This window comes from Halarchaeum salinum, from assembly GCF_039520965.1.
Classification (GTDB): domain Archaea; phylum Halobacteriota; class Halobacteria; order Halobacteriales; family Halobacteriaceae; genus Halarchaeum; species Halarchaeum salinum.
Map to the genome: position 1 here is coordinate 1 of NZ_BAAABL010000034.1, position 51,966 is coordinate 51,966.

A 51,966-nucleotide genomic window follows, 5' to 3' on the forward strand; every position below is an offset into this window, starting at 1 on the left:
GCTATTCATAGTTGGCGTCCAAATCGGACGCCCCCACATTCATTCTCCGGAGAGCGACTGCCCTCTCCAGATGGTTCGTTGAGTCCGGAATTCGGAGGCTCATGTGCGACCCAATAGCGACTTCTGTTATCAGCTATCCGAAAAAGATCGTGAGCAGTCCATCAATTCGTCTTCGATCGACTGCTCAATCGATCAGCCGTTGTGATACGCAGTAGTGATGCCGTCGGCGTCCACTTCGGCGGCTGCTGCGCAGACAGTGTGCTCGAAGTTGGCATCGTATACTTCGCGTGCGGCTTCGTCGGCGGTGGCCGCCGACAGCGGGTATGGTTCGGGGTCGGCCTTCTCGTACGTCGCGACGAGCGTCGACTCGGTGACGCGTTCGACGCGGAGAGCGTCGGAGCGGACAGTTCCGATGTAGGCTTCGTCGTCACTGACGACGCCGGCGATCCGCGGCGTGTCGTAGTCGTCCTTCTCGTAGTCGAGGGCGAACAGCGCGGTGACGAGGGCGTCACGCGGCGGATAACCGAGGTCTAGCTTTTCTGCGATGGGATCGACATGTGAGCCGTTTCCGAGGACGGCGAGATCGTCGTCTGCTCCGGCAGTGCGGATGCAGTTATACGCGATGTACGGATTATCCGTTTTCGGGGCGTCCGGTGTCGGGCCGACGGTGAGCGCGTCCTCGCGCGCGGTGACCTGTCGATTCGGGAACGATCGGGAGGAGACGCGATACGCCCCGAGTCCGGGGCCGACGACGACGAAACGTCCGACGTACATACGCGCGAACGTGCGCACATCACGGCCAAATAGGTGGCGATGTATTCATAACTAGCCCGGTCTCTGGTCATGCACGACGCGTCTCGGATCGTTGCCACATCTCTCGTCATCGCGCTCCGCAAGACTCATATTCGTCGCCCGGCTACGCTGTGATGCGACGAACGACGCGTAGTTCCATGGGGTAGCGGCCAATCCTGAAGCCTTCTGGGGGCTTCGACCCAGGTTCGAATCCTGGTGGAACTATCCACATCTCTTGTTTCGTTGCTCAACTGCCGTACGCCTCTACTCTCAGCCGTGCGACGGTTTCTCTGACTGAATGTCGTCGTCTGACACCCGTATGCCGGACGCGGGCGATGTTTCGAGTGGAACCCGCTGGACGGCGACGGGGTGAGGACTACCCACTCTACGGTGACTCCGCCCGCTCTTCGTCGTCCATCGCGTCGAGTTCGCGCTCCGGGTTATACTCGTTCTTGTCGCCGCCCTCGACGCCGGCCTCGCCCGTTAGCTCGCCGAGGACCGCCTCGCGGGCGTCTTGGGGCGTGTCGTACTCGTCCGGTGCGAGCCGATCGAAGACGTCCCCGAGCGTCTCCGTCTCGTTCGGCAGTTCGTTCACGCGGTCGCTGTACGCCGCCTTCATCTCGCTCGGGTTCGTCGGGTACTCAAGGCCGTTGACGGTCTCCTCGATGATGTTCTCGACGTGTTCGGCGCGCTCGTGCTTGCGCTCGGACGCGTGTTCGTTCGGATCTGCCATACCTATCGCTATCGACGCCGACCGGAAGAACGTAGTGGCTCCCCCGTTCTTACTGCGCGCGTTCTCGGGTCCGGAATCGCGTCTACTCACGGCTTCGCCGTTTCGCCCGCGTGGACGCGAGGTGGTCACGTCTCCTTCTTTACGGTTACTTCTCGACGTCGAGGAGCGCCACTCGCTCGTGGACGAGGTCTCCGAGCGACGCGTCGGTCGCCCTAAGTTCCGCGTCGCCGATCTCGAAGAAGTCGCGAAGCACCGACTCGTCGCGTGCGTCGAACCCGCCGCCCGGTCCGAGGTGTTCGGCGACGGCGTTCGCGGTCGCTTCCTCTGTTGCGTCCGGATCGGTGATCCCGTCTTTGGCGGCGACGAGCACGACGACCGGCGTCTCGCCCGTCTCGACGCCCATCGTCAGCGCGCGGCGGATCTGTCGGCGGCCCGCCGCGTACAACAGCACTTCGACCGCCCGTTCGCGTGCGACGTTCTCGCCGCGCTCGAACGCCCGGTTCGCGTGGGTGAGCGCGCTCGCGAGGTGGTCGCGACCGGCGACGTATCGCGCGTCGAACGCCTGTACCGTGCAGCCGTTCGCGTCACCGACGTCACCGAGCGTCGCGACGAACGCCTCGACGTCGTCGACGTCGGCCACGCCCTCGACGACTCTCACTCAAAATCACCGAGGCTCGCCTGTCCCCGTTCGTCCCCGCCGCTCGCTCCGCCGTCGTCGCCCCCTTTGTCGGGGGCGGCGTCCGGGTCGCCAGTCACGCCGTCCATCTCGGGGTTGGGGTGGCCGGCGGCCGCGAGGACGGATTCGGCAGTCTTGCGACGACCGCGGAGCGCGCCGAGAACGGTCGATTTGTCGGCGTTCCGTAGTTCGCTGCGGTCCTCGACGCCCGCCCGGTAGAGCCGGCGGGCCCGCTTGCGCCCAACGCCGCGCACTCCGGCGAGGTCGAGGAGTTCCTCGCGGACGCCGTAATCGACGCGCTTGCGGGCATCCCGGACGGCACGCACGCAGTCGAGGTCGAGCTCGCCCGCGAGGCGCTCGGCCGCGCCGAGGAGCCACTCCGCGGTCTCGGTCTTCCCCCGGATGTCGCCCGGCCCGACGCCGTAGCGTTCGGCGATGCGCTCCTCGTCGAGTTCCTCCGTCCAGTCCTCCATGAGCGTCGCCGTCTTCAACGCGGAGAGCCAGTCCTCGAACTCCCCCTCGGAGAACTCCGAGGGCGTCGAGCCGGGGATCTCGGCCTCGCGTTCGTAGAGGAGCTCCGTGTATTTCTCCCGGTCGCCCGAGCGGAGGTAGAGTTCGTACATGTCGGGCGTCCGCGAGACGAGGTGGTAGAAGCCCAGCGGCGTGGTCTCCGCGTCGGCCTCGCGGAGGCCGTGGATCATCTCCGCGGCGCTCATCGGATCGACGTAGAGCCGCGAGACGAGGTGCCCGGTCTCGGTCGCTCGGAGGCCGTCGTCTCGCTCCACGAACCCGTTGGCGTCGAGATACGCGAGCACGTCGTCGGTCACGGCCGCGAGCCGCCCGGCCTCGTCCGTCTGCTCGGCGTAGAGCGTCCCATCGAGGAAGTCGAGGAGCTCCTCGCGCGTCGTCGCGAATCCGGTCGCGACGGTCGCCAGCACATGCGTCCGGAGCGCGGGTTCGGCGGCGAGCTTCGATCGGACGGGCTCCGGGTCGGCGTAGATGTACTTCTCGAAGAGTCCTTCGAGTCCGTCGTGGTCATCGGTCACCAACACCGCCTCGCCGTACGGGTCGAGACCCGGCCGGCCGGCACGTCCGAACATCTGGTGTACTTCGAGAACGTCGAGCGGCTGCATCCCGCCGGTGTCGCCGTCGTAACGCTGCCAGTCGCGGACAACGACGCGTCGTGCGGGCGTGTTGACGCCGGCGGCGAGCGTCGGCGTCGCACAGACCGTTCTGACGAGCCGGTCGCGGAAGGCGTCCTCGACGAGCTCGCGGTGTTCCTTCGCCAGCCCCGCGTGGTGGAACGCCGCGCCGCGCTCGACGGCGCTCGCGAGCGTCTCCGAGGTTTCGGTGTCGCTGACCGCACGGATCTCTTCTGCGACCTCCGCGAGTTCGACGCGCTGGTCGTCCGTGAGCTGTTTCGACACGACGCTCGCGAGGCGTTTGGCCGCGCCCTCGGCGTTCCGCCGGGAGTTGACGAAGACGAGCGTCGAGCCGTCGTCGTGGAGCGTATCGCGGACGATTGCGGCCGTCTGGCTCTCCCCACGCTCGACGGGAAGCTCTCGGGTGGTCCCGTCGTCGAGGTGGAGCGCCTGCCCGTAGTGGACGCCGGTGCGCAACTCGATCGGTCGCCAGTCCGAATCGACGAGTTCGGCGTCGAGCCACGCGGCGAGCTCGTCCGCGTTTCCGACGGTCGCGGAGAGGGCGACCGTCTGGAGGTCGGACACGCGTGCGCGCAGTTTCGCGAGCGTCACTTCGAGCGTGGGACCGCGGTGGGCGTCGTCGACGAGATGCACTTCGTCCGCGACGACACAGCCCAACTGATCCACCCACGCCGCGCCGTTGCGCACGAGCGAGTCCACCTTCTCGGAGGTCGCGACGATGACGTCGTTGTTCGCGAGACGCTCGCCGTCGCTCTCGTAGTTCCCGGTCGAGACGCCGACGGAGAGGCCGAACGCTTCGAAGCGCTCGAACGCGCTCGCCTTCTCGCCCGCAAGCGCGCGCAGCGGCACGATGTAGAGTGCCTTCTCGCCGCGCTCGATCGCCGCCAGCATCGCCAGTTCGGCGATCAGCGTCTTCCCGCTCGCCGTCGGGACGCTCGCGACGAGGCTCTCGCCCTCGGTGACGCCGCGCTCAACGGCCTCGGCCTGTGGCGGGTAGAGCTCCTCGATCCCCTCGCTTTCGAGGTGCTCCGGGACGCCGTCGGGGAGCCCCGTCAGCTCCGTGACTTTCATTATATGAGGTAGGATCCCGTTCGGGTTTAAACTGTCGTCGCGGCCCCGCAAGCGTTCGTGCAGCGGTTCCGTCTCACGACGCGGGGGTGAGCCCGCCGCACCACCAGCGCTAAACGCGCGCCGCGCCATCCCCCAGGTATGCGCGTCGAGTTCGACCGGGACGCCTGCATCGGGATGTACCAGTGCGTCGTGGAGTGGGAGGACGGCTTCGAGGAGGATCGCGACAGCGGTAAAGCGATCCTTATCGATGGCGAGGAAGACACAGAGGACGTCTACGTCCGCGACGTTCCCGTGGACGCCGAACTCGATGCGAAGTTCGCGGCGCGCGCGTGTCCCGTCGACGCGATCAGCGTCTACGATGACGACGGCGACCAGGTCGTCTAACGCTGACCCTGACGTCGGCGCTGATGTCTACAGGCGGAGCAGGCCGAGTGCCTCGGGGCTTGACTCCGAGGGTAAAGGCCGTACGCTTATTAGGCAATCCACCGTATCGACGGATACAGTTGCGACGTGGGTTAAAGACCTTAATCTGAAGCAACTGCCGGCAGTTGCGAGGGAATGCGACACCTCTCAACACCCTGCGACAGCAGGTGAGACGGGTGTTGTCGGGCGGGGTGGAGCCGCCGACCCTCACGGACGCACCGGGCGTTCGGGTGTGAATTCCAGCCGACCCATCTCGGGAAGGTCGAGGGGAATTAAATTCGCCTGCGACAGCACGGCCCGTTTTGGGACGTGCGGTCAAGACGGTGAAGCCGCGGGGCTTGTCCCCGCGGCACTTCACACGAGGTCCGCGTACTGCTCGGAGAGCTTTTCGGCCGCCTCGCCGAACTGGTCGCGCTCGTACTCGGTGAGGTCCCATTCGACAATCTCCTCGACGCCGTCGGAGCCGAGTTTCACGGGGACGCCGAGCGCGGTGTCGCTGTGGCCGAACTCGCCGTCCAAGACGACGCTCGCGGGGAGCACCTCGCCGGTGTCGCGGACGATGGCCTCGACGGTGTGTGCGACGCCGGTCGCCGGTCCCCACTGGGTCGCGCCCTTGCGTTCGATGACGTCCATCGCGGAGCGCTGGAGTTCGTCGAGGATGGCCCCCTTCTGGTCGTCGCTGAACCGCGGGTCACGCCCGTCGACGTGGACCTTCGAGAACACCGGCACCTGCGCGTCGCCGTGTTCGCCGAGGATCGTCGCCTCGACGTTCTGCACGGGGGTATCGAAGCGCTCGCTGAGCACGTAGCGAAAGCGTGCGGAGTCGAGGCGGCCGCCGAAGCCGATGACCTTCGAGCGCTCGCGCTCGCCCGTCTCGTAGAGGTGGCGATTGAGCAGGTCGACCGGGTTGGAGGTCGTGACCGTGACGAAGTCGTCGGTGTATTCGGCGAGCGAGTCGCCGATATCCGCCATAATCGGTGCGTTGTCGCCGGCGAGGTCGAGGCGCGACTGGCCGGGTTCGCGCGGGATCCCCGCGGTGATGACGACGACGTCCGATCCGGCGGTGTCAGCGTAGTCGCCTTGGGATACCACCGTGTTCGAGTCGTACGCGATCCCGTGGTTCGCGTCCGCCGCCTGCCCGACCGTGACGTCCTCCTGATCGGGGATATCGACGAACACCAGCTCGTCCACGACGTCCCGTAGCGCGAGGTTATAGCCCGCCGCCGCGCCGACCGTCCCCGCCGCACCGACGATGCTCACTTTCGTCATGACACATGCACCGGATGCGGAGGAGTCCGTTAAGCGTACCGCCACCGGGCACGACGTCGCCCGTCGCGTCACCACCCTTTTCGGCGCGCGCCCCCTCCGGACGGGTATGAGCGACGGCGACGACCCCGAGGGGTTCGACCGGGAGGCACAGAAGCGCGAGCTCCGCGAGAAGTACGCGAAGGACGCCGAGGACCGCGAACGGACCAGTCGGATGAGCGAACTGCTCCTCCAGGGTGCAACGATGACGAACGAGCACTGCGATCGGTGCGGGAACCCCCTGTTCCGTTACGAGGGCCGGGAGTTCTGCCCGACCTGTCAGGCGGAGGGCGAACCCGACGCCGCCGCTGCGAACACGGGAACCGCCGACGCGAGTGCGGACGCCGCTGATGCGGCAAAGACCGCCGACGCCCGTAGTGCGGACGCCCATGGTGCCGACGACTCAGGCCCGTCGACCGGTGCCCCGACGACGTCCGTGACGAACGTCGCCGACGTGGACGCCGAGTCGCCCGAGTCGCACGCACACGACGTCCGCGCCGAACCCGCTGAACCGACGAACGCGGCCGCCGCTGTCGACACGGGATCGGCCGCATCAACCGACGCGAACACCGGTACGACCGACGCGTCGACCCGCGAAGCGGGCGCACTGGCCGCTGGCGAACGCGCTCCGGACGCCGGCGGAGACCCGAACGCCCCGACGGCCGATACGCCGGCCGCTCGCGCGGCGCTCTCGCGCAGCGTGGCCCGTCTCGCCGAGCGCGCCGCGGCCGCCGACGATCCGCGGAGCGCGCGCGAGCTCGCCGAAGCCGCCCGTGAGGCCGCCGCGGCGCTCGACACGCTCCGCTGAAGCTTTAACACCTCGGGCGGCGAGACGTGAATGTGAAGATACTCGTCCCCGTCGATGGCTCCGATTGCAGCTTCCGCGCCGTCGAATTCGCCGCGGAGATGGCGACCAACTACGACGCGACGCTCCACGTCGTCCACATCACGGACTCGCGCGACGAGGCCACGGAGGAGATCCTCCGCCGCGCCCGCGACGTCCTCGACGCCCACGATGTCGACGACGAACCGGCCGTCCGCACGGACATCAGCCTCAACTTCCGGCCGTCGAACCGCATCGGAGAGGACGTCCTGACGCTCGTCGAGGAGGAAGGGTACGACCACGTCGTGATGGGCCATCACGGTTCCGGTGCGGTCGAACGCGCCATTCTCGGGAGCGCGACGGAGACCGTGATGGATGCCGAGCGCGTCCCTGTGACAGTCGTCCCCTGAGCGGTCGTCCTCCCACGTCCTCGCGTTTCGGCGCTCGCCTCTCGCTCCGTCAGGGCTGGTAGTCGCTTCCGACGACCTCGCGGACGCGCTCGGCCGTCACCTCACCGACCCCGTCGGCCTCCATGAGCGTCTCCTCGCCCGCGGTCATGACGGCCTCGACGCTCCCGAAGTGGGCGAGGAGCGCGCGTGCCGTCACCGGGCCGACGTCCGCGATCGACGAGACGACGTACTCCTGTTGTTCGACGAGCGTTTTCGCCCCTTTCTCGCCGTGGACGGACACCTCCCGATCGCGGGTGAGCTGTTCGCGCCCCGCGAGCACGTCGAGCATGTCCGCGGTATCGTCCTCGTCCTCGGTTCGGAGGACGCTGATCCCGTAGTCGACGGCGAGCGATGCGAGCGCCCCGCGGATGGCGTTCGGATGGACGTTGCGCTCGCCGTAGAGATCGCCGCCCTCCAGGAGGAGCACGGGGCGGTCGTAGTGGCGCACGAGGTCGCGCGCCTGCTCGAAGAGGTCGCGCTCGCCGCCCAGCAGGGTGTCGAGGAAGTCCGCGACGCTCTTGCGTTCGAGCGCGACGCGATCCGAGACGACGTAGTCGCCGACCGCCAGTGTCTCCAGGCGCGTTTCGACGTGCCCGCGCTTCGAGAGGTCGCGCGCGATCGTCGATTCGAGCTCGCGCTGGTCGACGACGACCTCGACGTGCTCGTCTTCCGTGGGCGGATCGGCGCGCGCGACGGTGCCCTCCGAACCGGCCGACTCGTCGCCCGCCGTCGCGTCGTCGCTCTCGTCGTCCGCCGAGCCGTCGTCGAAATCCGTGAGTCCGACCTGTCCGCCCGCAGCACCAGCGTACCCATCGCCGCTCGCGTCCGTCTCTTCACTGTCCGTCCCTTCGCCGCTCGCCCCGCCCGCCGTCCCCGACACGGGCGCGTCGCCGTCCGCGTACTCGTCGAGCGTTCCCTGCCCGTCGAGTTCGTCGGCGAAGCCGTCCGCGAGCGACTGGAGGCTCCGAAGTTCCTCTTCCATCTCTTGCTCGCGGCGACGCGAGATCCAGAAGAACGCCTCGTCGCGGGTGTCCTCAGCCATCAGCACGACGACGCGGCCCTCTGCCTGTCGGCCCGTTCGGCCCTTGCGCTGCACCGAGCGGATCGCCGTCGGGACGGGTTCGAAGAAGCAGACGAGATCGACCTCGGGGACGTCGAGGCCCTCCTCGGCGACGCTCGTCGAGACGAGCACCTCGAACGCGCCGGCCTTGAACGCGTCCAGCACCTCGCCTTGCTCCGTCTGCGTCATCCCGTCGCTGCCCTCCTTGTCGCCCTGCCCGACGAAGCGCCGCGCGTCGAAGTGGTTCCCGAGGAACTCGGTGAGCGCCTCGGCGGTGTCGCGCGACTCCGTGAAGACGATGACGCGCTCGCCCCCCTCGATGCCGAGCGTCTCGGCGAGCAGCATCCGGACGCGCCGGAACTTCGGGTGGAGCCCGTCGAACGATTCGGCGCGCCGGATCGCCTCCTTCACCCGCGGCTCGCTCACGAGACGCTGGCTCGCCTTCGAGGCTCCCGAGGAGCGCGCGGCGTTCTGCTGGCGCTCGAAGTAGCGTCGGACCGACTCGACGCTCTGGGTCTCGACCAACTCGACGGCGCGCCGGAGCTTCATCACCTCCGCGTGGAGGCTCATCCCCTCGTACCCCTCCGATTGGTCGTTGTCGATGAGCTCGCGGAGCTTCCCCCGCATCCGATTGAGATCCTTTTGCGACATGTCGGGCTGCGTCGAGCGCGTGACGCCGAGCTCCTTCAGCGCCTCCAGGCGTTCGGTGATGACGTCGTTCAGCGAGTCGCGGATCTCCAGGACCTCCTCGGGGAGGTCGATGCGCTCCCACTCGACCTCGGTGTCGTGGGTGTAGTCGGCGACGTCGGCGTCGTCCTCCGTCATCACGGCGACATCGCGGACGCCGAGGTTCGCACAGACGGTGAGGATCTCCTCCTCGTCGCCACCTGGCGAGGCACTCATTCCCGTCACGAGCGGGTCGGCGGCGTCAGCGTGGTAGCGCTCGGCGATGTAGACGTACGCGTAGTCGCCGCTCGCGCGGTGACATTCGTCGAAGGTGGCGTGGACGACGTCGCGGAGGTCGATCCGCCCGCCGACGAGATCGTTCTCGACGACTTGCGGCGTCGCGATGACGACGCGCCCCGAGCTCCACAGCTCCGCGCGGTCATCCGGTCGGACATCGCCAGTGAAGACGACGATCTCATCGTCCGGGATCTGGAGGGCCTCCCGATAGAACGTCGCGTGCTGCTCGACGAGCGGTTTCGTCGGTGCGAGGAGGAGGCTCTTCGCGCCGACGTCATCCCGGAGGCGTTCGGCGGTGACGCGGAGGCTCACGGTCGTCTTCCCGAGCCCGGTCGGGAGACAGACGAGCGTGTGATCGTCGAGGGCGGTCTCGACGAGCTCGGTCTGGTAGCGGCGGTCCTCGAGGAACCCCTCGGCGAGCAGCGGATGCTCGATGTACGACTGCTCCGGGTCCGCGTCGGTGGCCGCCATTGTCGTCGGTAGTTGGTCGCTCGTTCGGTTAAGGGTTTCCGCGCTTACCGCCCGCCCGTGCTCGTCGCCGTCTCGGGCTCGATGTAGACCTTCTTGACGCTCGGGTTGTGCTCGATGAGCGCGTCCTCGATGGCGGTGATGTGTGCGTCCACGTCACCGGTGTCGAGCGACCGGTCGAAGGCGACGTCGGTGGCGACGAGGATGTGGTTCGGACCGAAGTAGACGGTGCGAAAGTCGACGATGCCCGTGACGCCCTCCCAGCTCGCGACCGTCTCGCGGAGTTCGTCCTCCTCGCTCTTCGGGAGCGATTCGCCGAGCAGGAGGCGCTTGTTCTCCCACGCGAGCGCGAGCGCGAACCCCATCAAGAGGAGGCCGATACAGAGCGCGGCGAGGCCGTCCCACAGCGGATTCCCGGTGACGTCGGTGAGGAGGACGCCGACGAACGCGAGGACGATGCCACAGACCGCGACGGTGTCCTCCGTGAACGCGGTGAGCGTCGTGATGTTGCTCGTCTTCTTGAACGCCTCGACGAAGCCGGTCCAGCCGTGCTCCTCCATGTCGGCCCGCATTCCCTGATAGGCGGTGACGAGCGCGTAGCCCTCGAAGCAGAACGCGCCGCCGAGCACGGCGTAGTTGACGTACACGGCTCGAAAGCTCGCGCCGAGTAATTCGACCTGTCCGTGGAGCCCGCCCGCGTGGCCGTGGACGATCGCCTCGTAGCCGTGCGTGAGCGACATCCAGCCCGCGATGCCGAAGAGGAGGACGCTCACGAGGAAACTGTAAAAGAACTGTGCCTTCCCGTAGCCGAAGGGGTGCGTGCGGTCGGCCTCCCGACCGCTGTACCGGAGGCCGATGAGCAAGAAGACCTGATTGCCCGTATCGGAGATCGAGTGGTACGTCTCCGAGAGCATGGCCGGGCTCCCGGTCAGCAGAAAGCCGAGGAACTTCATGATCGCGATGGCACCGTTCGCGACGCCGGCCGCGACCACGACTCGCTTCGAACTCGCCATTGGCGACCAAAACGGCCGGCCGCCACCTAAAGGCATCCACTGTCCCATCTTCTCGTCCGCTCTTCCCACCTCGCTCACTCACCCCTACCTCGCTCGTCCGCTCTTCCCACCTCGCTCACTCACCCCTACCTCGCTCGTCCGCTCTTCCCACCCCCGCGCCGTCGCCGCACCTTTGTCGCCGCCGTCCCAATCCGCGGTATGTTCGCCGTCCTCAGCGACACGCACAGCCACGCCGGCCACGAACTCGCGGGCGCGGCCCGCGACGCCGTCGAACGCGCTGACGCCGTGCTCCACGCGGGCGACTTCACGACCGAAGCGGCGCTCGACGACTTCCACGACGCCGCCGCGCGACTCCACGCCGTCCACGGAAACAGCGATACCGACGCGGTCCGCGAGCGCCTCCCCGAGGCTCGGACCGTCGACCTCGCGGGCGTTCGCGTCGCGCTCACCCATACTCGCCGCGGCGGGCCGACCGGGCTCGCCATGTTCGGGCGCGAACGCGGTGCCGACCTCGTCGTCTCCGGGCATACGCACCGTCCGGCCGTCACCGAGACGGAATACTGTACGCTGTTGAATCCGGGGAGTCACGCGGAACCGCGGGGAAACCCCGCGTCGCACGCGGTGCTCACGCCCGACACGGGTGGCCTCGCGGGCGAGATTCGCAACCGCGAGGGGGACCTCTTGGAGTCGTTCCGGGTGGAGGGCCGAAACTAGCGGGCGGACGCGACACGCGCCGCGTCCGTACACCACCTTCGTCGGTGGTCACAAAGGGCCTCACCCAGGCTCAAACGCGTCTTTCACTCACCCCCACGCGGCGAAACCGCTTTGCCGCCGGCGGCACACACCTCACGTATGTTCGGCCTGCCAGCGGACCCGGCGTTCTACGGCCTCCTCGTGCTCGTCCTCGGGTTCTTCTTCTTCTGTTATCTCCTCATCCGCCGGACGCTGCTGAGCTTCCGCGAGGGCCAGCACGAGCGCTAGACGACGCGCGCCACCCGTTCGAGTGCCGGCCCGATCGACGTCGAGGTGCGCACAGAAGCGAACGATGTTCGCGCCCATCGCGCCGCCGAGCACCCCGACGTCGGCGCAGCGCTCGACGAACGCTTCGACATCGTCACCGGTCGCTGCGGAGGTCGATCTGCTCGCGATCCGTCTCGTTCAGATATCATCCCGTTGCTCGCTGCCCAAAACTCGGTCCCTCCGCAAGCGGTTTGGCGTCCCTCGCCGTCTCATCGCACATGGATCCGCGCGTCCGCCGCCACGCCGAGATCGTCGTCGAGCACTCTACCGACATCGAGGCGGGCGACCGCGTCGTTGTCACCGCACCGCCCGCCGCCGAGGACTTCGCCGTCGCCGTCTACGAACTGCTCGCCGAGCGCGGCGCGCACCCGATCATGAGCTATAACGGCCGCTTCGGGAGCCCGGGCGCCGAGCGCGCCTATCTCCGCGCCGTCGATGAGGACGGCCTCGACGAACCCGACCATCTCACCGCGCTCTATGAGCAGACGGACGCCGCGATCCGCGTGCGCGGCGACGAGAACGTCACGGAGATGCGCGACGTCGACGGCGAGACGCAGGCCGCCTACCAGCGTGCGTACGCCCCCGCCCGCTCCGAACTCCTCTCGACGCGCTGGTGTCTCACGCAGTATCCGACGCCCGCGAACGCACAGCTCGCCGACATGAGTACGGCGGCCTACGAGGACTTCGTCTGGAACGCCGTCGATAAGGACTGGGACGCCCAGCGCGAGCACCAACAGCAGATGGTCGAGATCCTCGACCCCGCAGAGGAGGTCCGCATCGTCTCCGGTGACGAGACGGACCTCACGATGAGCGTCGCGGGGATGACGACGCTCAACGACCACGGCGAGCACAACCTCCCCGGTGGCGAGGTGTTCACCGCACCGGTCCCCGACAGCGTCGAGGGCACCGTGCGCTTCGATCTCCCGCTCTACCACCAGAGCCACGAGATCGAGAACGCCTCTCTGGAGTTCGAGGACGGGCAGGTCGTCGACTACGACGCCGACCGGAACGCGGACGTCCTCGGCGACGTCCTCGACACCGACCCCGGCGCGCGCTACCTCGGCGAGCTCGGCATCGGGATGAACCGCGACATCGACCGGTTCACCTACAACATGCTCTTCGACGAGAAGATGGGCGATACCGTCCACCTCGCCGTCGGGATGGCCTACGACGAGTGCGTCCCCGACGATCGAGAGCCGAACGAGTCGGCCGTCCACGTCGACATGATCGTCGACATGAGCGAGGAGTCGCGCATCGAAGTCGACGGCGAGGTCGTACAGGAGAACGGGACGTTCGTCTTCGAGGATGGCTTCGAGGCGTCGGACGGTTCCGCCTGACGCGCGTCGTCGTCCGGTGACGCCTAGTTATTTGGAGTCGCGCCGCCCCCGTGCGGGTATGCCGGAACTCGACATCGGGGCCTCGCAAGCCGAGTATCTCGAGGAGCTACGCGAGGCGCTGGCCGACGAGTGTCTGGAAGGGTATGGAGCGATGCGGCCACGCGACGCGCTTCAGTACCTCATCGATCGCCATGAGGCGACGCGACCGGCCGACGACCTCGTTCCGGACGCACGAGCGACGACCGATAGCGACGACGGGACTGACTCGACGGCGGCTGACTCTACGGGGACAACCCCGAACGAGAGTGGGGAATCATTGCCCTCGGCCGATGACGCCGCGGCGGCGATGTCGGACGCGACGACCGGCGCGAAAACCGTCCGTACCGACGAGCCCGCGCCGGCCGACGTCTCGGTGACCGACGAAACGACTATGGCTGGCGAGGAGCAGGACGTCGAGGAAACGGGAGGCGAAGGCGCGAATGCGGAGATGTCGGGTGCGGATGTGGATGCGGAGACATCGAGTGCGGATACGGAGACGCCGAGTGCGGATACGGCGACGACGGATGACGGCACCAACGACACGGCGACCGCCGACGCCGAGACGGGGACGACCGGCGGCGACGCGGGCACCACCACGACCACCACCGATCCCGCGCCGTCGCCATCGGGTAGCGGGAGTCCGCTCCGGCAGATGATGGAACTGCTGGAGGAGCACGACGACAAATGGGCGGAAACCGAGTCGAGCGACGGGAAATACGTCGTGACGCTGCCGGACGGGTCGAACGAGCACGCGCGGACCCGCGACGACGTGCGCGCGATCCTGTTCAAACACTACCGCTGAGATGGCCGACGCCCCCGTGGATCGATCGGCGTGCCCGCGCTGTGGCGGCGACCTCGACACGTTTGTCTTGGGGGACGCGCGAGCGGTCGCCTGCGAGGATTGTGGGTACGCGGACGTCCCGGCTGATCACTCCCCGGCCGAGCGGGTCGACGAAGAGTCGTGGGCGTCGATACTGCGGCGCTACCAGCGCGGCGGGAACGATGACGGTGACGACGGGTAGCGGTTAGCTATTCCTCGGTGGCGTTCGCCTCGGCCTCCTCGGTCTCGCGTTCGCCCTCCTCGGAGCGGGCGGCGACGAGTGCACCGCGTGCGACGCTGTACAGGGGTTCGCGGGCGCGTCGCACGCCGCTGACGGAGAAGGGGATGTCGGCCTCGCGGAGGCGTTCGCGGAAGAGGCCCTCGAAGCCGTCGGGGCTCGCGGTGCCGCCGGTGACGACGACGGGAACGTCGAGGCCCTCCTCGACGTCCTCCTCGTCGACTTCTTCCACGACGTTCTCGACGACGTAGTCGAGGAGGTTCTCGTAGTAGATGCCAAGCGCACCCTCGATGCCGCCGACGTCGCTCGTGAAGTCGAGGTGGAAGTCGTCCTCCTTCGTCGAGGTGACCTTATCGACGGGCGTGCCGGTGGCGCGCGCGGCCTGCTCGTCGATCCAGTCGCCACCGCGGGCGATGGAGAAGCGCATGACGGGCACGGCGTAGTAGGAGAGACAGACGTTCGTCATCCCCGCGCCGAAGCTGATGCCGAGGCCGGTGAAGTCGTTCTCGGCGAGCTCGCTGTAGATGACCGCCATCCCCTCGTTGATCGGCTCGGGGTCGTACCCCATGTCGGAGAGGATGGATTCGAGGGTCTTCTGATGGTAGAGCGTCGAGAGATCGGAGTCGATGGGGTCGGCGGGCGTCGAGAAGAAGAGGCGCTCGCCGGGGTGTTGGGGTTCGTCGACGACCTGTTGGAGGATGAGCTTGATCATCGGGATGGCGGACTTCTCATCGGAGGAGAGGATGCCCGCCTTCATCGGCCGTCGCGTCTCGCGGTTGAAGATGTTCGCGAAGTTGAGGGCGTCGTCCCCGACGACGTACACCTTATCGCCCTTCTTGATGTGGAGGACGTCGCTGCGCGAGAGCATCTGGTCCGCCATGTCGCTGTAATCGAGTTCGACGAACGAGTTGCGCTGTTGGACGAACACCGTCTCCGCGCCTTCCTGTCGCGCGGAAATGAGGTTCATCGTGCCGACGTCGAGACCTTTCGCCATGGTTGATGGTCGAAATCGCTCGACTTAAAAGTATGGCTGCGCCGGGCTCGGGTGTAGTCGCCGGTCTCAGCGCCCGAACAGCGACCTGACGCGGTCGACGACGCCGTCGTCCGCGGTTGCGACCTCCTCCGCCTGCTGTTTCTTCCGCAGCTCTTGGAGTGCGGCCACCTGGTCGTCCGCCCCTTCGCCCGTCTCCTCCGCGGGCTCCTCGTTCCCGCGGAGCTTCTGGAGGGCCGCGACCTGATCGTCCGCGCCCGAACTGCGCGAGACGTTCGCGTTGTCCGGCGTGAGGTTCGAGCGCTCGACCTCCTCGTCCTCGGTGCCGCTGCTCAGGTTCAGCCGCGTCGTGCTCGTCTTCTCGACGCCGCCCCACGAGAGTTCGGAGGACGACATCGCCTCCTCGATGTCGCGTTCGACCGCCTCGTCGCTGACCGTCTCGTCGCCTTCGGCGCTCGCTGCACCGCCGCCGATACTGCCGTCGCCGCTCCCACCGCCGCCGGCCGCGGTGCTCCCCGACTGACGCGCGCGCTCGATGCGATCGGTGACGAGACCCGCACCGCCCGCCCCGACGAGCACGACGAGGCCGACGGAGTAGACGAGGACGCCGGTCGTGCTGTAATCGGCCGTTCCTTGGACGTTCCAGTGCTGCGGGTAGCTCGCGACGAAGACGCCGACGCCGACGAGGCAGACGAGGGAGCCGAGTCCGGCCGCGTACATCGCCCGGCGGTCGACCGGGAGCAACACGGGGATGCTGAGGAGGAACGTCGGGAGGCCGACGAGCGCGAGCGCGCCCGCGACCTCACGTAGTTGCCAGTGGAAGTAGACGCTCGCCGCGATCGTCGAGGACCAGCCGAACACTACCGCGCCGATGACGCCGAGCGTCACGCCCGCGAAGAACAGCCCGAACCCGACGTAGACGTCCGCCAGGCGCTCCGGTTCGCCGAGATACCGGCGGTACACGCGGACGAGTTCGTCCGTCACCCGCTCGGTCGTCTCACTCTCCATGCACACACGTCTAGCAGCCGGCGTTAAGACTGTTCGCCAGCGCGATTCGCGACCGAGCCGGGCGAACGATTTAAGACCTTGTGTGTTAATATATAACACATGCCGCCCCTCGCCTGCCCGGACTGTGACCGCGGTATCGAGCGAGACGAGATCCGAGCCCGAACCGTCCCCCGCCCCGACGGCATCCGCACCACCTACCGCTGTCCGTTCTGCCGCGGGAACTTCGAGACCGTCGCCGAGCTCCTGTGAGTCGCGTCCCGAACGTCTTTTGCCCTCACCGCGATAGGGGACGGTGGGGCACGTAGCTCAGTTCGGACAGAGCGTCTGGCTTCTAACCAGAAGCGCGGGGGTTCGAATCCCTCCGTGCCCGTTTCTGTCACGAGCACCGCGAGTGACGAAACGGCACATGGGATTCGGAGCAGTGAGGTCGCGCGCAACGGAGTGAGCACGTCCGACCGTGGTTCGAATCCCTCCGTGCCCGCGTACCTTCTTACTTCGTCGGGGTCGCCGGAGGCGACCCTCTCCTCGCAAAAGCTACGCCAAAACTTCCCGGTCGCCGGAGGCGACCGGTGAAACTCGCGCTCCGCGCGAGTACGCTTTCCGCTCCGTCTCCGCTCCACTGCTCTGCTTCCCGCCCCGACCGCGTGCCGTTCTTCGGCGTCCTTTTTACTGCGCTGCCCGTGCCGTCGCGCATGAACACGACACTCGTCGTCGCCGCCCTACTCGTCGGCGTCGTGACCGGTCTCGTCTTCGCCGGTTTCCGCGTCCCGCTCCCCGCGCCGCCGTCGCTCCCGGGGATCGTCGGCATCGTCGGCATCTACATCGGCTATCGGATCGTCGAGGCCACCGGCATCGGCTTCGATCTGCTGGGTTGGCTTGGTCTCGGCTGAGCCGCGCGGATGCTTGGCTTTAAACGCGCGTCGGGGCTATTCCCCTCCATGACTGTTATCGGTATCGTCGGCCTCCCCGGGAGCGGGAAGAGTGAGGCGGCGGCGGTCGCGGAGGAACTCGACGTCCCCGTGGTGACGATGGGCGACGTCATCCGCGCGGCGTGCGAGGACCGCGGGCTCGACCCGTCGACGCACCACGGCGAGGTCGCGCGCACGCTCCGTGAGGAGGGGGGCGTCGACGCGATCGCCGAGCGCTCGCTCCCCATCATCGAGGACGCGCTCGCCGACAACGACGTCGTGCTCGTCGACGGCATCCGCTCGGACGCCGAAGTCGAGCGCTTCGAAGAGGCGTTTGGCGACGACTTCCTGCTCGTCGCGGTCCACGCGCCGTTCGAGCTACGCCGCGAACGCTTGGGCGTACGCGGGCGCGACGCGACGAAGGACGAGGGTGGCGAGAGCCTTCGCGAGCGCGACGAACGCGAGCGCGGCTTTGGCATGGACGCTGCGATGGACGACGCGGACGTTACGATCGAGAACACGGGTACGCTGGAGGCGTTCCACGATCGCGTGCGCGAACTCCTCCGGGAGGCGGGCGCATGAGCACTGTTTACAGCGTCGACGTCGAGATCCGCGCGCCGGTCCAACCCACGGAGGTTCCGGACCGGGTCGCGCGCGCCGTCGAGACGCTCTTCCCGACCGCCGAGATCGAGGTCGGCCCCGACGAGGTCGTCGCGACGACCCACGAGCTGGAGGCGTTCCGCGAGGCGCTCTTCGAGCAGCGTATCCTCGACACCGCACGCGGGACGTTCCTCGACGGGCACGACGAGGACGGATTCGAATTCGACCTGAAGAAGCAGGCCGCCTTCCGCGGCGTCGTCAACTTTTCCGTGGGGAGCCCCGCGGAACTTGGTGACATTCACGTCGAGGTGACAGTGCACGAACCCACGGTTGCGGCGTTCATCGCATACCTCGCGCCGGAGACAGCGGAGGGCGAGCCGATCGAGGACGCCATGGACGCCGAGGACGTCTAAACGAGCACCTGCACGACGGCGAAGAGGACGACGACGCCGAGCACGTCGCAGAGGTTCGTGACGACGGGGATGACGACGTCGTCCGGGTCAAGTCGGAGCCGATAGGCGGCGTACGTTGCGGTGACCGTGATCCCGACGGCGAGGAGCGCGAGCGCCGCGCCGGCGGCGAACGAGACGGCGACGACGGTCCAGATCGTGAGGTCGGGGGTCCCGGTGAGGGCGGTGGCAGCCCACGCGCCCGCGCCGACGACGGGGAAGACGCTGAGCGCGAGCGTGACGGTGGCGAGCGCGTTCCCCGCGAGGTCGTCGTCGGTCGGCGCGAACGAGAGCGTCCCGAGATGCATCGCGGTGGAGAGCCGCGAGGCGAGGATGCTCCCGAGGTTCCCCGCGGTGCCGATCGTGACGGGGACGAGCACGAGGAGACTCGGGTGCCGGTAGAGCGTCGCCTCGAACGTCCCGAGGACGAGCCCGCTCCCGATCTCGACGGCCGTCAGCGCCAGCAGCACGGGGAGCGTCGCGCGCGTGATCGCCGAGACGGTCCACTCCTCGGGCATCTACGCCACCCCGAGGACGAGTTCGACGGCGACGACGAGGAAGGCGAGGCCGAAGACGTCGCCGATGGTCGTGACGAGCGGGCCGACGAGCGCGTCCGGATTGTACCCCCGCCGGAAGCCGACGAACACGACGGCGACGACGGCACCGGTGAGGACAAGCCCGGAGAGGAGGCCGGCGACGAGCGCGACTGCGACGAGGACGGCGAGGCCCGCGACGTCGCGCCCGAGCGTGAGGAGGACGCAGAACGCGAGGACCGCGGCGAACGCCGAGGCGAGCAGGCCGTTCGCCATCGCGGCCGCCCCCGCCGCAACGAGGCGGTCGTCGGCTTCGAACTCCGCGCCGATGAGCCCCTGATGGAGGCCGGTGGCGAGGCGCGCGCCGAGCGACCCGTAGACGTTCCCGCGGGTCGCGAGCAGCGCGGGGACGCAGACGAGCAGGCCGGGCACGAGGCGTAGTTCGGTGCGCATTCCGCTGAGGACGACGCCGGCGAAGAGCCCGCCGATCATGCTCGCGACGAGCGCCGGCGCGGCCTCCCGATAGGCCTCGGCGGCGACGTCGCGGATGCTCATAGTGGCATCTGGCGCGCCGGCCCGTAAAATACCCCGGCTGTCGCGCCCCGGCCGTCGCGCCCCGACTGTCGTGCCCCGGCCGTCGCGCCCCGACTGTCGTGCCCGGCCGTCGCGTCCCGGACGTCGCTCAGGCTTCTGTGACGAGCAGTACCCCGGCGACGACGGCCGCGACGGCCAGCGCCACCCAGAGGACGCTGAACGCGATGGTGAACCCCGCGTACGTGGAGACGATGCCGACGACGCCCGGCGCGAGCGCCCCCGCCCCCATCAGGATCGTGCGGACGACGCCGAGGCCGCCACCGGAGACGTCCTCGGGGAGGAGGGCCATCAGGTACGCGCCTCGGACCGGCCGGAAGCCGTGGCTCCCGAGTCCGAAGACGACGACGGTCCCGACCAGGACGGTGATTCCGGCTCCCTCGGGGACCGCGATGAGCGCCAGCAGCCCGACGGTCGCGACCGCGAGCGTGACGACGATCACGCGAAGCGCCCCAACGCGGTCCGCGAGGTCGCCCGTGACGGTCTGGACGAGGCTGACGACGAACAGGCTGCCGTAGACGGCGCTCGCCGTCGCTGGCGTGAGCCCGGTCGTTTCGAGGTAGCGCGGGAGGAACGCGACGACCCCGTTGTACGCGAAGGAGAAGCCGACGGTGACGAGGACGAACCCGGCGAACGCCGGTTCGCGGAACAGCGCGGCGTAGCGGCGCAGCGAGACGCGCTCGTCGCTCGTCCCGTCCGGCTCGGGCTCGCGCGCGCCCAGCCAGCGGTGGGCGAGGACGGCGAGGCCGAGGCCGGTGAGACCCCCTGCGAGGAAGACCGCGTGCCAGGTGACGCGCCCGCTCGCGAGGCAGAACGCGATGGCGGCGGGCGCGGCGACGCCCGCGAGCGCCCCCGCGGTGTCGAGGACGCCGAGCGCACGGCCCGTCCGCTCCGTGTAGACCGTCGAGAGCAGGCCGACCGCGACGGTCTTGTGGACGCCGGTACCGATGCCGACCAGGACCATCGCGCCGACGAGGACGACGAAGGGGATATCGAACGCGAGCACGAGCCCGGCGACGCCGGCGACGGCCGCGCCCGCGGTGATGACGGTTGTCGCCCCGATCCGGTCAGCGAGCGCGCCCGCGGGGAACTGCAACAGCGCGTAGACGAGCAACATCGCGGTAAAGGCGAGCCCGAGCGTCGCGTCCGTGACGCCGTATCGTACGCTCAGCGCCGGGAAGAGCGGCGGGAACGCGTACCGGAGGAACTTCGCGAGGAACCAGATCGCCGCCGTCGCCGCGAGGGCGTCCAGCGATCGGAGGCGTCGGCGCACACGCGAGGTGCGATCGGCCGGCTGAAAAACCTATACTTTCAGTCGCCGAACGGCCCCATGCCGCCCATCCCGCCGCCACCGCCACCGCCGCCCTGCATCTTCTGCATCATCCGCTGCATGTCGCCGTCGCCCATCCCCTGGAACTGCTTCATCGTCCGCGCCATCATCTTGTGCTGCTCCAAGAGGTCGCGGATGGTCTCCTCGTCCTGCCCGGATCCCTTCGCGATCCGGCGGATCTGCGAGGCCCCGATCGAGCGCGGACTCTCGAGTTCCTCGTCGGTCATCGAGTCCATGACGACCTCGAAGTTCCGCATCCGGTCCTGCGTGACGTCCATCGCGTCGTCGGGGAGCTGATCCATGAGACCGCCACCCATCCCCGGGATCATGTCCATCACCTGATCGAGGGGCCCCATGTTGCTCATCGCGCTCATCTGGCGCTGCATGTCCTTGAGGGTGAACTCCCCTTCGAGCATGTCCTCGGGGTCCCAGTCCTCCGCTTCTTCGGCCTGGGTCTCCTCCATCGCGCGCTCGACGCGCTCGGTGAGCTGTTCGAGGTCGCCCATCCCCAGCAGTCGGGAGATGAAGCTGTCGGGCTCGAAGCGCTCGATGTCCTGGACCGTCTCACCGGAGCCGAGGAAGGCGATGGTCGAGTCGGTCTCGTTGACCGCCGTCAGCGCGCCACCACCCTTCGCGGTCCCGTCGAGTTTCGTGATGACGACACCGGAAATCCCGACGGAGTCCTCGAACTGCTGGGCTTGGTCCTTTGCGCCCTGCCCGATCGCGGCGTCGAGGACGAGCAGCGAGCGATCCGGCTGGACCGTCGTCTCGATCTCCTCGATCTCGTCGATGAGGTCGTCCTCGAGGGCGTGGCGGCCCGCGGTGTCGACGATGCGGACGTCCGCGTCCGCGGTTGCCTCGAGGCCGTCGCGGGCGATCTTGACGGGATCGTCCTCGTCGGGGTCGCCGTAGAAATCGACCTCCGCGCGCTCGCACATCTGCTTGGCCTGCTCGTACGCGCCCGGCCGGAAGGTGTCGGTCTGGATGACCGCGGGCCGGAGCCCCTTCTTCGAGAACCACCACGCCATCTTCGCCGCGGTCGTCGTCTTCCCCGACCCCTGGAGGCCGGCGAGCATGATCGTCTGCTCCTCGAGGGGGAGCTCGGTCGACTCGCCGACGAGCCCGACAAGCTCCTCGTAGACGATGCGCAGGACGTGATCGCGTGCCGTCGTGCCGCCCGGCGGCTCCTCCTCTAAGGCGCGCTCCTTGATGGAGTCCGAGAGGTCCATCACGAGCGAGACGTCGACGTCGGCCTGCAGCAAGGAGCGCTGGATCTCCTTGACGACCTCCTCGACGTCTTCCTCATCGATACGGGACTTCCCGCGGAGCGAGTCGAGCGTGCCCCTGAGGGAGCTCCCGAGGTCGTCGAGTACCATTTGGCCTCCCTAGGGGCCGCAGACGCATTAAAGCACTTATCGGCCCGACTCGACGTCGATGCCGCGCTCGGTCAGCATCGCGAAGAAGTCGTCGGCGTCGAGTTCGTCGACGTCGTGTTCGGCGGCATCCTCGCGCTTGTTCACCCCCGGATTCGACCCGACGACGAGATAGTCCGTGTTCGACGAGACCGACGACGTGGCGTTCGCGCCGTGGCGCTCCACGAGGGCCTGGAGCTCGTCGCGCGTCCACCCCTCTATGCTCCCCGTGAAGACGTACGTCTCGCCGGCGAGTTCGTCGCCCGCATGTTCCCCCGCCGGTGCTTCGGGCTCGCCGAGGCGTGACTCGTCACGCAAGCGCTCGATGACGCGGCGGTTGCGCTCGTTCCCCCGAAACTCCGCGATGTGCCTAGCGACGGTCGGGCCGACGCCCTCGACCGCCTCGTAGTCGTCCGCGCTCGCGTCGAGGAACGCGTCGAGGTCGCCGAAGTGGGAGGCCAGATCGGCGGCGACGGTCGGGCCGACCTCCGGGATGCCGATGGCCGCGAGGAAGTCGCCGAGCGGCGGGTGGCGCGCGGCCTCCATCTCTTCAGCGAGGTTCTCGGCACTCGTCTCGCCCCATCCCTCCAGCTCGGCCAGCGTCTCCCCGTCGATGTCGAAGAGGTCAGCGACGTCGTCCGCGACGAGGCCTTCCTCGACGAGCTGCTCGGCGGCCGCCTCGCCGACTCCCTCGATGTCGAGGATGTCCGTGAAGTAGTCGAGCGCGTGGACGAGCTGGGCGTTGCAGGCCAGCCCTCCAGTACAGAACGCTATCGGGCCGTCGCGCTCCACGTCGCTGCCACAGACCGGGCAGGCGTCGGGGAAGTCGAACGTTCCCTTGCTTCCTTTCTCGACGACCTCATCGACGTACGGGATAACGTCGCCGGCGCGCTCGATCCGGACGTCGTCGCCGACGTTCGCACCTAACTCGGCGATCTCCTCGGGATTGTGGAGGCTGGCGCGCGAGACCGTGACGCCGCCGACCTCCACGGGTTCGAGGAGCGCGACCGGGGTGAGTCGGCCCGTCCGGCCGACCTGTACGACGATGTCCGTGATCGTCGTCACCTCCGCCCGTGCCGGGAACTTGTAGGCGTACGCCCACCGGTAGTACCGCGACGTCGTCCCGAGCGTCTCGCACTGCGCGCGGTCGTCGACCTTCAGTACCGTGCCGTCGATCTCGTAGTTCAGGTCCTCGCGCTCCGCCTTGAGGCTGTCTCGGTAGTCGATCGCTCCCTCGATGTCCGTGACACGCTCGTCCTTCTCGTTCGTCTTCAACCCCCAGTCGGGGAAGCGTTCGATCTCGTGCCAGTGCGTGTCGAGGCCCTCGATCCCGGCGTTGATCCCGCCCGCGGAGGCCGACGAGCGCGCCGCGAGCGCGTCGAGCAGCGCGTCCACGTCTGCGTCGCCGCCGTTCCACGCCTCGCGGACGGTGTCGTCGTCGCTCGTCTCGCCCGCATCGCCACTTTCGCCGTCCGCCTCGCCACTCCCGCTGTCTGTGTCCCACGCCGCCAACACGTCGTAGAAGAAGCAGTCGAGCGGGCGCTCGGCCGTCACCGAGGGATCGAGCTGGCGGAGCGTCCCGGCGGCGGCGTTCCGCGGGTTCGCGAACGGGTCGTCGCCGCGCTCGACGCGCTCGCGGTTGTACGCCTGGAAGGCATCCTTCGGGATGTACACCTCGCCGCGGACGACGAGGACGTCGGGGTACTCACCCCGGAGGCGTTGTGGCACCGACTCGATCGTGCGGACGTTCTCGGTGACCTCCTCGCCCGTCACGCCGTCGCCGCGCGTCGCCGCGCGGACGTAGCGTCCGTCGACATAGACGACTTCGACGGAGAGGCCGTCGAACTTCGGTTCGCAGACGTAGGCGACGTCCGCGCCATCGAGCTCCCGCCGGACGCGCGCATCGAAGTCCCGGACGTCGTCGGCGTCGCCGCTGGAGTCGATGGAGAGCATCGGAACGACGTGCTCGACGGTTCCGAGCTCCTCGACGGGTTCGCCGCCGACGCGCTGCGTGGGCGAGTCCTCCCGCTCCAGATCGAAGGCCGCCTCCAACTCGCGCAGCCGCTCGAACAGCCGGTCGTAGGCCCGATCGGCGATCACGGGGTCGTTCAGGACGTAGTAGCGATAGTCGTGGAACCGCACGGCTTCGCGGAGGTACGCCGCCTGCTCGCGCGCCTCGTCCTCGTCTAACTCCTCGACGTCGCGGAAGTCCAGATCGGGATCAGTGACGTACGGGTTGTCGTCGTCCACCTCGTCCGCGCCGTCGAGGTCGGCGGCCGAATCGGGCATACCGCGTCGCTACCGGTGCCGCCCCCGTAAAGACGCGGGCGTCCCGCTCCTCACCTCTCCGAGACCCACCAGACGAACCGTTTGCCGACGTCCTTGCGCTCGATCACGCCCCCGTCGTGGAGCGCGTTGAGCCGCCGTCGCGCCGTCTGGAGGTGATAGTCGAAGCGGTCGGCGACCTCCCGCGTCGTCACGACCTCCTCGGCCTCGATGAACCGCACGAGGGCCTCGTCGGTGTGCTGCTTCTCGAACGGACCGCTCCGCGTCCCGTCTCCCATATGCTCCTCTCGTCATTTTTTCGCCAGACACATATTCGGATATTATGGCTGTACATATGCTTGGTACAAAGTACATGGTGGAGACAACACTTTAGGCACCGCGCTTCGTGGTCGCTACCGGTCATGTTCAGTTCCACGAGGCCGCCGACGCGCGAACATCCCGGTCGCAGCGACGGTTGTGACGACCCCCGCGCCGTGACGTGTCGAGACCCGTGACCCGACGGACTGGGTCCCGGGAGGCGTCGAACGCGCTTCTCCTCTCGCCGGCCGGGACCGGCTACCCCGCCTCACTCTCGGCGGAGCCGATCGAGACGGCAATCGTCGCCGCGGTGACGCCGGCGGCCGCGACGCGCGCCGGCGCGTGGCTTCGCGACCGCCGAACGTCCCCGTCGAAGGCGGTCGTCGTTCTGCTCGGTGACGGTTCGGGGACGCCACCGTCGCTCGACGACGCGCGTCCGACCGCCGCGGACGTCACCGTGGAAACGGTCGCGGACCCGGCGGACGTGGCGGCGCTCGGCATCGCGCTCGACCGACACCTCCGCGAGGTCGGCCGTGGATCGTCCCAATCGCTGCTCCTGCTCGACTCGCTGACGCCGCTCGTGGTCTCGGCGGGCCTTGAGCGCACCTTCCGCTTCACGGACCTCGTAACGCGCCGAGCGGCCGCCTTCGACGTCACTACCGCCGTTCGCGCCGACCCGGCCGCCCACGATCGGCAGACGCTCGCGACACTCGCGACGCTGTTCGACGCCGTGCACCGGTACGTGGACGGCGCTTGGGAGACGGACGTGACGCCGCCCGCGTTCGGTGCGTGACTCGTGGGTCCTCCCCTCTCCGGCCGCCGCGTTTCTCCCCGCTCGTTCTGCTCGGCGATGCGTCGCGACCGCTCAGCGTCGCCGGACCCGCATTTCGACCGGCCCGTTCGGGCGCAGCGTGATCGACGGCGCGAACGAGAGGTCGCCGACGGGGCCGAGTTTCCAATCGCGGGCGATCGACCCGGCGCGCCCCCCGCGATCGGAGACGAGCCGCGCGCCGTCGTCGCCGCGTCGGTCGAACGCCACGTTGTGACGTTTCACTGACAAGCCTCGGGGATTGATCCCGAGGCGGTTGACGTCCGGTACTACGCCCGTCATCTCGAAAGAACCCGTCCGTCTCAACCAGCGAAAATTGCCGTAACTCGCGTGCATATCCCGCTGGGAGAATATGCATATAACACATGAGCGACGAGGACGACCGGCGGTTCGACACCCGGACCGTCCACGCCGGCCAGGAGTCCCCGGACCCCGCCACCGGCGCGCGTGCACCCCCGATCTATCAGACGACTTCCTACGTCTTCGACGACGCGGATCACGCTGCTGCCCTCTACGCCTTAGAGGAAGACGGCGACGTCTACTCCCGCATCAGCAACCCGACCGTCGAGATGCTGGAGGAGCGCCTCGCCAGCCTCGCCGGCGGCGCGGGAGCGGTCGCGACCAACTCCGGGATGGCGGCCTTCGATGCCGCGACGTTCGTCCTCGCCGAAGCCGGCGACAACGTCGTCTCCGCCTCCGCCATCTACGGCGGCACGCGGACGTATCTCACCGGCACGGCGGGCCGCCGCGGCATCGAGGCCCGCTTCGTCGACACGCTCGACGTCGAGGCCTACCGGGAAGCCATCGACGACGACACCGCCTTCGTCCACTTGGAGACGATCGGCAACCCCGCGCTCGTCGTCCCCGACATCGAGGCTATCGCGGCCGTCGCCCACGAGCACGACACGCCGCTGTTCGTCGACAACACCTTCGCCACGCCCGCGCTCTGTCGCCCGCTCGAACACGGGGCCGACATCGTCTGGCACTCCACGACGAAGTGGCTCCACGGCTCCGGCACGACGCTCGGCGGCGTCGTCATAGATGGGGGAAACTTCGACTGGGACGCCGAGGACTACCCGGAGATCGCGGGCGACAACCCCGCGTACCACGGACTCAACCTCAGCGAGCGCTTCCCCGACGCGCCGATGGCCGCCGCGACGCGGCTTCGCGGTACTCGCACGCTCGGCAATTCGCAGAGCCCCTTCGACGCGTGGCAGACGATGCAGGGACTCGAAACGCTCGGCCTCCGTGTCGAGCGTCACTGCGAGAACGCCGCGATCGTCGCCGACTACCTCGCCGATCACGACGACGTCGCGTGGGTCACCTATCCGGGACTCGACGACCACGAGACGCACGCGAACGCGACGAAATATCTCGATGGTGGCTACGGCGGGATGATCACGTTCGGCCTTGAGGGCGGCTTCGCGGCCGGCAAGCGCTTCTGTGAGTCGACCGACCTCGCCTCCTTCCTCGCCAACATCGGCGACGCGAAGACGCTCGTCATCCACCCGGCGAGCACGACGCACGCCCAGCTGAGCGAGGACGAACAGCGTGCCTCGGGCGTGACGCCCGACCTGGTGCGGCTCTCCGTCGGCATCGAGGACCCCGCGGACATCCTCGCCGACCTCGACCACGCGATCTCGGAGGCGACACGATGAGCTACGGCCGCCGCGAGGACGTCGTGAACGTCGGGTCCTTCGCGTTCGAGCGCGGCGGCGAACTCGACCTCGACGTGGCCTACGCCGAGTACGGCGAGCGCGAGGACCCGACCGTCCTCGTCTGTCACGCCCTCACCGGAAGCCAGTACGTCGCCGGCCCCGCCCCCGAGGGCGTCAGCGGGCAGGCCGCCGGCTGGTGGGACGCCCTCGTCGGCCCCGGGAAACCGATCGACACCCGCGCCTACCACGTCGTCTGCGCGAACGTCCCCGGGTCGTGCTACGGCACGACCGGCCCCGCGAGCGAGGGACCCGACGGCGAGCCCTATGGACCGGACTTCCCCAGCGTCACCGTCGGCGACTGGACGCGCTCGCAGGCGCGCCTCCTCGACGGACTCGGGATCGACACGCTCTACGCCGTCGTCGGCGGCAGCGTCGGCGGCATGAACGTCATCGACTGGGCGAAACGCTACCCCGAGCGCGTCGAGCGCGTCGCCGCCATCGCCACCAGTCCCCGTCTCGACGCGCAGTGTCTCGGCCTCAACACCGCGGCCCGACGCGCCATCACGAGCGACGCGAACTACGGCAACGGGCACTACTACGGCGGCCCCGAGCCCGACGAGGGCCTCGCCGTCGCCCGGCGCATCGGCCACGTCATGTATCTCTCGAAGGCCTCGATGACCGATCGCTTCGACCGGCGAGTCGCCGAGCGCCAACCCGAGGGGCGAGACGACCCGAGTGCGCAGGGGTTCCCCTACCGGGACGTCGCCTCCTACCTCGATTATAATGCCGAGCGCTTTACCGAGCGCTTCGACGCCAACAGCTACCTCTACCTCCTGCGCGCCCTCGACGAGTACGATCTCGCCGGGAACGCCCCCTCCGACGCCGCCGCGCTCGCCGACTACGAGGGCGACGCGCTCGTTCTCTCCTTCACCGGCGACTGGCACTTCCCGCCCGAGGGTGGCGACACGATCGTCGACGCCTTCGAGGCTGGCCCCGGTGCCGCCGCCCACCGCGTCATCGACAGCGAGTATGGCCACGACGCCTTCCTCGTCGAACCCGACCGCGTCGGCCCGCCCGTCCGCACCCTCTTAGAGCGCGGCGCGAGCGCCGTCACGATCGAGGCCGAGCGACAGACCACCCCGGACTACCCGCGGGTGTGTACGGGACTCCTCCCCGACGCCTGAACCACGACCTTTTGCTGCGCGCTGACGAAGTCAGCGCTGGCAAAAGCTCGGCCAAAATGTCCGTCAGACCCCCTCCGGGGGTCTTCGGACCTCGCGGCTTCGCCGCGAGTGAACCGCGCGATCCACGCGAGGGCCGCGGGCCCGAGTGTGGGTCAGTGAGAACGACGTTCTCACCCGACTACCGGGCTCTGACGAGCCGCTCGTCGCGCGGACGCTCTTTCGTATCTGTCCCGTTTTTCGCCGTGGCCTAACGAACCACACGTATAGCGTTCGGCGACCGAGTGGCTCGAAGAGCCCGGTATCGGGCGAGAACGGAGTTCTCGCTGAGTCACACTCGGTCCTGCGGGCCTCGCGTGACGGCCACCGATTCGCTCGCCGGAGGCGAGACCGAGGAGGGTGCGAAGCACCCGACGACGGCTTTTGGCCGAGCTTTTGCTAGCGCTGGGCGCGCTTCGCGCGCCCGAGCGCAGCAAAAGGTCGTTTACAGAAGGCCGTCCTCCTCGAAGACGCGCGTGAGTCGCCGCATCGTGGCGACGACGACGTCGCAGTGCGGGCGGACGGCGGGCTTCGGGATGAAGCCGATCGCGTTCCCGGCGACCTTCAGCATCGGGAGGTCGTTCGCGCCGTCGCCGACCGCGACGGTGTCGTCGAGGTCAGTGTTCGTCTCCATGCAGAGCGCTTCGAGCGACTCGTCCTTCGTCCCCTCAATGAGCGGGCCCTCCGCGCCGCCGGTGAGGTGGCCGTCCGCGACGGGAAGTTCGTTCGCGACGACGTGATCGACTTCCGCGCCGTCGCGTTCAAGTGCGGCCTCGACACCGGGCGTGAAGCCGCCAGTGAGGATCGCGGTGGTGTGGCCGGCGTCGTTCAGCGCCGCAATGAGGTCGGCCGCGCCTGGGCGGAGGTACACCTGCTCGTAGGCGGCCCGCGCCTCGGCCTCGGGGAGCCCCTCCAGGAGCGCGGCGCGCTCGTAGAGCGATTCGGCGTAGGAGAGTTCGCCGCGCATCGCGCGCGTCGTGATCCCCTCGATCTCCTCTGCGACCCCGTACTGCTCGCCGAGCAGCACCATCATCTCCGAGTCCGAGAGCGTCCCGTCGAAGTCGAACGCGACCAGCGTCATGGCTCCCCGTTCGCACGCCGCCCGCCAAGTGGTTTCCGTTCCCACACCGCGTTCCACCCGAAACGAAGGGGTCATACGGTATCGCCGTGGCCGTGCGTATCACGAGCAATATATAGAGTGTACTACTCACGGTCGTGTACACGTTTGTACCGCCGACGGCGTCACGCTCCGCCGATGAGAAAAGGGTTAATGTGCCGCGCGGGTTCCTCTCGAACGTGAAGGTACTCGTCACGGACCCGATCGCGGACGCCGGCCTCGACACCCTCCGCGAGGCGGGTCACGAGGTCGAAACTGCCTACGACGTCGAGGGCGAGGCCCTCCTCGACGCCGTCTCGGACGCGAACGCCCTCATCGTTCGCTCCGGGACTGACGTGAACGAGGCGGTCTTCGAGGCCGCCCCCGACCTCGTCATCGTTGGACGCGCCGGGATCGGCGTCGACAACATCGACATCGACGCCGCCACCGATCACGGTGTCATCGTCGCGAACGCCCCCGAGGGGAACGTTCGCGCCGCCGCCGAGCACAGCGTCGCGATGGCGTTCGCCGCCGCGCGCTCCATCCCGCAGGCCCACGCGCGCCTGAAGGACGGCGAGTGGGCTAAGAGCGACTACCTCGGCACCGAGGTCAACGGCAAGACACTCGGCGTCGTCGGTCTCGGCCGTGTCGGACAGGAGGTCGCGAAGAAACTCGCCTCCCTCGGCATGGACCTCGTCGCCTACGACCCCTACATCAGCGAGGAGCGCGCCGACCAGCTCGGCGCGGACCTCGTCGATCTCGACGACTGTCTCGCTGCCGCGGACTTCCTCACCGTCCACGTTCCGCTCACGCCTGAAACCGAGAACCTCATCGACGAGGACGCCCTCGCGAACCTCGAAGGCGGCTACCTCGTCAACTGCGCGCGCGGTGGCGTCGTCGACGAGGACGCCCTCGCCGACGCCGTCAGCGACGGCGTGATGAAGGGTGCCGCGGTCGACGTCTTCGCCGAGGAGCCCCTTCCCGAGGACTCGAAGCTCCTCGACGTCGACGACATCGTCGTCACGCCCCACCTCGGGGCCTCCACGGAGGCCGCCCAAGAGCACGTCGCCGTCTCCACCGCCGAGCAGGTCGTCGCCGCGTTCGACGACGAGCCAGTCCTCAACGCGCTCAACGCGCCGTCGGTCGATGAGTCCGTCTTCCCGCGCATCGAGCCGTATATCGGCCTCACCGAGACCGCGGGGAAGGTCGCCGCACAGCTCTTCGACGGCCGCGTCGAGCGCATCGAAGTCTCCTACGCCGGCGACATCGCCGCCGAGGACCTCGATCTCGTCACTGCGAGTGCGCAGAAGGGGGTCTTCGAACCCCTCGAGTGGAACGTCAACGCCGTCAACGCCCCGCGCGTCGCCGAGGAGCGCGGCATCGAGGTCACGGAAACGAAGACCGGCTCCTCCGCGGACTTCCAGAGCCTCGTCACCGTCACCGTCGGCGACGGTGCGGACGAACTCTCCGTCTCCGGCACGCTGTTCGCCGGCGACGACCCCCGTCTCGTCTCCATCGACGGCTATCGCGTCGACGCCATTCCGCACGGCCACATGCTCATCGCGCGCAACCGCGACGAACCCGGCGTTATCGGCTTTATCGGGACCGTGCTCGGCGAGCACGACGTCAACATCGCCGGCATGTTCAACGCCCGCGAGACCGACGGCGGCGAAGCGCTCACCGTCTACAACCTCGACGAGGACCTCCCGGATGCCGCCCGCGAGGAACTCGAAGCCGACACACGCATCACTGAAGTGAAGGAGATCGAACTGAACGGGGATTAACGCGCCCATCGGGCGCGGAACCGCGAGCGGGGAGGGACGCGACCCGCAAGCGATACCGATCCCGCGGATCGGTCGGACAGCCGAACGGGGAGGGTAGTGACCGACGGATCACCGCCGGTTGCTGCACGACGTTTTTCGAGACTGCCGCCGCGTTCTATAACGCGTCGAGCACGCCGTCCGCGTCCGCAGGGACGTCAGTCGTGTCGCCGCCGGCCGCGGCCGCCGCGTCCGGGTCCTTCAGCAGGTGGCCGGTCGTGAGACAGACGACCTGTTCGTCCGACCCGATCTCGCCTTGCTCGCTGAGCTTGCGGAGTCCCGCGACGGACGCCGCGGAGGCGGGTTCGACGCCGACACCGTCGCGAGCGAGCGCGCGCTGTGCGTCGGTGATCTCGTCGTCCGTGACCGCGACCGCGGTGCCGCCCGTCGCCCGAACACCCGGCAGGGCCTTTGGCGCGTTGACGGGGTTGCCGATTCGGATCGCCGTCGCACGCGTCTCGACGTTCTCCCAGCGGCGTACCTCGTCGTTCCCCTCGCGCACGGCCTCGACCATCGGGGCCGCGCCCTCGGCCTGGACGCCGGTGAGCGCCGGCATCTCGTCTTCGTCCATCTCCCCGGCCTCGACGAGCTCGCGGAAGCACTTGTAAAGCGCCGCGGTGTTGCCCGCGTTGCCGACGGGGAGGACGATCCGATCCGGCCACTCGCCGGTGGCCGCGCGCGACTGCTCGAGGATTTCGAGGCCGATCGTCTTCTGCCCCTCCAGTCGGAATGGGTTGATCGAGTTGAGGAGGTACGCCTCACCGCGCTCGGCGAGCTCGGCGACGACGTCGAGACACGCGTCGAAGTTGCCATCGACCTCGAGGATGCGCGCGCCGTGGAGTGCGGCCTGTGCGATCTTCCCCGCCGCGACCTTCCCCGCGGGGAGGAGGACGAGGACCTCGGTGTCCGCACGCGCGCCGTAGCACGCCAGCGCCGCCGAGGTGTTCCCGGTCGACGCGCAGGCGAGTCGCCCCACGCCGAGCCGTTCGGCGACCTTCACGCCGACCGTCATGCCCCGATCCTTGAACGCGCCCGTCGGGTTCATCCCCTCGTGTTTCACGCGGACGTCCGCGACGTCGACGCCCGCCTCGATCTCCGGGACAGTGTACAGCGGCGTGTTCCCCTCCTGGATCGAGACACCCTCCTCAAGCGGTAGGGCGTCCGCGTAGCGCCAGACGCCCGTCCCCTCGAAATCGTCGAACGTCGGGTAGTCGGCGTAGCGCACCTCCAGCAAGCCGTCGCAGTCCGGACACCGATAGACCACGTCGTCGTAGGGTGCGACCGTCTCGCGACACTCCACGCACGCCAGCCAGACGCCGTCCGCCGCCACATCCGGCGTCTCGCCGCCGAGTTCCAGATCGACCATATCGGGGTTCGCACCCGAACGACCATATAGGGGACGGAGACGCGCCGTCCGAACAGTTAGGTGGCCGGGTGGCGACACGTTGACCGTGCAGCTCGCCACGCGTGTCCGTCTCGCCGCTGCCTGCTGTGTCTCCCTCGGCGTCGTCGGCGCGGGGGCGCTCCTCGCTCGCGACGGCTTTTCCCGGCCGGCGCTCCTCATCGCCTGCCTCGCCGTCGTGCTCGTCGGCGTTCTCCTCTCCCGGCGCGCCGACGCCGCCGCCTCACGGCGACCGGGGTGGTGATCGTGGCCGCTGACGGCGACCACCGGCGGATCGTCGCGGCCCGCGCGACCTACTCCACGTACCCGCCGAGCAACTTCCGTTCGGCCTCGCGCAGATGCTGGTGGAACGTCGGCGCGGCGACGCCCATGGCGTCCGCGAGCTCCTCTGCCGTGCTGTCGCGCGGCCACTCGAAATAGCCGCCGTAGTAGGCGGCCTCGAACGCCGCACGCTGGCGGTCCGTCAATCGCTCGGCGACGTCGGCCCGCGGCGCGTCGGCGTCCTCGCGCGACATCGAGCGCTGCGCGACGAGTTCCGCGTCCAGCAGCACCTCGCGGATCGACTCGGTCGCCGCCCGGAGGTCGACGCCCTGCGGGAACTCGGCAGTGAGTCGCACCCCGTCCGACCCGAAGCGGACGGTCCGAAGTCGCCCCCCGTGTCCCGTCACCGCCGCCGTGATCGGCGCGTCCGTCGTGCGCGCCTCGATCAACACGCCGTCGTCCACCTCGACGATCCGCGCGCCGTCGTACGCTGGCGCGTCCGCGAACGCCGCGAGCGCTTCCTCCCGTCCCAGCCCGTGTACCCGTGCGTAGTGGACGTACTCGCCGTCGCTCGTCGTCACCGTTCGCTCTAAGTGAAACCGTCGGGCGTCGCTCGCCACGTTCAGCGCCCCCGTCTCGTGCGACCGGTATTCGACCTGCACGACCTGCTCGCTCACGAGCGCCGCACGCCTGTCCAACGCCGCGAACGCGTGCCCGACAGTCTGCCCGAGGCGATCGAGCACCGTTCGCTCGGCCGCCTCGAAGGCGTCGCCGCGCTCCGCGCGCACCACGAGCACGCCGTACGTCCCGCCCTCGTAGCTGATCGGTACCGCACCGGCCGCCCCGTCGTCGCCGCCGTCACTCCGCGCGCTCGCCCGCGCCGCGTCGCCGTCCGCCATCCCGGTCGTCGTAACGACGCGCCCCTCGGTGAGCGCCGTCCGGACGAGCGAGTCGTCCGGGCTCGGTGCGCCTCCGGTCCCCGCCGAGGCGACTCGCGTCACGTCCGTCCCGGCCGAGCGCCCGACCCACGCGGCCGCGTACGGGCCCTCACAGAGTCCCGCCGCTACCCGCTCCTCGATGGCCGCCCGCGACGTCTGCTCGACGATCGCGTTCGAGACGTCGCTCGCCACGTCGTAGAGTTCGACGAGCCCGCCGAGGCGCTCGCGCTGGCGGCGGAGTTGGCGACGCCGCCGCTGGCGCTCCGTCACGTCCCGCATGACGCCGACGCGCCCGCCCTCGACGAACGGGCCGAATCGGACCTCGACCTGCCGCCGCTCGCCGTCCCCGCGCTCGATGGCGAACGAGATCGTCGCCTCCTCGCGGTCGCCCGCGCGCATCTCCTCCGTGAACCGCCGCGCTGCCCCGGTGACCCCGTCACCGACGACTGCCGCCGCCGATCGGCCGAGCACGTCGTCGCGCTCGACGCCGAGCAGGTCGCAGTACGCCTCGTTCACGAGCGTGAACTGCCCGTCGCCATCGAGCGCGTAGACGCCGTCCCACACCGTCTCGACGATCGCCTCGTGACACTCCAAGCGGCGCTCGCGATCGACGCGCTCGCTCACGTCGCGGAAGTAGACCGAGAGCCCGGTTTCTGAGGGGTACGCGCTCACCTCGAAGTGCGCGTCGAGCGGCGCGTAGTGCGCCGTGAACGTCACTCGCTCCTGCGTCGCCATCGCGTGCTCGTACTGTCGGCGGAAGGCGTCGGCGTCCTCGAACTCCGCCCAGACGGTCGCGCCGCGGAGCCCGTCGATGGAGCGACCCAGTAGGGCCGCCGCCCGCTCGTTGACGTACGTGACGCGCCACTCCTCGTCGAGCGCGAAGAATGCGTCCGAAACGCGCTCGAAGGTTTCGTCGAGTTCCGCGGCGAGGCGCTCTTCGTCCGTCTTCAGCCGCGTCACGTCCTCGACGTACCCCGAGAGCGTCCCGTCGGCGAGCCCCTCGCCGCGATCACGGACCCACCGCGTCTCCCCCTCGGTGGTGACGATTCGGTACGTCACGTCGTACGCCTCCCCGCCCTCGATCGCCTGCTGAACGGCGGACCACGCCGTCTCGCGGTCGGCCGGGTGGACGACGTCCGTCCCCCACGCGATCTCGCCGTCCTCGAACGCCACGCGATCGTGGCCGCACACCGTCGGTGCGCCGCTGCTCACAGCTGTCAGCGGTCGTTCGGGTTCGTTCGGCCCACGGTACAGTAGCTCCGGGAGGCGTTCGACGGCCGGCACGAGCGCGTCCCGGACGCGTCCCCCTTCAGTCGGCATCGCCCTGCGGATATGCGCTCGAACGCTATAAGTCCCTAACTTCTCACAGGAGCTCGACGAGGATACCCTTCTGCCCGTGGAGGCGGTTCTCCGCTTGCGCCCAGATGAGTTCGCGCTCCGACTCCATCACATCGTCCGTGATCTCCTCGCCGCGGTGGGCGGGCAGACAGTGCATCACGGCAGCGTCGTCCGTCTTCGCGAGCAACTCCGCGTTCAACTGGAACCCCGCGAAGTCCGCGACCTTCTCCTCTCTCTGCTCTTCCTCGCCCATGCTCACCCAGACGTCCGTGTAGACGATGTCCGCGTCCGCGACGGCCGCGTCCGGGTCGTGGCCGACCGTGATCTCGCCGTCGTACGCCGCTGCGCGCTCGACGGCGTCCGGGTTGAACTCGTAGCCCTCGGGCGTCGCCGCCGCGACGTCGAGGCCGACCATCGCCGCGCCGACGAGGAACGACGCGCCGACGTTGTTGCCGTCGCCGACCCACGCGACCGTCGTGTCCTCGAAGCCGCAGTGCTCGCGGATGGTGAGGAGGTCCGCAACGATCTGTGCGGGGTGGGCCTCGCTCGACAGCCCGTTGATCACGGGGACGTCCGCGTACTCGGCGAGTTCGAGCATGTCCTCGTGGGTCTTCACGCGCGCCATCACGCCGTCGACGTAGCCCGACAGCGCGCGCGCCGTGTCCTTGATCGGTTCGCCACGACCCAGCTGGATGTCGTCCTTGCCGAGGAAGACCGCGTGCCCGCCGAGCTCAGTCATCCCGACCTCGAAGGACACCCGGGTGCGGGTGCTCGGGCGCTCGAAGAGCATCCCGAGACTCGCCCCGGCGAGGCGCGCCGGTGGCTCCTCCTCGCCCGCCTTCAGGGCCGCGGCGGTGTCGAGGACGCGATGCAACTGCGGGACGTCGAAGTCGTCGATGTCGATGAGGTTCATGCTGTCAGCCGCTCCGCGGCCGCCGTCAGGACGGCGACGCCGCGGTCGTACTCGGTGAGGTCGATGCGTTCGTCCGGCGCGTGGTCGAGCGACGAGTCGCCCGGCCCGTAGGTCGCCATCGGGCAGTCCCACGCCCCGTGGTAGATGTTCATGTCGCTTGTGCCGGTCTTGCGCAGGTGCGTCGTCTCGCCGCCCTCGGCGCGGACGCCCGCGCGCAGCGCCGCCGCCACCGCGTTGCGCGGCGACGCCATCACGGGTGGGATGGAGTCCGTCCACTCCACGCCCACGGTGGCCTCCTCGCCGACGTACGTCGGGAGACACTCTTCAGCCGTCTCGGCCACCCCGTCGATGGTCCACGACGGTGGGACGCGGAACTGGGCGTCCACGGACGACTCGAACGCGAGGCCGTCCGCCGAGACGCCCCCGTCCATCCCGACGGGCTTCGTCGTCACCTGCTCGAAGACCGCCGATTCGCCCTCCTTCTCGAAGGCCTCCTCGACGTCGTGCCACCAGTCCATCGCGTATTCGAGGGCGTTGGGTCCGGGCCGCGACGTGTGCGCAGAGGGCGTCTCCGCCGTGAACGCGCCCTTCACGAACCCCCGATAGCCGAGCGTCACGGCGTCCCAGCCGGAGGGTTCGCCGTTGATGACGGCGTCGGGCGCGTCGCGGGTCTCCACGAGATGGCGCGCGCCGAGCGAGGTCGTCTCCTCGCCGACGACGCCGACGTAGCTCGCGCCCGTCTCGGCCGCCGCGACGGCCATCGCGGCGAGCGGTCCCTTCGCGTCGCAGGCCCCGCGGCCCCACAGCTCGCCGTCCTCCTCGCGCACCTCGATGTCGCCGGGGACGGTGTCCATGTGGCTCGTCAGGAGGACGCCGTCATCGCCCGGCGCGCGGACGTTTCCGACGTCGTCGCGATACGCCTCGCGGCCGTGCGACTCGAAGAACGTGAGGAGGCGCTCGGCGACCGCGTCCTCGTCGCCCGAGACCGACGGGGTCGACACGAGGTCGGAGAGCAGGTCGCGCGCCTCGTCCTGCGGGCGTGCCGTCGTGCTCATAGGACGTCGCGCAGGCCCTCGACGACCCGCTCGGTGTGCTCCCCCGTCACCGTTAGCGGCGGGAGGAAGCGGACGACGGTCCGTCCGGCGGGGAGCGCGAGGACGCCGTGGTTCATCGCGAGCTGCCCGATGACGGGGTTCGCGCCCGTCTTCACCTCGACGCCGACCATGAGGCCACGCCCGCGGACGTCGCGGATCGCGCCCGTCTCGTCGGCGAGGTCGGCGAGCGACTCGCGGAACGACTCGCCCACTGCGGCGGCGTTCCCCGGCACGTCCTCCGCGACGAACGTTTCGAGGGTGGCGTTCGCCGCCGCGCAGGGAACCGGCCCGCCGGAGAACGTCGAGCCGTGATTGCCGGCGTCCGCGGCGATCCACGGCTGCACCATCGTCGCGCCCATCGGCAGGCCGTTGGCGATGCCCTTCGCGGCCGTGACGATGTCGGGCGCGACGCCCGCGCCCTCGACCGCCCAGAGGTCGCCGGTGCGCCCGACGCCCGTCTGGATCTCGTCCGCGATCATCGCCGCGCCCGCGTCCGCGGTCACGTCCCGGACGTGCTGGAGGTAGCCATCCGGTGCGGGGTTGACGCCGCCCTCGCCCTGGATCGGCTCGATGATAACGGCGGCCGTCTCGTCGTCGACGGCCTCGCTCATCGCCTCCTCGTCGCCGTAGGGGACGAACTCGACGTCGCCGGCGAGCGGGCCGAAACCCTGCTTGTACTCGTCCTTCCATGTGCATGCGAGCGCGCCCATCGTCCGGCCGTGGAAGGCCTGCATCGTCGCGACAATTTTCGAGCGCCCGGTCGCGTGGCGGGCGAACTTCAGCGCCGCCTCGTTTGCTTCCGTCCCCGAGTTGGAGAGCCACACCTTCTCGCAGTCGCCGGGCGCGAGCGCCGCGAGCCGGTCGTAGAGCCCCGTCCGCACGTCCACGGGGTACGACCCCTGGACGTACGTCAGCTCGGCGGCCTGCTCGGCGACCGCGTCCGTGACGTCCGGGTGCGAGTGGCCGAGCGGCGCGCAGGCGTACGACGCCCCGAAATCGAGATACTCGTTACCGTCCGTGTCGGTCAGCGTCACGCCGTCGCCCGAGGCGATGTCGATCGGCTTCGAGCCGAAGACGAACTCCGCGCTCGACATCTACGGACTCCCCACTGGGTGGAGGCCCGTGAAGTCGAGCCCCGCGGTCTCCTCGAAGCCGAGCGCGACGTTCGCCGCGTGGAGCGCCTGCCCGGCCGATCCCTTCATCATGTTGTCGATGGCGCTGAACGCGACGATCCGGTCGTTGCGTTCGTCGCGCTCGAAGCCGACCTCCGCGTCGTTCGACCCCGCGACCGCCTTCGGTTCGGGGTAGCGATAGACGCCGGAGCCGCCCGCGACGAGACGGACGAACGGCTCCGTGTCGTACGTTTCTCTATATGCCCCCCAGAGGTCCTTCGTCGCCGGCATCTCCGCGGGGTAGACGTGGCAGGTCGCTGCCGACCCGCGCACCATGTCGACCGCGTGGACGGTGAACGACACCTGGAGGCCGAGGTAGGCCTCGATCTCCGCCTCGTGGCGGTGGCTTGTCGGCGCGTACGGGCGCACGACACCCGAGCGCTCCGGATGGCTGGACGCCGCGCCGCCGCCCGCGCCGCCCTCCGAGGAGCCGACTTTGACGTCGACGACGACCTGATCGTCGGGCGTGAGGATGCCCGCATCGACCAGCGGCTTCAGGCCGAGAATGGTCGAGGTGGCGTTACAGCCGCCGGAGGCGATGAGGTCCGCGCCCGCGAGGTTCTCGCGGTTCAACTCGGGGAGCGCGTACTCCGCGTCCGCAAGGTGTTCGGGTGCGACGTGGCCGTCGTACCAGGTATCGTACATCTCCGCCTCGGGCAGGCGGAAGTCCGCCGAGAGGTCAACGACCGTGTCGGCGAGGTCGCGATACTCCTCGATATGCTCCATCGTCACGCCGTGGGGCGTACAGACGAAGAGGACATCTACTGGTTCGAGCGCATCAGGCGCAACGAAGCGTAGGTCGAGCCCGCGGAGATTCGGGTGAACCGAGCCGACGGTCTTGTTCGCGTACTCGCGGCTCGTCGTCTGTGCGAGCTCGAACTCGGGGTGGCCGGCGAGGAGGCGTAGCATCTCGCCGCCAGTGAAGCCGCTGCCGCCGACGACGCTCGCGGACGTCACGCCGACACCTCCGTCCCGGCCTTCGTCTCGAGCCAGTCGACGACCGCTGCGGGCACGTCCGTCTCGACGGCGTCGTTCAGCGCCTTGAACTCCACCGTGTGGTTGACTTCGGGGACCGTGTATCCATCGCCGGTCTCCATGACGTCGACGCCGAGCAGGCCGCCGCCGACCGCGTCGCTCGCCTCGCGCGCGATTTCGGCGACTTCTTCGGGAATGTCGTACTCGGTGACCTCCGCGCCCTTGGCGGCGTTCGTCAGCCAGTGATCGGAGGAGCGCGCCATCGCCGCGACGGGTTCCCCATCGAGCGTGAGGACGCGCAGGTCGCGACCGGGCTTCTCCACGTACTCCTGGACGTAGAAGACCGAGTGCTCGTAGTGCCCGAGCGTCTTCTTGTGCTCCAAGACGGCCTCGGCGGCGCTCTCCGACTCGATCTTGGCGAGGAGCCGGCCCCACGAGCCCACGACGGGCTTGATGACGCAGGGATAGCCGAACTCCTCGATGGCCGCCATCGCCGAGTCGACGTCGAAGGCGACGGTCGTCGCGGGTGTCGGCACGCCCGTCGCGTCGAGTTTCACGCTCGTCTTTGCCTTGTCGGCGCAGACGTCCGCCGTTGTCGCATCGTTCACCACGGGCACGCCGTAGGACTCGCAGAACGTCGTCGCGTACTTGCTCCGCGAGGTCGCCAGACACCGGTCGAGGACGACGTCACACGCGGCGAGCGCCGCCGGCGGGTCCCCCACGCCGAACTGTTCCTTCCGGACGTCCACCTTCTCGACGTCGTGGCCTCGCTCGCGGAGTTCGCCGAGCAGGAGCTTCTCGTCCTTCCGGATACGCGAGTAGAGGAGGCCGACCTTCACGCGAACCACCCCGTGTGCGTCGTCGTCATTCCGTTATTCCCCCCAGTCCTCGGCGAGCTCGGGCGCTTCTTCGAGCGTCACCGGATCGTCGTCGGTCACTTCGAGCTCCGCGCCACACGTGCCACAGTCGACGATTTCGCCGACTTCGAGGTCGTCGTGCAGGTCGAGGTCCGCACCGCACTGGATGCATTCGGTCATACGACTCCGATTTCAGCATCCACTACCTTATAGCTGGCGAACTTACCAGAATAATTACAGTATCGCGGAGTACACCCTATCGGCGAGAGAAGCGCCGGCAGGGCGAAATGGGATCGACACGTCCCAGATTTCGTATGGTTTCCCGTCGCCCCCGTCGGGGCGGCGGTGCGAGTGGGGCCGACGCCCGTCGTCGCGTCGGCCCCACCCGTCGGTCTCGTGGTCGTCGTCGCGATCGTCGCTCACGCATGGGTCGCGACCTCCGCCGCGAGCGCATCGCGCGCGGCCTCCAGGTCGGCGGCGAGCGCGCCGACCCGATCCGTGTCCGTCGCACAGCCATCTAGCGCCGCCGCCAGCGACTCCGCGGCCGCGTCGGGGGCCGGCCCGCCCGCCGAGTCGCGCGACGCAACGCTCTCGACCGGATCGAGCGCCGCCGTGATCGCCTCCCGGTCGGCGTACGCCGCGATCTCCTCGCCGAGGACATCCTCGCACGCCCGATCCAGCGCCTCGTAGTCCGCGCCGTATTGGGAAGCCTCCGCGACGATTTCGTGGGCCGTCCGGAACGGGAGGCCGCACATCGCGAGTAGGTCCGCGACGCCCGTCGCCGTCGAAAACCCCTCGCCTGCGGCGGCTTCGAGGGTCTCGGCGGGCCACTCGGCCGTTGCCACCGCGCCCGCCGCGACGTCCGTTGCCTCGATCACGTCGTCCGCGACGCGCCACGCGTGCGGCGAGGCGTTCTGGAGGTCGCGGTTGTACGCCCGCGGGAGCCCCTTCAGGGTCGTCAGCAGGCCCTGCAATCCACCGTACGCGTCCCCCGCCGTCGAGCGCACCAGCTCGAGGGTGTCCGGGTTCTTTTTCTGGGGCATGATCGACGACGTCGAGGCGTAGTCGTCGTCCAACTCGACGAGGTCCTTATTCGCGTAGACGACGAGGTCCTCCGCGAGCCCGGAGAGCGTCGTCGCCAGCCCCGCAAACGCCGCCGTCCCCTCTACGAGGAAATCCCGTGCGGAGACGGCGTCCATCGAATTGTCGAGGACTGCGTCGAAGCCGAGTAGCTCAGCGGTGCGCTCCCTGTCGATCTCGAAGGGCGTGCCCGCGAACGCCGCCCCGCCCAGCGGTGAGCGATTCGTCCGCGCGTACGCGGCCAGTAGGCGCTCGGTGTCGCGCGCGAGCGCCGCCTCGTAGGAGAGCGCCCAGTGCGCGACCGTTGTCGGCTGGGCCGGTTGGAGGTGCGTGTACCCCGGCATCACCGTTTCGCGCTCGGCCTCCGCGACCTCGCAGAGCGCCTCGCGGGCCGCGATCGTCGTTTCGAGCGCGTCGAGGAGCGTCTCGCGGTACTCGTATCGCAGACAGGTCGCCACCTCGTCGTTGCGCGAGCGCGCCGTGTGCATCCGGCCGCCCTCCGGGCCGACGTGGTCGATGACCGCTGTCTCGATGGCCTCGTGGACGTCCTCTCCGTCCGGGAGCGCCTCGAATCCCGCGTCCGCGACGTCGTCCAGCGCCGCGAGGATCGCGCTCGCGTCGTCACCGGCGACAATCCCCTGCTCGGCGAGCATCACGACGTGTGCGCGATCGACGGCGAGGTCCGCGGCGAACAACCGGTCGTCGAACGCCATCGAGGAGAGGAATTCGCGGGCCGGCCCGCCAGCGAAGCGCTCGCGGCGCACCGCCGTCTCGGATCCCTCGCTCTCGGCCTCGCCGTCCGCCATCGTTACTCGTCCTCCCCGTCCGTCTCGAGCACCGGCTTCGCCTTGCGCTCCGCGTCGCGCGCGAGACGCGCCTGAAAGCCGTGGTACTTCGCGACGCCCGTCGCGTCCGCCTGCTCGATGCCCATGACGGTCTCCGTGTTGAAGGAGGCCGCATCCTCGGAGTAGACCGCGTACTCGCTCTCGCGGGCGACCGGGCGGGCCTGTCCGCCCTCGAACTTGATCGTCACCGTCCCGGTGACTTTCGTGTTCGACTGCATGAGGTAGGCGTCGAGCGAGTCCATTAGCGGCGTATCAAGCAGCCCCTCGTAGGCCTGCTGGGACCACTCCTCGTCGACGGTCTGCTTGAAGTCGCGCTCGTCCTTCGTCAGGACGAGGCCTTCGAGCGCCTCGTGGGCCGCGAGCAGCGTTGTCGCCGCCGGGTGCTCGTAGTTCTCGCGCACTTTCAGCCCGAGGATGCGATCCTCCATCAGGTCCGAGCGCCCGACGCCGTACGAGCCCGCAACCTCGTTCAGGTGCTCGATGAGCGCGACGGGTTCCATCGCCTCGCCGTCGACCGCGACCGGGACGCCCGCCTCGAACTCGATTTCGACGAGTTCGGTTTCGTCACTCGGCTGACTCGTCCACTCGTAGATGTCCTCCGGCGGGACGTAACTCGGGTCCTCGAGCTCGCCGCCCTCGACGGAGCGACTCCAGAGGTTCGTGTCGATCGACCACATGCCGCCGTCGCCGGCCTCGACGGGCAGGTCCTTCTCGTCGGCGTACTCGATCTCCCACTCGCGCGTGAGGCCCATCTCGCGGACCGGCGCGATGACTTCCATGTCGGTCGCGCGCCAGACGGCCTCGAAACGCAGTTGGTCGTTCCCCTTCCCCGTGCAGCCGTGCGCGAGGCCCGTACAGCCCTGCTCTTCGGCGACGTCGAGGATCGCGTTGGCGATGACGGGGCGCGCGAGCGCCGTGCCGAGCGGGTAGCCCTCGTAGTCGGCGTTCGCGCCGACCGCGTCGAAGCAGACCTCGGCGAACTCCTCGGTCGCATCGACGACGTAGTGTTCGAGCCCGAGCGCCTCGGCGGTCTCGTAGGCCTCCTCGAACTCCTCTTCGGGCTGGCCGACGTCGACGGTGACGCCGATGACGTCGTCGTAGCCGTACTCCTCTTTCAGCAGCGGGACGCAGACGGTCGTGTCGAGCCCGCCGGAGAAGGCGAGCGCGACGGTTTCGGTGTCGGACATGATGTGTGTGGTGTGGTGAGTGTGTGTAGTTATCGACGATACGCGGGGGTTCGCGGGTCGAACCTCGAACGCCGTGGGAGGAGGATGAGAGGGGTCTAGAAGGACCCCGGTCGTCGTCGACGTCGGCCGGCCGCGCCGCTCGAAGAGAAGGCGACCGTGTCGGCGGCAGGCCGTGACATCGTTGTCCTCGTCTTGCTCGGCGGGCGTATTAATCCCTTTCGAGACCGCAACGCTTGACTGGTATGGTATATCGAACCACGGACGGAAAGGCGGATACGCACGCCTCCCCTCCGATCCGCTCGTGTACAGCGTCGGCGTCCCCCTTCCGCCCGTGGTTCGCGAGCTGTTCCGCGAGCTCCGCCCGCTCCTGACCGGCTTCGAGCGCGTCCGCGAGTCGCGCGACGCGACACTCGTCGTCAAGCGCCTCGACGCCGCCGACCGCCGCGAATACCTCCGCGCCGCCCGCGAGGCGAAGGCCGCCCTCCGTGGTGCGCCCGCTTTCGAGGCCCGGATCAGCGACGTCGGCGTCTTCGAGAACCCGGCCCGTGGCCCCGGCCCGCTCGTCTACCTCGCCGTCGAGAGCCCCGGCCTCGAACGCGTCCACCGACAGCTCGTCGCCGACCTCGGTGCCGTCGATGGCCTCGAAGGCGACGACTACGTCCCGCACGTCACCCTCGCCCGCGACGGCGACGCTCGCGCCGTCGAGCGCGTCCGGGGCCACGAGTTCGAGCCCGTGACGTGGACCGTCTCCGAACTCGAGTTCTACGACGCCCGCCACGGCGAGCGCATCGAGGCCGTGCGCCTGCCGGCGTAGCGCGACCCCGAGACGCCGAGACCGGCGCTTCCCCCACGGACGCCGACCCCTCGTTGGACCCGTACGGTTTTGGTACCGCTTCCCGATGCACGATGTATGCCACGAACGATCGGTTTCGTCGGTCTCGGTATCATGGGTCTCCCGATGGCGACTAACCTCCTCGACGCCGGCTACGACGTCGTCGGCCACAACCGCTCGGACGAGCCCGAAGCGACGCTCCGCGAGCGCGGCGGCGATGTCGCGGACACCCCCCGCGAGGTGGCCGAACGCACCGAAGTCGTCTTCACCTGTCTCCCCGACACGCCCGCCGTCGAGTCGGTCGTCCGCGGTGACGACGGCCTCCTCGCCGGCTTTGACGAGGGCGACGTCTACGTCGACCACTCGACGATCAACCCCGTCGCGACGGCGGAACTTGCCGCGGACCTCGCCGACGCCGGCGTGGACATGCTCGACGCCCCGATCAGCGGCGGTGAGGAGGGTGCGATCGACGCGACGCTCTCGATTATGGTCGGCGGCGACCCCGCCGTCTTCGAGGCCTGCGCCGAATTCTTCGAGGCGACGGGCGAGACAGTCACCCACTGCGGGCCGAGCGGTGCCGGCCAGACGACGAAGGCCTGTAACCAGATCGTCGTCGCCGCCCAGATGGTCGGCGTCAGCGAGGCGCTCGTCTTCGCGCAGAAGGCCGGCGCGAACCTCGGCGCCGTCGTCGACGCGATCAGCGGCGGTGCCGCGGGCTGTTGGGCGCTCGACAACCGCGCGCCCGACATGATCCGCGGCGACTTCGACCCCGGCTTCTTCGCCGACTACCAGTACAAGGACCTCCGGATCGCCACCGACGCCGGCGAGACGTACGCCGCGCCGATGCCGCTCACCGAACTCGCCCACGAACTCTACAAGAGCATGTGCGCGAACGGGATGGGCCGCGACGACAATTCCGGCGTCATGCAGGTGATCGAGTTGCTCGCGGGCGAAGAAGCGCGCGTCGAGGGGTGATCACGGCGTGGGCGGCCCCTCGGGGCCCCACGCGTCCATGTCGCCGTAGAAGTTCAGCACGGCGAACTTCAACTTTGCAGGGTCGATGTCGACCATCTCCGCGCGCTCCTCGGCGGGGAAACTGTCGTTGACGCTGTACTTGCGCATCCGCGTGCGTGACTCCGCGGTGTAGCGTCGATCCACGAGCATCCGGACGCCGTAGTCGTCCGGCGAGCGGATGACGCGTCCGAGGGCCTGTCGCGTCTTCCGGACCGTCGGGATCTCGACGCCGTATTTCCACCCCGCATCCGGCTCCGCGAACGCCTCGTCGTAGGCGTCCTGGACGGCCTCCGCGCGGGCATCGAGGCGGGGATAGGGGACGCCGACGACCGCCACCGTCCGCGCGTCGTCGCCGTCGAAGCTCACGCCCTCCGCGAGCGTCCCCCAGAGCGAGGTGAACAGCACCGCGTCGTCGTCCGCGACGAAGCGTTCGCGCAACTCGTCGGCCGGTTCGCCGGGCCGATCGAGGTAGCACGTCCCGCCCGTGCGGTGTTCGAGGAGGCCGTGGTAGCGTTCGGCCTCGCCGTAGCTCGGGAAGAAGAACAGGCTGCTCCCGGCGGTGAACTCCGCGGCGTCCGCGAGCACGCCCGCTACCTCCTCCTGGACATCGGGATCGTCGCGGTTCGAGGAGAACAGCGGTTCGGTGTCGACCGCGAACGTCCGGCGGCGCTTCTCGGGAAAATCCAGCCCGTAGGCCATCGTCATCGGATCCTCCAGCCCGAGCAGTTCGCCCGTGACGTCGAACGGCCGGAGCGTCGCCGACATCAACACGCTCGCGTGCACGGCGTCGAAGAGCTCCGACGTGACGTCGCGCGGGATGCAGGTGTAGAGCTCCGCGCGGCCATACACCTCGTCCGTCCCTCCGTCGCGGCGTACCGCCGCCGTCGGATACTGTCCGAGCGCGTCGCCGTCGGTGAGATAGGCGTCCACGAACGTCGCGGCTTGGAGGGTTTGGCACTCCGCGCGCGTCGTCGCCTCCCCGTTCCGGTAGGCGTCCTCGTAGGCCTCGTCCAGGTCCTCGCCGAGCGAGATCGCGGCGTCGACGTCCTTCCCGATCCCGCGCCCCTCGTAGGCCTGCAGGAACGCGAGCGTCAGGTCGTCGCGTTTGTCGTCGTTCGCGACCGGGACGTCCGCCCAGTTCTCGCCGACGGCGTCGAACGACCGCGGGCCATCGCCGTGCGGGCCGATCCCGCCCTCGTACGTCTCGACGAGCGCGTCGCGGAACGCCCCGAGGACGTTTTCCGCGTACTCCGCTCGGGCGTCCGTCTCCGTCTCGCCCGCGAGCTCGGACATCGCTTCGTCGAGCGTCTGCTCCGTGAGCGCCTGCGAGGCGTGGTCGCGTGCGGCGTCCTCGACGTTGTGCGCCTCGTCGAAGACGACGACGACGTCCTCGGGATCCCGGTCCAACCACCGGAAGAACTGCGCGCGGATCCCCGGATCCAGGAGGTGGTGGTAGTTGCAGACGGCGAGGTCGACGCCCTCCATCGCGTCCTTCAGGAGCTCGTAGCCACAGAGGCCGTGCTCCTCGGCGTAGTCGTAGACGTCGTCGGGCGTCCGCACGTCGTCGTAGAGCCACGAGACGAACTCGTCGGTGTCCGTCGTGATGTTCTCGTAGTAGCGCTCGCAGACGTTCTGCTCGCGGAGGACGTCGAGTTCGTCGTCGAGCGCTTCGAGCTCGTCCACGATCGCGCTCCGGGCCTCCGCGGCGTCGTCGTCGCCCTCGCGTGCGGCGTCCAACAGCTCCTCCTGTTGGCGTTCGAGCTGGCGCTTGTCGCGCTCCGTGTCGGCGAGTTCGTAGGTGTTGTCCCGGAGCACCTGACACTCCTGGTAGTCGACGTCGATGTGACACATCGACCCCTTGCCGCGGAAGACGACGGCGCGGATGGGTTCGCCGTCGTGGATCTCGCGGGCGTCGCGGACGAACTGGCGCATCTGCTGATGAACGTTCGTCGTGATGACGACCGTCTTGTCCTCCTCGCGGGCGTGATCGAGCGCGGGCGCGAGCGACGCGAGCGTCTTGCCCGTGCCACAGGCTCCCTCGAAGAGCACGTCGCGCTTGTCGTCGAGCGCGTCCCGGATGCGGTCCATCGCCTCCCGCTGGTTCTCGTACGGCGACGGCTTCGGGAAGAAACGGAGGTACTCCGCGTCTGCGTCCGCGTCCCGGTCGCTGGCTGCCACGGACGTATCTGGGCGCGTCACGCTATAAAGTCCCGCGGTCGCTCAACTCAGTCTACGACCTCGGTCACGAGTTCGAGCAGCGTCTCGTTGTCCACGAGATAGAGCACTGCCGCGACGATCACGAGCGCGACGACGAGCACGACCGCCCACTCGATCGGCGTCATAGTGTTCGGAACACGGCCGCCCGCGGGAAACTCCTTGTGGCTGATCAGACGATCCGTAGGCCGACCCACATCGCGCTCGCCGCCACAACCGGGATGGTGAGGTTGTCGTCGATCACATGTCCCCGGACCGTCGGCGTCATCCCGTCGGCGAGCGTCGCGCCGAGCGCGCCGAGCACGCCGGGGAGGAGCGCCATTCCAGCCGTCACGGCGAGGACGAGACAGAGGCAGAACGTCGCGGCCATGACCGCGACGGGCTTGCGACCGATCCCGCCGGTGTAGAGCAGTCCGCTCAGGGGATCGGCGAACGCGAGCATCAGCATCGCGGGCGCGGCGACCGACGGCGGGAAGGCGAGGCCCGTGACCGCCATCCCGACGGCGTAGAGGAAGTAGCCCGCGAGGTTCTCCTGCTCGTACTCGCGGGTGAGTCGGTCGTACACCGCCCACTGCGCGCGTCCCGAGAGCCGTAGGTATTCGAGGGCGGCACCGAGGGCGAGCCCGCCGACGAGGACCCACTCGACCCAGCGCCACGGCGCGAGGCTGAGGAGCCACGCGAGCGGGATGCACGCACCGAGCGCGTGGATCGCGCGCCGCCCGAGCTCGGGCATTTACAGGTCGTCGAAGGTCGTCTCGCCCGCGCGGAGGTCGGCGAGGATGGACTCGAGGTCGTCGCTCGCGACGCGGACCTGCTCGGTGCTGTCACGCTCGCGCAGCGTCACGGTCTCGGGGTCGTCCTCGACGCTCTCGTAGTCGACGGTGACGCAGAACGGCGTCCCGATCTCGTCCTGCCGGCGGTAGCGCCGCCCGATGTTCCCCGAGTCGTCGTAGGTGACGTCGTACCCCGCCGCGCGGAGGTCGGCGGCGATGTCGCGGGCGCGCTCGCCCATCCCGTCCTTGTCCATCAGCGGGAAGACGGCGACGCCGGTCGGCGCGACGCTCGTGTCGAGGCGGAGGACGGTGCGTTCGCCCTCGTCGACCTCGTCCTCGTCGTAGGCGTGCGCGAGCACCGTGTAGACGGTGCGGTCGATGCCGATCGAGGGTTCGACGACGTGCGGCGTGACGTGTCGGCCCGCCTCGGTCTCCTCGGCGAACTCGAAGCCGGTTTTCTCGGTCGGAACGGTGTACTCCTCGCCGTCGACCGTGACGGTGACCTCCTCGTCCTCGAAGGCCGCACGATCGCGTTCCGCGAGCGTCGCGAGGGCGTCAGCGACGTCGGCGGCGGCCCCGCCGAACTCGGGGCCGAGATACGACATGTCGGGGTCGACGCTCGCGCGCTCGACCGTCTTCGGCTCGTCGTACTGCTTGAAGACGGTGAACGTATCGTCGGCGTGCTCGTCGTGTTTCGTGAGGTCGTAGTCGCCCCGGTAGGCGTAGCCCGCAATCTCGATCCAGTCGGGCTCCTCGCCTGCCGCGGAGACGTCCGCCTCGGCGTCCCAGCAGTCGCTCGCGTAGTGGGCGCGCTCGCCCGGCTGGTGTTGGCGATAGCGGAAGCGCTCGAAGTCGACGCCGATCGTCTCGTACCACTCCGTGGCGACGCCGAGGTAGTAGGCGACCCACGGGTCGACGATCCCCTCCGTGACGGCGTCGCCGACGGTCGTCTCGACGTAGTCTCCGTCGGGCTGGTTCTCAGCGGGGTAGAGCGTCACCTCGACGTCCGCGACCGCCGAGACGTCCGGGCCCTCGTCGTCGGGATCGACGAACAGTTCGAGCTCGGCCTGCGTGAACTCCCGCGTGCGGACGAGGGCGTTCCGCGGGCTGATCTCGTTCCGATAGGACTTCCCGACCTGCGTGACGCCGAAGGGGAGCTGCCCGCGGGCGTACTCCTTCAGGCGCGGGAACTCCACGAAGATGCCCTGTGCGGTCTCCGGGCGGAGGTAGCCGGTCTGACTCGTGCCGGGCCCGATGTTCGTCTCGAACATGAGGTTGAACTCATCGACCGGCTGGCCGGCGAGCGGCGCGCCACAGGTGGGACAGTCGATGTCGTGGGCGTCGAGGAGTGCCGCGACCTCGTCCGTCGGGAGGCTTTCCGCTTCCTCGATGTCCGTCGCGCCCTCGATGAGGTGGTCGGCGCGGTGGCTCTCGTTGCACGACGCGCACTCGACGAGCATGTCGTCGAAGCCGTCGAGGTGGCCGGAGGCCTCGAAGACGGGCTCGGGCATGACGGTCGGGGCGTCGATCTGCATGTGGCCCTCCGCGACGGCGAAGCGTTCGCGCCACGTCTCCTCGACGTGCTCCTTCAGCGACGCGCCCTGGGGGCCGTACGTATAAAAGCCGGAGACGCCGCCGTAGGCCTCGCTCGACTGGAAGAAGAACCCGCGGCGCTTGGCGAGTTCGACGAGGTCGGTCATAGCGAGGCGACGAGATCGACGTCCCGGACGATGCCGGCGAGGTCGTCGCCGCTGACGAGCGGGAGCTGCTCGACGTCGTGTTCGAGCATCCGGCGGGCGGCCTCCTGCGTCGTGCGGCGCTTGGTCAGCGTCACCGGGTCGGCCGTCATGAACTCCCGGACGGGCCCGCTCGGGATCTCGACGTTCCGCGTCGGGAAGTAGCGATTGCCGGTGGCCTTGATTCCCTCCCACTTCCACTCGTCGTCCTCGCCGGCGACGCCCGCGCCGATGTCGGCCTCACCCTCGACGACGCGTGCGACGTCGATGATGTCGGGTTCGGTGAGGACGCCCGCCATATCGGCGTCGTCGTCGAGGACGATCGTGTACGGGACGCGCGCGTGGGCGATTTCGCGCTCCGCGACGGGGAGCGGCGTGCCGGCGTACGTCGTGTTCACGTCGCGGCGTGCGAGGTCGCCGCAGGTCGCGTTGCCCGCCACGTCGCCGTCCGCGATGGCGCGCACGACGTCGGTGACGGTGACGATGCCGGCGAGCGCCTCACCGTCGACGACAGGCACGCGGCGCGCGCCCTCCGCGACCATCAGGCGGCCGGCCTCGACGATGTCGGTGTCGCCGGTGGTGGTGGGGACCTCGCGCAGCAACATCGCGAGCTGGTCCTCGTCGGGATCCTCGATCAGGTCCGTACGGGAGATCAGCCCCCGGTAGACCTCCTCGTCGCCCTCGCCTTTCACGACGGGGACGGCCGAGAAGTGGCGCTCTTGGAGGTACTCCAACACGTCGTCGCGGGTCCCCGGGAGCGAGACGGTGACTACGTCCGCTCGCGGTGTCATCACGTCGGCGACTTTCATGGCGCGGATTAGAACGCGGGTCCATTTGTAGGCTACGCACCGTGTCTCCCCGTCCAACCCCATGAGAGGGGTTAGACGGGAGACACCAGCGGTGAGATAGCGATTGTGCGGTGCGGTAGGCGGTAGTGCGGCGGTAGTGCAGGCACTGGTCCGCGGATGGATCGCGTGCCACCACACGGTGTCGGAGCCGGCTGGCCACCAATCCTAAATGGTCGTTCATTCGGTATTCTGGGAGTTTCGATATACGTTCGTCCCATTCGGATACACATTCAGATAGAACTCCTATTTCTACCCGACATACCCACTCATACGTCCACGTTTCTGGCATAAATGTACGATACTCCCGAATAACCATCGATGGTGTTAAGTAGGTGCTACCTCCTCGTATCAGATGACATGGCATCCGATACGACCGTCGTGCCGAGCGCTGACGGGAGCGCCGGTGAGGTCATGGCCGCCGTCGACGAGGACGGCGGCGTGGAGCGGTACGTCATCGCCGACGTCGAACGCGACGGGGCTTGGCTCGCCACCCCCTCCGCGGAGGCGGCGACGCTCCACGAGATGCGATAGCCACGCCCTTTTTCTCGCCCGCCCGTGATCCACGCCCATGGACGCACGGGAAGTCACGGGCGAGCGCGAGTTCGCGGTCCGCTTCGAGCACGGCGCGGAGTGGATCGCCGAGATCGAGTCCTTCGCCGCCGCGGCCGACGTCGAGGCCGGCTGGTTCCACGCGACGGGCGCGGTCGAGGACGCCGAACTCGCGTACTACGACCAGGACGCCTTCGCGTACGAGACGGTCCGTTACGACGAACCGCTTGAAGTCGCGTCGTGTACGGGGACGATCGCGCTGCGGGACGACGAGCCCGCGATCTCGGCGCACGTCGTTCTCTCGCGGCCCTCCGGGCAGTCCGTCGCGGGTGCGCTCGAACGCGCGACGGTGTTCGACGGCGAACTCTACTGCCGGACCTTCGACGACTACCTGACGCGCGACGTTGACCCTGCGGGCGGCCGGGCACTGTGGGAGTAACGCGGCGGCATAGTGACTAACGCAACTTCTGAATGAATCCGTCGAGGTGATTTTCGATCCACGAGCCTGCGAAACTCA

52 protein-coding genes and 2 tRNA genes are annotated in these 51,966 nt (G+C 68.8%); 23 read left to right on the plus strand and 31 right to left on the minus strand.

Features of this window, described 5'->3' with window-relative positions; genetic code table 11:
- Positions 1-192: 192 nt before the first annotated feature.
- Positions 193-774, minus strand: coding sequence for an IMP cyclohydrolase (locus ABDZ36_RS04125; RefSeq protein WP_211312904.1), 582 nt, complete (start codon positions 772-774; stop codon positions 193-195).
- 170 nt (positions 775-944) lie between these two features.
- On the opposite strand from ABDZ36_RS04125, the gene ABDZ36_RS04130 reads away from it, so the two are divergent.
- Positions 945-1,017, plus strand: a tRNA-Gln gene (locus ABDZ36_RS04130).
- Positions 1,018-1,177: 160 nt separating this feature from the next.
- Here ABDZ36_RS04130 and ABDZ36_RS04135 read toward each other — a convergent pair.
- The 3 genes from ABDZ36_RS04135 to ABDZ36_RS04145 form a co-directional block, all read right to left on the minus strand.
- Positions 1,178-1,525 carry a DUF5789 family protein gene (locus ABDZ36_RS04135; RefSeq protein WP_211312905.1) on the minus strand — a complete coding sequence of 116 codons (348 nt, stop codon included), beginning with the start codon at positions 1,523-1,525 and terminating at the stop codon, positions 1,178-1,180.
- Between the two features lie 145 nt (positions 1,526-1,670).
- The gene (gene cgi121, locus ABDZ36_RS04140) at positions 1,671-2,183 is read right to left on the minus strand and encodes a KEOPS complex subunit Cgi121 (protein WP_211312906.1); all 513 of its coding nucleotides are present in this window, start codon (positions 2,181-2,183) and stop codon (positions 1,671-1,673) included.
- The gene (locus tag ABDZ36_RS04145) at positions 2,180-4,435 is read right to left on the minus strand and encodes an ATP-dependent DNA helicase (RefSeq protein ID WP_211312907.1); all 2,256 of its coding nucleotides are present in this window, start codon (positions 4,433-4,435) and stop codon (positions 2,180-2,182) included. Before ABDZ36_RS04145 ends, cgi121 begins: the two co-directional genes overlap by 4 nt.
- Before the next feature lie 138 nt (positions 4,436-4,573).
- Between ABDZ36_RS04145 and ABDZ36_RS04150 the strand changes: the two genes are divergently transcribed.
- A complete protein-coding gene (locus tag ABDZ36_RS04150; protein ID WP_211312908.1) occupies positions 4,574-4,819 on the plus strand; it encodes a ferredoxin in 246 nt (81 codons plus the stop codon).
- Between the two features lie 393 nt (positions 4,820-5,212).
- On the opposite strand, the gene mdh is transcribed toward ABDZ36_RS04150, so the two are convergent.
- Positions 5,213-6,127 (minus strand): malate dehydrogenase, encoded by a 915-nt coding sequence (gene mdh, locus ABDZ36_RS04155; RefSeq protein WP_211312909.1) that lies wholly within the window; start codon positions 6,125-6,127, stop codon positions 5,213-5,215.
- A 106-nt stretch (positions 6,128-6,233) separates the two neighbouring features.
- Between mdh and ABDZ36_RS04160 the strand changes: the two genes are divergently transcribed.
- Entirely contained in the window at positions 6,234-6,971 is a 738-nt protein-coding gene (locus ABDZ36_RS04160; RefSeq protein ID WP_211312910.1) for an Sjogren's syndrome/scleroderma autoantigen 1 family protein, read from the plus strand.
- 32 nt (positions 6,972-7,003) lie between these two features.
- A complete protein-coding gene (locus tag ABDZ36_RS04165; RefSeq protein WP_211312911.1) occupies positions 7,004-7,396 on the plus strand; it encodes a universal stress protein in 393 nt (130 codons plus the stop codon).
- A 49-nt stretch (positions 7,397-7,445) separates the two neighbouring features.
- Here ABDZ36_RS04165 and ABDZ36_RS04170 read toward each other — a convergent pair whose 3' ends face one another.
- A complete protein-coding gene (locus ABDZ36_RS04170) occupies positions 7,446-9,929 on the minus strand; it encodes a DEAD/DEAH box helicase (protein ID WP_211312912.1) in 2,484 nt (827 codons plus the stop codon).
- Between the two features lie 44 nt (positions 9,930-9,973).
- Positions 9,974-10,939 (minus strand): cation diffusion facilitator family transporter, encoded by a 966-nt coding sequence (locus ABDZ36_RS04175; protein ID WP_211312913.1) that lies wholly within the window; start codon positions 10,937-10,939, stop codon positions 9,974-9,976.
- A gap of 198 nt (positions 10,940-11,137) precedes the next feature.
- Here ABDZ36_RS04175 and ABDZ36_RS04180 point away from each other — a divergent pair, with 198 nt between their 5' ends.
- From ABDZ36_RS04180 to ABDZ36_RS04200, 5 genes are all read left to right on the plus strand, one after another.
- Entirely contained in the window at positions 11,138-11,653 is a 516-nt protein-coding gene (locus tag ABDZ36_RS04180; RefSeq protein WP_211312914.1) for a metallophosphoesterase, read from the plus strand.
- A 138-nt stretch (positions 11,654-11,791) separates the two neighbouring features.
- Positions 11,792-11,920, plus strand: coding sequence for a DUF7859 family protein (locus ABDZ36_RS04185; protein WP_343749216.1), 129 nt, complete (start codon positions 11,792-11,794; stop codon positions 11,918-11,920).
- A 257-nt stretch (positions 11,921-12,177) separates the two neighbouring features.
- Entirely contained in the window at positions 12,178-13,296 is a 1,119-nt protein-coding gene (locus ABDZ36_RS04190; protein ID WP_211312915.1) for an aminopeptidase, read from the plus strand.
- Positions 13,297-13,354: 58 nt separating this feature from the next.
- Positions 13,355-14,137, plus strand: a complete 783-nt coding sequence (locus tag ABDZ36_RS04195) for a hypothetical protein (RefSeq protein ID WP_211312916.1) — start codon at positions 13,355-13,357, stop codon at positions 14,135-14,137.
- A 1-nt stretch (position 14,138) separates the two neighbouring features.
- Entirely contained in the window at positions 14,139-14,357 is a 219-nt protein-coding gene (locus ABDZ36_RS04200) for a hypothetical protein (RefSeq protein WP_211312917.1), read from the plus strand.
- A 7-nt stretch (positions 14,358-14,364) separates the two neighbouring features.
- On the opposite strand, the gene ABDZ36_RS04205 is transcribed toward ABDZ36_RS04200, so the two are convergent.
- Both ABDZ36_RS04205 and ABDZ36_RS04210 read right to left on the minus strand, forming a co-directional pair.
- Entirely contained in the window at positions 14,365-15,387 is a 1,023-nt protein-coding gene (locus ABDZ36_RS04205; protein WP_211312918.1) for a disk-shape morphogenesis protein volactin, read from the minus strand.
- Positions 15,388-15,453: 66 nt separating this feature from the next.
- The gene (locus tag ABDZ36_RS04210) at positions 15,454-16,392 is read right to left on the minus strand and encodes a cell division protein CdpA domain-containing protein (RefSeq protein ID WP_211312919.1); all 939 of its coding nucleotides are present in this window, start codon (positions 16,390-16,392) and stop codon (positions 15,454-15,456) included.
- A gap of 99 nt (positions 16,393-16,491) precedes the next feature.
- Between ABDZ36_RS04210 and ABDZ36_RS04215 the strand changes: the two genes are divergently transcribed.
- From ABDZ36_RS04215 to ABDZ36_RS04235, 5 genes are all read left to right on the plus strand, one after another.
- Positions 16,492-16,641, plus strand: coding sequence for a hypothetical protein (locus ABDZ36_RS04215; RefSeq protein WP_211312920.1), 150 nt, complete (start codon positions 16,492-16,494; stop codon positions 16,639-16,641).
- A gap of 46 nt (positions 16,642-16,687) precedes the next feature.
- Positions 16,688-16,762 (plus strand) — tRNA-Arg (locus ABDZ36_RS04220).
- A gap of 322 nt (positions 16,763-17,084) precedes the next feature.
- A complete protein-coding gene (locus ABDZ36_RS04225) occupies positions 17,085-17,282 on the plus strand; it encodes a XapX domain-containing protein (RefSeq protein WP_211312921.1) in 198 nt (65 codons plus the stop codon).
- Between the two features lie 48 nt (positions 17,283-17,330).
- Positions 17,331-17,882, plus strand: a complete 552-nt coding sequence (locus tag ABDZ36_RS04230; protein ID WP_211312922.1) for an AAA family ATPase — start codon at positions 17,331-17,333, stop codon at positions 17,880-17,882.
- Complete coding sequence (locus ABDZ36_RS04235) at positions 17,879-18,313, plus strand: RNA-binding domain-containing protein (protein ID WP_211312923.1); 435 nt, start codon at positions 17,879-17,881, stop codon at positions 18,311-18,313. Before ABDZ36_RS04230 ends, ABDZ36_RS04235 begins: the two co-directional genes overlap by 4 nt.
- On the opposite strand, the gene ABDZ36_RS04240 is transcribed toward ABDZ36_RS04235, so the two are convergent.
- The 6 genes from ABDZ36_RS04240 to ABDZ36_RS04265 all read right to left on the minus strand — a co-directional run bounded on the left by ABDZ36_RS04240 (position 18,310) and on the right by ABDZ36_RS04265 (position 24,779).
- Positions 18,310-18,867 (minus strand): magnesium transporter, encoded by a 558-nt coding sequence (locus tag ABDZ36_RS04240; protein ID WP_211312924.1) that lies wholly within the window; start codon positions 18,865-18,867, stop codon positions 18,310-18,312. The two genes, ABDZ36_RS04235 and ABDZ36_RS04240, sit on opposite strands and share 4 nt — an antisense overlap.
- On the minus strand, positions 18,868-19,437 hold the full coding sequence (locus tag ABDZ36_RS04245) for a magnesium transporter (protein ID WP_211312925.1): 570 nt from the start codon (positions 19,435-19,437) through the stop codon (positions 18,868-18,870). It abuts the gene before it with no gap.
- Between the two features lie 127 nt (positions 19,438-19,564).
- On the minus strand, positions 19,565-20,746 hold the full coding sequence (locus ABDZ36_RS04250; RefSeq protein ID WP_211312926.1) for an MFS transporter: 1,182 nt from the start codon (positions 20,744-20,746) through the stop codon (positions 19,565-19,567).
- Between the two features lie 38 nt (positions 20,747-20,784).
- A complete protein-coding gene (locus ABDZ36_RS04255; protein WP_211312927.1) occupies positions 20,785-22,179 on the minus strand; it encodes a signal recognition particle protein Srp54 in 1,395 nt (464 codons plus the stop codon).
- Positions 22,180-22,215: 36 nt separating this feature from the next.
- Positions 22,216-24,504 carry an NAD-dependent DNA ligase LigA gene (gene ligA / locus ABDZ36_RS04260; protein WP_211312928.1) on the minus strand — a complete coding sequence of 763 codons (2,289 nt, stop codon included), beginning with the start codon at positions 24,502-24,504 and terminating at the stop codon, positions 22,216-22,218.
- A gap of 50 nt (positions 24,505-24,554) precedes the next feature.
- Positions 24,555-24,779: a DeoR family transcriptional regulator gene (locus ABDZ36_RS04265; protein ID WP_211312929.1), complete on the minus strand. Its 225-nt coding sequence runs from the start codon at positions 24,777-24,779 to the stop codon at positions 24,555-24,557.
- Positions 24,780-24,991: 212 nt separating this feature from the next.
- Between ABDZ36_RS04265 and ABDZ36_RS04270 the strand changes: the two genes are divergently transcribed.
- Positions 24,992-25,591 (plus strand): DUF7504 family protein, encoded by a 600-nt coding sequence (locus ABDZ36_RS04270; protein ID WP_211312930.1) that lies wholly within the window; start codon positions 24,992-24,994, stop codon positions 25,589-25,591.
- A gap of 72 nt (positions 25,592-25,663) precedes the next feature.
- On the opposite strand, the gene ABDZ36_RS04275 is transcribed toward ABDZ36_RS04270, so the two are convergent.
- Positions 25,664-25,852 (minus strand): hypothetical protein, encoded by a 189-nt coding sequence (locus tag ABDZ36_RS04275; RefSeq protein WP_211312931.1) that lies wholly within the window; start codon positions 25,850-25,852, stop codon positions 25,664-25,666.
- Positions 25,853-25,992: 140 nt separating this feature from the next.
- Between ABDZ36_RS04275 and ABDZ36_RS04280 the strand changes: the two genes are divergently transcribed.
- On the plus strand, positions 25,993-27,285 hold the full coding sequence (locus ABDZ36_RS04280; protein ID WP_211312932.1) for an O-acetylhomoserine aminocarboxypropyltransferase/cysteine synthase family protein: 1,293 nt from the start codon (positions 25,993-25,995) through the stop codon (positions 27,283-27,285).
- Entirely contained in the window at positions 27,282-28,469 is a 1,188-nt protein-coding gene (gene metX, locus ABDZ36_RS04285; RefSeq protein WP_211312933.1) for a homoserine O-acetyltransferase MetX, read from the plus strand. Before ABDZ36_RS04280 ends, metX begins: the two co-directional genes overlap by 4 nt.
- Before the next feature lie 481 nt (positions 28,470-28,950).
- On the opposite strand, the gene serB is transcribed toward metX, so the two are convergent.
- The gene (gene serB / locus ABDZ36_RS04290) at positions 28,951-29,586 is read right to left on the minus strand and encodes a phosphoserine phosphatase SerB (protein ID WP_211312934.1); all 636 of its coding nucleotides are present in this window, start codon (positions 29,584-29,586) and stop codon (positions 28,951-28,953) included.
- Positions 29,587-29,801: 215 nt separating this feature from the next.
- On the opposite strand from serB, the gene serA reads away from it, so the two are divergent.
- Positions 29,802-31,385, plus strand: coding sequence for a phosphoglycerate dehydrogenase (gene serA, locus ABDZ36_RS04295; protein ID WP_211312935.1), 1,584 nt, complete (start codon positions 29,802-29,804; stop codon positions 31,383-31,385).
- Positions 31,386-31,539: 154 nt separating this feature from the next.
- Here serA and thrC read toward each other — a convergent pair whose 3' ends face one another.
- Complete coding sequence (gene thrC / locus ABDZ36_RS04300) at positions 31,540-32,787, minus strand: threonine synthase (RefSeq protein WP_211312936.1); 1,248 nt, start codon at positions 32,785-32,787, stop codon at positions 31,540-31,542.
- An 85-nt stretch (positions 32,788-32,872) separates the two neighbouring features.
- Here thrC and ABDZ36_RS04305 point away from each other — a divergent pair, with 85 nt between their 5' ends.
- On the plus strand, positions 32,873-33,067 hold the full coding sequence (locus tag ABDZ36_RS04305; protein WP_211312937.1) for a hypothetical protein: 195 nt from the start codon (positions 32,873-32,875) through the stop codon (positions 33,065-33,067).
- 49 nt (positions 33,068-33,116) lie between these two features.
- On the opposite strand, the gene ABDZ36_RS04310 is transcribed toward ABDZ36_RS04305, so the two are convergent.
- The 9 genes from ABDZ36_RS04310 to ABDZ36_RS04350 all read right to left on the minus strand — a co-directional run bounded on the left by ABDZ36_RS04310 (position 33,117) and on the right by ABDZ36_RS04350 (position 43,483).
- A complete protein-coding gene (locus ABDZ36_RS04310) occupies positions 33,117-35,342 on the minus strand; it encodes a PAS domain S-box protein (protein ID WP_211312938.1) in 2,226 nt (741 codons plus the stop codon).
- A gap of 43 nt (positions 35,343-35,385) precedes the next feature.
- Entirely contained in the window at positions 35,386-36,273 is an 888-nt protein-coding gene (gene argF, locus ABDZ36_RS04315; protein WP_211312939.1) for an ornithine carbamoyltransferase, read from the minus strand.
- The gene (locus tag ABDZ36_RS04320; RefSeq protein ID WP_211312940.1) at positions 36,270-37,328 is read right to left on the minus strand and encodes a [LysW]-lysine hydrolase; all 1,059 of its coding nucleotides are present in this window, start codon (positions 37,326-37,328) and stop codon (positions 36,270-36,272) included. The genes argF and ABDZ36_RS04320 overlap by 4 nt, the downstream gene beginning before the upstream one ends.
- On the minus strand, positions 37,325-38,461 hold the full coding sequence (locus ABDZ36_RS04325; RefSeq protein WP_211312941.1) for an aspartate aminotransferase family protein: 1,137 nt from the start codon (positions 38,459-38,461) through the stop codon (positions 37,325-37,327). Before ABDZ36_RS04325 ends, ABDZ36_RS04320 begins: the two co-directional genes overlap by 4 nt.
- Positions 38,462-39,496: an N-acetyl-gamma-glutamyl-phosphate reductase gene (gene argC / locus ABDZ36_RS04330; RefSeq protein WP_211312942.1), complete on the minus strand. Its 1,035-nt coding sequence runs from the start codon at positions 39,494-39,496 to the stop codon at positions 38,462-38,464.
- On the minus strand, positions 39,493-40,353 hold the full coding sequence (gene lysX, locus ABDZ36_RS04335; protein ID WP_211312953.1) for a lysine biosynthesis protein LysX: 861 nt from the start codon (positions 40,351-40,353) through the stop codon (positions 39,493-39,495). Before lysX ends, argC begins: the two co-directional genes overlap by 4 nt.
- A gap of 33 nt (positions 40,354-40,386) precedes the next feature.
- The gene (gene lysW, locus ABDZ36_RS04340) at positions 40,387-40,551 is read right to left on the minus strand and encodes a lysine biosynthesis protein LysW (protein ID WP_188873004.1); all 165 of its coding nucleotides are present in this window, start codon (positions 40,549-40,551) and stop codon (positions 40,387-40,389) included.
- 239 nt (positions 40,552-40,790) lie between these two features.
- Positions 40,791-42,257 carry an argininosuccinate lyase gene (gene argH, locus ABDZ36_RS04345; RefSeq protein WP_211312943.1) on the minus strand — a complete coding sequence of 489 codons (1,467 nt, stop codon included), beginning with the start codon at positions 42,255-42,257 and terminating at the stop codon, positions 40,791-40,793.
- Positions 42,258-42,259: 2 nt separating this feature from the next.
- Positions 42,260-43,483, minus strand: coding sequence for an argininosuccinate synthase (locus ABDZ36_RS04350; RefSeq protein ID WP_211312944.1), 1,224 nt, complete (start codon positions 43,481-43,483; stop codon positions 42,260-42,262).
- A 301-nt stretch (positions 43,484-43,784) separates the two neighbouring features.
- On the opposite strand from ABDZ36_RS04350, the gene ABDZ36_RS04355 reads away from it, so the two are divergent.
- Together ABDZ36_RS04355 and ABDZ36_RS04360 are read left to right on the plus strand one after the other, a co-directional pair.
- On the plus strand, positions 43,785-44,297 hold the full coding sequence (locus tag ABDZ36_RS04355) for a 2'-5' RNA ligase family protein (RefSeq protein ID WP_211312945.1): 513 nt from the start codon (positions 43,785-43,787) through the stop codon (positions 44,295-44,297).
- A 96-nt stretch (positions 44,298-44,393) separates the two neighbouring features.
- On the plus strand, positions 44,394-45,290 hold the full coding sequence (locus ABDZ36_RS04360) for an NAD(P)-dependent oxidoreductase (protein ID WP_211312946.1): 897 nt from the start codon (positions 44,394-44,396) through the stop codon (positions 45,288-45,290).
- Here the strand turns inward: ABDZ36_RS04360 and ABDZ36_RS04365 are convergent, their stop codons facing one another.
- The 4 genes from ABDZ36_RS04365 to ABDZ36_RS04380 form a co-directional block, all read right to left on the minus strand.
- Positions 45,291-47,507: an ATP-dependent DNA helicase gene (locus ABDZ36_RS04365; protein ID WP_211312947.1), complete on the minus strand. Its 2,217-nt coding sequence runs from the start codon at positions 47,505-47,507 to the stop codon at positions 45,291-45,293.
- 208 nt (positions 47,508-47,715) lie between these two features.
- Positions 47,716-48,276 carry a dolichol kinase gene (locus tag ABDZ36_RS04370; RefSeq protein WP_211312948.1) on the minus strand — a complete coding sequence of 187 codons (561 nt, stop codon included), beginning with the start codon at positions 48,274-48,276 and terminating at the stop codon, positions 47,716-47,718.
- Positions 48,277-50,016 carry a glycine--tRNA ligase gene (gene glyS / locus ABDZ36_RS04375; RefSeq protein WP_211312949.1) on the minus strand — a complete coding sequence of 580 codons (1,740 nt, stop codon included), beginning with the start codon at positions 50,014-50,016 and terminating at the stop codon, positions 48,277-48,279.
- Positions 50,013-50,861 carry a CBS domain-containing protein gene (locus tag ABDZ36_RS04380; RefSeq protein WP_211312950.1) on the minus strand — a complete coding sequence of 283 codons (849 nt, stop codon included), beginning with the start codon at positions 50,859-50,861 and terminating at the stop codon, positions 50,013-50,015. The genes glyS and ABDZ36_RS04380 overlap by 4 nt, the downstream gene beginning before the upstream one ends.
- A 396-nt stretch (positions 50,862-51,257) precedes the next feature.
- On the opposite strand from ABDZ36_RS04380, the gene ABDZ36_RS04385 reads away from it, so the two are divergent.
- Positions 51,258-51,431, plus strand: coding sequence for a DUF7556 family protein (locus ABDZ36_RS04385; RefSeq protein ID WP_211312951.1), 174 nt, complete (start codon positions 51,258-51,260; stop codon positions 51,429-51,431).
- Positions 51,432-51,468: 37 nt separating this feature from the next.
- Positions 51,469-51,888: a PPC domain-containing DNA-binding protein gene (locus tag ABDZ36_RS04390; protein ID WP_211312952.1), complete on the plus strand. Its 420-nt coding sequence runs from the start codon at positions 51,469-51,471 to the stop codon at positions 51,886-51,888.
- Positions 51,889-51,966: the final 78 nt, after the last annotated feature.

Bases quoted from the DNA above. Each gene is read 5' to 3' on its own strand.
- ABDZ36_RS04195 (WP_211312916.1), top strand. From the start codon at position 13,355: ATGCCGGAACTCGACATCGGGGCCTCGCAAGCCGAGTATCTCGAGGAG.
- ABDZ36_RS04150 (WP_211312908.1), top strand. From the start codon at position 4,574: ATGCGCGTCGAGTTCGACCGGGACGCCTGCATCGGGATGTACCAGTGC.
- ABDZ36_RS04240 (WP_211312924.1), bottom strand. From the start codon at position 18,867: ATGCCCGAGGAGTGGACCGTCTCGGCGATCACGCGCGCGACGCTCCCC.
- ABDZ36_RS04175 (WP_211312913.1), bottom strand. From the start codon at position 10,939: ATGGCGAGTTCGAAGCGAGTCGTGGTCGCGGCCGGCGTCGCGAACGGT.
- ABDZ36_RS04325 (WP_211312941.1), bottom strand. From the start codon at position 38,461: ATGTCGAGCGCGGAGTTCGTCTTCGGCTCGAAGCCGATCGACATCGCC.
- ABDZ36_RS04135 (WP_211312905.1), bottom strand. From the start codon at position 1,525: ATGGCAGATCCGAACGAACACGCGTCCGAGCGCAAGCACGAGCGCGCC.
- argF (WP_211312939.1), bottom strand. From the start codon at position 36,273: ATGAACCTCATCGACATCGACGACTTCGACGTCCCGCAGTTGCATCGC.
- ABDZ36_RS04280 (WP_211312932.1), top strand. From the start codon at position 25,993: ATGAGCGACGAGGACGACCGGCGGTTCGACACCCGGACCGTCCACGCC.
- ABDZ36_RS04230 (WP_211312922.1), top strand. From the start codon at position 17,331: ATGACTGTTATCGGTATCGTCGGCCTCCCCGGGAGCGGGAAGAGTGAG.
- glyS (WP_211312949.1), bottom strand. From the start codon at position 50,016: ATGACCGACCTCGTCGAACTCGCCAAGCGCCGCGGGTTCTTCTTCCAG.
- ABDZ36_RS04180 (WP_211312914.1), top strand. From the start codon at position 11,138: ATGTTCGCCGTCCTCAGCGACACGCACAGCCACGCCGGCCACGAACTC.
- thrC (WP_211312936.1), bottom strand. From the start codon at position 32,787: ATGGTCGATCTGGAACTCGGCGGCGAGACGCCGGATGTGGCGGCGGAC.
- ABDZ36_RS04265 (WP_211312929.1), bottom strand. From the start codon at position 24,779: ATGGGAGACGGGACGCGGAGCGGTCCGTTCGAGAAGCAGCACACCGAC.
- ABDZ36_RS04370 (WP_211312948.1), bottom strand. From the start codon at position 48,276: ATGCCCGAGCTCGGGCGGCGCGCGATCCACGCGCTCGGTGCGTGCATC.
- ABDZ36_RS04310 (WP_211312938.1), bottom strand. From the start codon at position 35,342: ATGCCGACTGAAGGGGGACGCGTCCGGGACGCGCTCGTGCCGGCCGTC.
- ABDZ36_RS04350 (WP_211312944.1), bottom strand. From the start codon at position 43,483: ATGTCCGACACCGAAACCGTCGCGCTCGCCTTCTCCGGCGGGCTCGAC.
- ABDZ36_RS04385 (WP_211312951.1), top strand. From the start codon at position 51,258: ATGGCATCCGATACGACCGTCGTGCCGAGCGCTGACGGGAGCGCCGGT.
- ABDZ36_RS04210 (WP_211312919.1), bottom strand. From the start codon at position 16,392: ATGGAGAGTGAGACGACCGAGCGGGTGACGGACGAACTCGTCCGCGTG.
- ABDZ36_RS04145 (WP_211312907.1), bottom strand. From the start codon at position 4,435: ATGAAAGTCACGGAGCTGACGGGGCTCCCCGACGGCGTCCCGGAGCAC.
- mdh (WP_211312909.1), bottom strand. From the start codon at position 6,127: ATGACGAAAGTGAGCATCGTCGGTGCGGCGGGGACGGTCGGCGCGGCG.
- metX (WP_211312933.1), top strand. From the start codon at position 27,282: ATGAGCTACGGCCGCCGCGAGGACGTCGTGAACGTCGGGTCCTTCGCG.
- ABDZ36_RS04360 (WP_211312946.1), top strand. From the start codon at position 44,394: ATGCCACGAACGATCGGTTTCGTCGGTCTCGGTATCATGGGTCTCCCG.
- ABDZ36_RS04245 (WP_211312925.1), bottom strand. From the start codon at position 19,437: ATGAGCATCCGCGACGTCGCCGCCGAGGCCTATCGGGAGGCCGCGCCG.
- ABDZ36_RS04160 (WP_211312910.1), top strand. From the start codon at position 6,234: ATGAGCGACGGCGACGACCCCGAGGGGTTCGACCGGGAGGCACAGAAG.
- ABDZ36_RS04225 (WP_211312921.1), top strand. From the start codon at position 17,085: ATGAACACGACACTCGTCGTCGCCGCCCTACTCGTCGGCGTCGTGACC.
- ABDZ36_RS04390 (WP_211312952.1), top strand. From the start codon at position 51,469: ATGGACGCACGGGAAGTCACGGGCGAGCGCGAGTTCGCGGTCCGCTTC.
- ABDZ36_RS04320 (WP_211312940.1), bottom strand. From the start codon at position 37,328: ATGAGCACGACGGCACGCCCGCAGGACGAGGCGCGCGACCTGCTCTCC.
- ABDZ36_RS04185 (WP_343749216.1), top strand. From the start codon at position 11,792: ATGTTCGGCCTGCCAGCGGACCCGGCGTTCTACGGCCTCCTCGTGCTC.
- ABDZ36_RS04125 (WP_211312904.1), bottom strand. From the start codon at position 774: ATGTACGTCGGACGTTTCGTCGTCGTCGGCCCCGGACTCGGGGCGTAT.
- ABDZ36_RS04215 (WP_211312920.1), top strand. From the start codon at position 16,492: ATGCCGCCCCTCGCCTGCCCGGACTGTGACCGCGGTATCGAGCGAGAC.
- lysW (WP_188873004.1), bottom strand. From the start codon at position 40,551: ATGACCGAATGCATCCAGTGCGGTGCGGACCTCGACCTGCACGACGAC.
- ABDZ36_RS04235 (WP_211312923.1), top strand. From the start codon at position 17,879: ATGAGCACTGTTTACAGCGTCGACGTCGAGATCCGCGCGCCGGTCCAA.
- ligA (WP_211312928.1), bottom strand. From the start codon at position 24,504: ATGCCCGATTCGGCCGCCGACCTCGACGGCGCGGACGAGGTGGACGAC.
- ABDZ36_RS04205 (WP_211312918.1), bottom strand. From the start codon at position 15,387: ATGGCGAAAGGTCTCGACGTCGGCACGATGAACCTCATTTCCGCGCGA.
- argH (WP_211312943.1), bottom strand. From the start codon at position 42,257: ATGGCGGACGGCGAGGCCGAGAGCGAGGGATCCGAGACGGCGGTGCGC.
- serB (WP_211312934.1), bottom strand. From the start codon at position 29,586: ATGACGCTGGTCGCGTTCGACTTCGACGGGACGCTCTCGGACTCGGAG.
- ABDZ36_RS04190 (WP_211312915.1), top strand. From the start codon at position 12,178: ATGGATCCGCGCGTCCGCCGCCACGCCGAGATCGTCGTCGAGCACTCT.
- ABDZ36_RS04380 (WP_211312950.1), bottom strand. From the start codon at position 50,861: ATGAAAGTCGCCGACGTGATGACACCGCGAGCGGACGTAGTCACCGTC.
- ABDZ36_RS04170 (WP_211312912.1), bottom strand. From the start codon at position 9,929: ATGGCGGCCACCGACGCGGACCCGGAGCAGTCGTACATCGAGCATCCG.
- ABDZ36_RS04255 (WP_211312927.1), bottom strand. From the start codon at position 22,179: ATGGTACTCGACGACCTCGGGAGCTCCCTCAGGGGCACGCTCGACTCG.
- ABDZ36_RS04200 (WP_211312917.1), top strand. From the start codon at position 14,139: ATGGCCGACGCCCCCGTGGATCGATCGGCGTGCCCGCGCTGTGGCGGC.